Source organism: uncultured Rhodoblastus sp. (genome assembly GCF_903903185.1).
Taxonomy (GTDB): Bacteria; Pseudomonadota; Alphaproteobacteria; order Rhizobiales; family Beijerinckiaceae; genus Rhodoblastus.
On record NZ_CAIUXT010000036.1, the window covers coordinates 1 to 57671 of the forward strand.

45 protein-coding genes (1 of these 45 running past the window's edge) are annotated in these 57671 nt (G+C 63.6%); 28 read left to right on the forward strand and 17 right to left on the reverse strand.

All coding sequences use genetic code 11. The features are described 5' to 3' along the window. Positions 1 to 17804, reverse strand: a 17804-nt coding sequence (locus tag QZY01_RS02865; RefSeq protein WP_294533083.1) for a CARDB domain-containing protein, incomplete at its 3' end; no start/stop codon positions are given. 1131 nt (positions 17805 to 18935) lie between these two features. Between QZY01_RS02865 and QZY01_RS02870 the strand changes: the two genes are divergently transcribed. Next, entirely contained in the window at positions 18936 to 19211 is a 276-nt protein-coding gene (locus tag QZY01_RS02870; RefSeq protein ID WP_294533085.1) for a hypothetical protein, read from the forward strand. On the opposite strand, the gene QZY01_RS02875 is transcribed toward QZY01_RS02870, so the two are convergent. Next, the gene (locus tag QZY01_RS02875; protein WP_294533087.1) at positions 19169 to 20368 is read right to left on the reverse strand and encodes a hypothetical protein; all 1200 of its coding nucleotides are present in this window, start codon (positions 20366 to 20368) and stop codon (positions 19169 to 19171) included. The two genes, QZY01_RS02870 and QZY01_RS02875, sit on opposite strands and share 43 nt — an antisense overlap. A gap of 144 nt (positions 20369 to 20512) precedes the next feature. Between QZY01_RS02875 and arfB the strand changes: the two genes are divergently transcribed. From arfB to QZY01_RS02945, 14 genes are all read left to right on the forward strand, one after another. Further along, positions 20513 to 20935 carry an alternative ribosome rescue aminoacyl-tRNA hydrolase ArfB gene (gene arfB, locus QZY01_RS02880; protein ID WP_294533089.1) on the forward strand — a complete coding sequence of 141 codons (423 nt, stop codon included), beginning with the start codon at positions 20513 to 20515 and terminating at the stop codon, positions 20933 to 20935. Positions 20936 to 21162: 227 nt separating this feature from the next. Continuing rightward, complete coding sequence (locus QZY01_RS02885) at positions 21163 to 21777, forward strand: ribonuclease D (RefSeq protein WP_294533091.1); 615 nt, start codon at positions 21163 to 21165, stop codon at positions 21775 to 21777. A 190-nt stretch (positions 21778 to 21967) separates the two neighbouring features. After that, entirely contained in the window at positions 21968 to 22699 is a 732-nt protein-coding gene (gene lptC / locus QZY01_RS02890) for an LPS export ABC transporter periplasmic protein LptC (protein ID WP_294533206.1), read from the forward strand. Positions 22700 to 22712: 13 nt separating this feature from the next. After that, positions 22713 to 23396 carry an LptA/OstA family protein gene (locus tag QZY01_RS02895; RefSeq protein ID WP_294533093.1) on the forward strand — a complete coding sequence of 228 codons (684 nt, stop codon included), beginning with the start codon at positions 22713 to 22715 and terminating at the stop codon, positions 23394 to 23396. 17 nt (positions 23397 to 23413) lie between these two features. Beyond that, entirely contained in the window at positions 23414 to 24130 is a 717-nt protein-coding gene (lptB, locus tag QZY01_RS02900; protein WP_294533095.1) for an LPS export ABC transporter ATP-binding protein, read from the forward strand. Positions 24131 to 24303: 173 nt separating this feature from the next. Further along, positions 24304 to 25872 (forward strand): RNA polymerase factor sigma-54, encoded by a 1569-nt coding sequence (rpoN, locus tag QZY01_RS02905; RefSeq protein WP_294533097.1) that lies wholly within the window; start codon positions 24304 to 24306, stop codon positions 25870 to 25872. 515 nt (positions 25873 to 26387) lie between these two features. Continuing rightward, entirely contained in the window at positions 26388 to 26987 is a 600-nt protein-coding gene (gene raiA, locus QZY01_RS02910) for a ribosome-associated translation inhibitor RaiA (protein ID WP_294533099.1), read from the forward strand. A gap of 252 nt (positions 26988 to 27239) precedes the next feature. After that, entirely contained in the window at positions 27240 to 27707 is a 468-nt protein-coding gene (locus tag QZY01_RS02915) for a PTS sugar transporter subunit IIA (RefSeq protein ID WP_294533101.1), read from the forward strand. Positions 27708 to 27729: 22 nt separating this feature from the next. Next, positions 27730 to 28482, forward strand: coding sequence for a sulfate transporter family protein (locus tag QZY01_RS02920; protein ID WP_294533103.1), 753 nt, complete (start codon positions 27730 to 27732; stop codon positions 28480 to 28482). Continuing rightward, positions 28479 to 28724: an exodeoxyribonuclease VII small subunit gene (locus QZY01_RS02925; RefSeq protein ID WP_294533105.1), complete on the forward strand. Its 246-nt coding sequence runs from the start codon at positions 28479 to 28481 to the stop codon at positions 28722 to 28724. The genes QZY01_RS02920 and QZY01_RS02925 overlap by 4 nt, the downstream gene beginning before the upstream one ends. A 7-nt stretch (positions 28725 to 28731) precedes the next feature. Beyond that, the gene (locus QZY01_RS02930; protein WP_294533107.1) at positions 28732 to 29625 is read left to right on the forward strand and encodes a pirin family protein; all 894 of its coding nucleotides are present in this window, start codon (positions 28732 to 28734) and stop codon (positions 29623 to 29625) included. Continuing rightward, positions 29622 to 30503 (forward strand): 4-(cytidine 5'-diphospho)-2-C-methyl-D-erythritol kinase, encoded by an 882-nt coding sequence (locus tag QZY01_RS02935; protein ID WP_294533109.1) that lies wholly within the window; start codon positions 29622 to 29624, stop codon positions 30501 to 30503. Before QZY01_RS02930 ends, QZY01_RS02935 begins: the two co-directional genes overlap by 4 nt. An 81-nt stretch (positions 30504 to 30584) precedes the next feature. Further along, a complete protein-coding gene (locus tag QZY01_RS02940) occupies positions 30585 to 31025 on the forward strand; it encodes a VOC family protein (protein ID WP_294533111.1) in 441 nt (146 codons plus the stop codon). Continuing rightward, the gene (locus QZY01_RS02945) at positions 31025 to 31195 is read left to right on the forward strand and encodes a class II aldolase/adducin family protein (RefSeq protein ID WP_294533113.1); all 171 of its coding nucleotides are present in this window, start codon (positions 31025 to 31027) and stop codon (positions 31193 to 31195) included. Before QZY01_RS02940 ends, QZY01_RS02945 begins: the two co-directional genes overlap by 1 nt. Before the next feature lie 2 nt (positions 31196 to 31197). On the opposite strand, the gene QZY01_RS02950 is transcribed toward QZY01_RS02945, so the two are convergent. After that, the gene (locus tag QZY01_RS02950; RefSeq protein WP_294533115.1) at positions 31198 to 31356 is read right to left on the reverse strand and encodes a hypothetical protein; all 159 of its coding nucleotides are present in this window, start codon (positions 31354 to 31356) and stop codon (positions 31198 to 31200) included. On the opposite strand from QZY01_RS02950, the gene QZY01_RS02955 reads away from it, so the two are divergent. The 3 genes from QZY01_RS02955 (at position 31312) to QZY01_RS02965 (ending at position 33221) form a co-directional block, all read left to right on the forward strand. Then, entirely contained in the window at positions 31312 to 31722 is a 411-nt protein-coding gene (locus QZY01_RS02955) for a class II aldolase/adducin family protein (RefSeq protein WP_294533208.1), read from the forward strand. The genes QZY01_RS02950 and QZY01_RS02955 overlap by 45 nt on opposite strands. Before the next feature lie 264 nt (positions 31723 to 31986). Next, complete coding sequence (locus QZY01_RS02960; RefSeq protein ID WP_294533117.1) at positions 31987 to 32385, forward strand: hypothetical protein; 399 nt, start codon at positions 31987 to 31989, stop codon at positions 32383 to 32385. Between the two features lie 170 nt (positions 32386 to 32555). Then, positions 32556 to 33221: a DedA family protein gene (locus tag QZY01_RS02965; protein WP_294533119.1), complete on the forward strand. Its 666-nt coding sequence runs from the start codon at positions 32556 to 32558 to the stop codon at positions 33219 to 33221. Here the strand turns inward: QZY01_RS02965 and QZY01_RS02970 are convergent. The 5 genes from QZY01_RS02970 to QZY01_RS02990 all read right to left on the reverse strand — a co-directional run bounded on the left by QZY01_RS02970 (position 33205) and on the right by QZY01_RS02990 (position 37882). After that, positions 33205 to 34167 (reverse strand): branched-chain amino acid ABC transporter permease, encoded by a 963-nt coding sequence (locus QZY01_RS02970; RefSeq protein ID WP_294533121.1) that lies wholly within the window; start codon positions 34165 to 34167, stop codon positions 33205 to 33207. The genes QZY01_RS02965 and QZY01_RS02970 overlap by 17 nt on opposite strands. A gap of 1 nt (position 34168) precedes the next feature. Next, positions 34169 to 35056, reverse strand: a complete 888-nt coding sequence (locus QZY01_RS02975; RefSeq protein WP_294533123.1) for a branched-chain amino acid ABC transporter permease — start codon at positions 35054 to 35056, stop codon at positions 34169 to 34171. Positions 35057 to 35147: 91 nt separating this feature from the next. Next, a complete protein-coding gene (locus QZY01_RS02980; RefSeq protein WP_294533125.1) occupies positions 35148 to 36356 on the reverse strand; it encodes an ABC transporter substrate-binding protein in 1209 nt (402 codons plus the stop codon). 46 nt (positions 36357 to 36402) lie between these two features. Next, positions 36403 to 37122 carry an ABC transporter ATP-binding protein gene (locus QZY01_RS02985; protein ID WP_294533127.1) on the reverse strand — a complete coding sequence of 240 codons (720 nt, stop codon included), beginning with the start codon at positions 37120 to 37122 and terminating at the stop codon, positions 36403 to 36405. Then, positions 37115 to 37882: an ABC transporter ATP-binding protein gene (locus QZY01_RS02990; protein ID WP_294533129.1), complete on the reverse strand. Its 768-nt coding sequence runs from the start codon at positions 37880 to 37882 to the stop codon at positions 37115 to 37117. The genes QZY01_RS02985 and QZY01_RS02990 overlap by 8 nt, the downstream gene beginning before the upstream one ends. Before the next feature lie 471 nt (positions 37883 to 38353). Here QZY01_RS02990 and ccoN point away from each other — a divergent pair, with 471 nt between their 5' ends. From ccoN to QZY01_RS03035, 9 genes are all read left to right on the forward strand, one after another. Next, entirely contained in the window at positions 38354 to 40024 is a 1671-nt protein-coding gene (gene ccoN, locus QZY01_RS02995) for a cytochrome-c oxidase, cbb3-type subunit I (RefSeq protein WP_294533131.1), read from the forward strand. Positions 40025 to 40035: 11 nt separating this feature from the next. Then, entirely contained in the window at positions 40036 to 40770 is a 735-nt protein-coding gene (gene ccoO / locus QZY01_RS03000; RefSeq protein WP_294533134.1) for a cytochrome-c oxidase, cbb3-type subunit II, read from the forward strand. Positions 40771 to 40779: 9 nt separating this feature from the next. Continuing rightward, positions 40780 to 40929 carry a cbb3-type cytochrome c oxidase subunit 3 gene (locus QZY01_RS03005; protein ID WP_294533136.1) on the forward strand — a complete coding sequence of 50 codons (150 nt, stop codon included), beginning with the start codon at positions 40780 to 40782 and terminating at the stop codon, positions 40927 to 40929. Positions 40930 to 40932: 3 nt separating this feature from the next. Then, positions 40933 to 41802 (forward strand): cytochrome-c oxidase, cbb3-type subunit III, encoded by an 870-nt coding sequence (gene ccoP / locus QZY01_RS03010; RefSeq protein ID WP_294533139.1) that lies wholly within the window; start codon positions 40933 to 40935, stop codon positions 41800 to 41802. Between the two features lie 377 nt (positions 41803 to 42179). After that, positions 42180 to 43652 carry a cytochrome c oxidase accessory protein CcoG gene (gene ccoG / locus QZY01_RS03015; protein WP_294533140.1) on the forward strand — a complete coding sequence of 491 codons (1473 nt, stop codon included), beginning with the start codon at positions 42180 to 42182 and terminating at the stop codon, positions 43650 to 43652. 59 nt (positions 43653 to 43711) lie between these two features. Beyond that, positions 43712 to 44215 carry a FixH family protein gene (locus QZY01_RS03020; RefSeq protein ID WP_294533143.1) on the forward strand — a complete coding sequence of 168 codons (504 nt, stop codon included), beginning with the start codon at positions 43712 to 43714 and terminating at the stop codon, positions 44213 to 44215. Between the two features lie 4 nt (positions 44216 to 44219). After that, positions 44220 to 46469 carry a heavy metal translocating P-type ATPase gene (locus QZY01_RS03025; protein ID WP_294533146.1) on the forward strand — a complete coding sequence of 750 codons (2250 nt, stop codon included), beginning with the start codon at positions 44220 to 44222 and terminating at the stop codon, positions 46467 to 46469. Then, complete coding sequence (gene ccoS / locus QZY01_RS03030; protein WP_294533148.1) at positions 46466 to 46621, forward strand: cbb3-type cytochrome oxidase assembly protein CcoS; 156 nt, start codon at positions 46466 to 46468, stop codon at positions 46619 to 46621. The genes QZY01_RS03025 and ccoS overlap by 4 nt, the downstream gene beginning before the upstream one ends. Next, entirely contained in the window at positions 46618 to 47832 is a 1215-nt protein-coding gene (locus tag QZY01_RS03035) for a hypothetical protein (RefSeq protein WP_294533151.1), read from the forward strand. Before ccoS ends, QZY01_RS03035 begins: the two co-directional genes overlap by 4 nt. Before the next feature lie 3 nt (positions 47833 to 47835). Here QZY01_RS03035 and QZY01_RS03040 read toward each other — a convergent pair whose 3' ends face one another. From QZY01_RS03040 to QZY01_RS03080, 9 genes are all read right to left on the reverse strand, one after another. Continuing rightward, complete coding sequence (locus tag QZY01_RS03040; RefSeq protein ID WP_294533154.1) at positions 47836 to 48144, reverse strand: hypothetical protein; 309 nt, start codon at positions 48142 to 48144, stop codon at positions 47836 to 47838. Continuing rightward, on the reverse strand, positions 48141 to 48905 hold the full coding sequence (locus tag QZY01_RS03045) for a VOC family protein (RefSeq protein ID WP_294533157.1): 765 nt from the start codon (positions 48903 to 48905) through the stop codon (positions 48141 to 48143). The genes QZY01_RS03040 and QZY01_RS03045 overlap by 4 nt, the downstream gene beginning before the upstream one ends. Positions 48906 to 48926: 21 nt before the next feature. After that, positions 48927 to 51356, reverse strand: coding sequence for a phenylalanine--tRNA ligase subunit beta (gene pheT / locus QZY01_RS03050; RefSeq protein ID WP_294533160.1), 2430 nt, complete (start codon positions 51354 to 51356; stop codon positions 48927 to 48929). 129 nt (positions 51357 to 51485) lie between these two features. Beyond that, positions 51486 to 52568 carry a phenylalanine--tRNA ligase subunit alpha gene (pheS, locus tag QZY01_RS03055; protein ID WP_294533163.1) on the reverse strand — a complete coding sequence of 361 codons (1083 nt, stop codon included), beginning with the start codon at positions 52566 to 52568 and terminating at the stop codon, positions 51486 to 51488. Between the two features lie 219 nt (positions 52569 to 52787). Then, the gene (gene rplT / locus QZY01_RS03060; protein ID WP_294533166.1) at positions 52788 to 53171 is read right to left on the reverse strand and encodes a 50S ribosomal protein L20; all 384 of its coding nucleotides are present in this window, start codon (positions 53169 to 53171) and stop codon (positions 52788 to 52790) included. Positions 53172 to 53217: 46 nt separating this feature from the next. Beyond that, on the reverse strand, positions 53218 to 53418 hold the full coding sequence (gene rpmI, locus QZY01_RS03065) for a 50S ribosomal protein L35 (protein ID WP_294533168.1): 201 nt from the start codon (positions 53416 to 53418) through the stop codon (positions 53218 to 53220). Between the two features lie 156 nt (positions 53419 to 53574). After that, on the reverse strand, positions 53575 to 54897 hold the full coding sequence (locus QZY01_RS03070) for an MFS transporter (RefSeq protein ID WP_294533169.1): 1323 nt from the start codon (positions 54895 to 54897) through the stop codon (positions 53575 to 53577). A gap of 86 nt (positions 54898 to 54983) precedes the next feature. After that, on the reverse strand, positions 54984 to 55511 hold the full coding sequence (gene infC, locus QZY01_RS03075) for a translation initiation factor IF-3 (protein WP_294533172.1): 528 nt from the start codon (positions 55509 to 55511) through the stop codon (positions 54984 to 54986). A 197-nt stretch (positions 55512 to 55708) separates the two neighbouring features. Further along, positions 55709 to 56896: a glycosyltransferase gene (locus tag QZY01_RS03080; RefSeq protein WP_294533174.1), complete on the reverse strand. Its 1188-nt coding sequence runs from the start codon at positions 56894 to 56896 to the stop codon at positions 55709 to 55711. Positions 56897 to 57046: 150 nt separating this feature from the next. Between QZY01_RS03080 and QZY01_RS03085 the strand changes: the two genes are divergently transcribed. Beyond that, a protein-coding gene (locus tag QZY01_RS03085; RefSeq protein WP_294533177.1) for an alpha/beta hydrolase crosses the window boundary here: on the forward strand, positions 57047 to 57671 show its 5' portion. Its footprint extends 194 nt past the window's final position; only the first 625 of its 819 coding nucleotides appear in the window; the start codon lies at positions 57047 to 57049; its stop codon lies off the right edge, out of view.

Sequence of the window (57671 nt, forward strand, 5' to 3'; positions counted from 1 at the left end):
ACCGAAACCGCCAGCGGGTCGGACGGGTCGGTCAGGGTGATGGCCGTCACATGCGCGTTGGCCTGAAGCGCGTCGAGCGCTCCCGCAACCGCCGCCGCGCTGCCGGTCACCGCGAGGCTGTAGCCGTTGGTCAACTCGCCCAGCGCCCCGGCGTCGCTTGTCAGGTGCGCGAGCGAAACCGCCAGCGGGTCGGACGGGTCGGTCAGGGTGATCGCCGTCACGTGCGGGTTGGCCTGCAAGGCGTCGAGGTTGGCGGCGACGTGGGCCGCCGTGTCTTGAATCACAATCGCGTAGCTGGCGTTGGCGATCTTGCCGAGCGCCGTCGTATCGCCGAGCCCCTGCGCCGCGGTCAGCGTCAGCACGGGCGTTCCCGAGTCGGTCAGCGTGATCGCGTCAAGGTGCGAGTCGGCGTTGAGCGTATCGAAGATCGTCGAGACTTTGGCGGCCGAGTCCGTGATGTTGAACCCGGCCGGTGCGGCGTCAGCCGCCGAAGGATCGGCGACGTATTGCGCGACAGTCAGATCGTGAGAGGGCGAGACGACCGTTATCTGCAAGGGCGCGGAAGCGGGCGAGACGACGCCGGCGCCATTGACGGCTGTCGCCGTCAACGTCTGGAGGCCATAGGGCAGCGTCGTGGTGCTTATGCTCCAAAGGCCAGTGATCGCGTCGGCCACGGCGGTTCCAACGACATTCGCGCCATCGTAGAGGGTGACATTCGCGCCGGGATCGGCGGCGCCGGTTATGGTCGGCGTTATGTCGGCCGTAACATTGGTCGAAGATCCCTGCTGCGAGGACGGGGACAAGGCCAAGCCTGTCGGCGCCACCGTACCGACTTCGATTGTCGCGTCGGCGGTGTCGTGGGCGGCCTCCTGATTGCCGGCGTTATCGACCGCCTGCGAATAGAAGGCGTAAACGTGACCGAGATCGCCGTGGAACAGCGCATTGGCGCGGGTTGTGTCGTTGAGCCAGGCGGTTTGCGATCCGCCGTCCTCCGAGACGAAAATCGTGTAGGAGCCTATGCCGGAACCGGCCGCATCGTCCTGGCCGGACCAGGAAACTTCGAAGGTCGCCGTCGCCGATTGCGGCGGAAGGGCCTCGACGATGCTGGTCGGGGCGACCGAATCCACGGTGTCGGTGACGATCGGCGTGTCGATGGGACCATTGGTGTCGAATATGACCTGAGCCTGAGCCGAAATCGTGGTTCCGGTCGGATCGGAGGCCTTGGCCTTCACCGTATAGGAAACGAAGCCTTCGCCATCGCCATAGGAATTGTCGACGGGCAGCAGTCCAAGCTGCGGATCGGTCGGAGGGACGCCGGTCGCCGGATCGATGGTCTGGAAGGTCCAGGTCACGAGGCCGGTCTGGACATTGACGCCGGCCGTGACCTGGACGTCATAGCCCTTGGTCGCCGAATAATCGAGCAGGCCGCTATAGAACGGGCTCGCGCCGGGCAGGCTGGTGGTGAGATTGTCGAAACCAAAGCCGGTCAGGCGGAAGGTGCGCCAATCCAGACTTGAGTCGAGCTGCTGGGTGACGGTGACCGCCTGAGCGGGCGCGCTCGCCGTCTTCGAGTTTTCGAAATCGATCGTATAGGAGAGCGGAGCGCCGGCGGCGACGAAGTTTTGTGCGCCATAGGCGGTCGGGCCGATGATCTCGTTCGGATCGACGGACTGGACCGGGAGAATCGGCGTCACGCCAAACAGACTGCCAAGCCCGTTGATGATGGGGATGATAACATTTTCGCCCAAGGATAAGGTATAGGTGTAACTGGTGTTGACGTTGCCGCCGAGCCCCGGCGTCGAAATGCCGCCGGCGCCGCCGACAGGCTTGCCCGTCGCCGGGTTTATGATCAAGGTGCCGGCGCCGGCGAGGGCGGTCACTTCCGCATTATAGCTCTGGCCCTTGAAGCCGCTGTAGGGACGGCTGTCGTAGCCGCCTTGCAGGGTCGCGCCGGCCCCGTAGCCGGCGCCTGCCTGCGGCGCGACATAGGTGCCAATGTCCGGCAGGCCATATGCATTATTGTTCGTGATAACGACGCCGAAGCCCAAGCCGAATCCAACGCCCAAATAAACACCGCCGCCGCCCCCGACGAAAAGCTCGTCCTTCCCAAGGGGGTCGACGGCGTAGGTGACGTCGTTCGAGACATAGGAATAGGCATTGGCGCCTCCCGCCAATCCGGTCGGATCCGGCGAAGTGAAGCGCCCGGTCGCCGGATCGTAAACGCGCACGCCCAGGGCGACGAGCCCATCGCGGGTGGTCGCATCGCCGCTGAGACCGGCATATTGGAACGGATTGGCGACGCTGCCGGTCGAAGACAACAGCGTTCCAAATGGCGTGTAGGCATAGGTGTCGACCAGCGCGCCGCCGGCGCCGCTGAGGCTGGTGACATTCCCGAGGATGTCGCCGTTGTAGTAATAAGTGGCGCCGCCCGCGCTCAGGGCCGCAAGGCCATTGCCGTAATCATAGGTGGCGGTAACCTGGCCGGAAGAATTATATACCTGGGCGATCGAGGCCAGAGGCCCGGTCGCGGCGGAGTAGAGCGCCAGCGGATCGGTGACGTAGGTGCTGGTGACGCCATTGACGGTCTCCGACGCGCGATTGCCGAGCGCATCATAGCCATAGGTCGTGACCGTTCCATCCGGAGCGGCGACCGAAGTCAGCTTGTTCTGCGAATTATAGCCATAGCTGGTGATCTGGCCGCCGGCATTGCTCGAAACAAGATCGCCGTCGGCATTGTAGGAATAGATCGTCCCATTGGCCGAAGTATATTGGTTGAGGCCATTGGTTAAATAATTGGTCACCTCGCCATTGAAGATGGTTTGGGTGCGATTGCCCGCCGCGTCATATTTATAGGTCAGATCCTGATTGGCGATCGAGGCGGTGGTCGAGGCGAACACCGCATGGACCAGTTGCCCCGCGGAATCGTAGGAATAGGTCCAGGCGCCATCTTGCGACGCGACGCTGACCGGCTGGCCATCGGCATTATAGGTATAATTCAGCGAGCTGGTGACGGCATGGCTGGCGTCATAGGTCACGATGCTCGTGACATTGCCGTTGCTGTTGTAGCTATAGGCCGCGCTGGCCCCATTGCCTTCGGTTTCGCCGGTGAACCGGCCGGCGGAATCATAGCTGTAACTGGCGATGGAATGGCCGGAGCCGTCGGTCAGCGAGATCAGCTGGCCGGCGGAATTATAGGCGAAATTCTCGATCGAACCGTCCGGCTCGACGCGCTGGATCTCCTGCCCCGCCGCGTTATAGCCATAGGATTCGACCCGGCCTTGCGGATCGGTGATGCTGGCAAGCGCGCCGGCCGCATTATAGGTATAATGCGTGACGCCGCCGTCGGTCGCCGTCGAAGAGATCATCTCGCCGACAGCATTATAGGAATAGTGCTCAGACGTTCCGTCGCTGAAATTCTGCGAGGTCAGTTCGCCGGCCACATTATAGGCGTAGCTCGTGGTCTGACCTCTCGCATTGGTCGTCGATATCAGCAGGCCCGAGGCCGAATAGGCGGCGGAAGAGCCGCTGCCATCGTCATAGACGATCCCGATCAGGTCGCCGGCGGAATTATAGCTGTAATTCGTCGTATTGCCGTCCTGATCGGTGAAGCTCGCAATCTTGCTCGTCCCGCCGACATAAGTAACCTTGGCCGTTCCGCCATTGGGATCGGTGTAAGAGGTCAGATTACCGCGTGCGTCGTAACCAAATTTATATTTCTCGCCGTTCGGCGTGACGAACGAGGTAATGTCGCCGAGCGCGTCGTAGCTGAATTGCGTGACGCCGCCTTGCGCATTCTGGACTTCCGCAACCTGACCATTTGTTCCGTAAATCAGAGTGGCCGCGTCGCCGGAAGCATTCGCTTCGGTGACGACGCCGGTCGCCCCATAAGTGAAGGTGAGCGGATTTGAACCGTTTGCGCCGGATTCGCCGGACAGGTCGCCCAAGGCGTCATAGGTGAAGTTCTGTTGCGAGCCGTCGGAGCCGGCCACCTGCGTCAAGGCGTTGTGGCGGTAGGGATTGCTGCTGTTGTCGTAGGAATAGGTGGTCGTTCCCTCGGGGCCGCTGGCCGAAAGCAGCAGCGACCCGGTGGAATCGTAACTGTAGGTCGCGGTCTGGCCTTGCGAATCCGTGGCGCTGGTGATGCGGCCCGCGGCGTTTGTGGTAAAAGCCAGCGATTGGCCGATGGAATCCTGCACCCCGGCGATGACGCCGTTGGCGTCGTAAGTCACGGTAATCTTGTAGCCGCTGGAATTGCTTATGGTTCCGATCTGACCGTCGAGGCGGAAGGTTTCGACCGTTCCATTGGCTTTTGTCAGCACATATTGGCCGCTGACCTCAGTGAGGACGGAGGAATCGCCCGAAGCGGCGGTGAAGGAACCGGCGCCGGCGGCGGTGAAAAATTCGTCGCCCTGTGGCGAGACGATCGTGACGTCGCCCGACGCATCGGTCACCGCATCGACGCCATAGGTGAAGGACCAGCCGTCGCCGAAAGCGCCGGCGGCGTTGCGCGTGAGGAAATCCGACGAATAGCTGCGGCTCAGGGTCAGATCGAGCCTCTGGCCGGTCGTCGAAAGATCGGTCGCCCTGGAGAGCGTGACCTGGGTCAGCGTGCCTTCCGCGCGGTTCAGCTCATAGGCGAGAAGCGCGCCAAGATCGTCGGTGGTCTGGCCGATGGCGCTGAGCGTGGTGGCGTCCTGCGACAAAGCGTCGATCAGGCTTTGCGCGGTCGAACCGAGTTGCGCCTTGAAACGGCCCCGGATGAGGTTCCAATCGGCGGAATCCACGGCGGCGGGCTGCGACGAGGAGTCGAACGACGACCAGTCTATGGCGGCGCTGGAGCCTTGCAGCACGCCCAGGCTCAGATTCATGGTGATGAATTGGGCGTATTTGAAATAGCCGTGGAACGTATAGGAGACGGTTTCGGTCGCGCCGGGCTGGAGAATTCCGGCCGGGCCGCCGCTCTGGGTGATGCCGTCGATCGAGATTTCCGACGCGCCGATCAGGCCGACGGCGCCAGGAATGAAATTGGCGTTGGACGCCTTCAGATCGAGGATCGGCGCGGCGATGTCGGTTTGGCCGACATTGGAGTAGGAGATCGTGACGACGCCGTTCTGCGTGCCGGGCAGTCCGTCCGGCGAATCATGGGTGTGCAATTGCGCCGGCGCGACGAGGCTGACGGCGAGTTTGCCCGCCGGCCCGCCGGTGACCGTAAAGGCGTTTTTCAGCGTCGCGCTGTTGGCGGCGTCCTCTGTTTCGACATTATAGGCGCCGGTCGCGACGCCGTGCAGGTCGAATGTCGCCCAAAGTTCGCCGCTGTTGACCCATTGAACATGGGTCGCAGTGGCGACGACATCGCCCTTGGAATCCGTCAGCTCCACTTTTTCGTTGGCGTTGAAGTGCGCGCCGTCGACGGTGATCGTGACGTCGCCGACGTTGCTGCCCACGTTGGGCGACACCGATGTGATGGAATAGGGAACCGTATTGGCGGTGATACTGTAGTTCTCGCTGCCGCCTGCGCTTTCGCGCAGCATCACGTAATAGGTACCCGCCTGGGTTTCCCGCAGAACGGCGGTCGGATCTTGCGATAGCGGAATTTTCGACGTGGCGTCGAACTGGCCGATGGTCGGCGTCTGGCCGTAGGACACGTAAATGTCGTTGGCCGCGTTCGAGGCCGAGCCGGTCATGGACAGATCGACCACCTGGCCGGCGCCGACGGTGAACTGGTAATAGACCGCTCCACCCGCCGACAGGCTGCCGGTCGCCGGCGTTCCCAGCGTGAGTGTCGGCACGCCGACCGCAATTTCGTCCGAGGATGCGCGCGTCTTGTTGGACTGGTCGGTTTCCGGCTGGGCGTTGTATACGTCGCTGCGGACGATGACGTAATAATTGCCGGCTGCAACGCCCGGCAGCGTCGTGGCGAGCGTGGCGGTGTAGGAGCTGTTGCCGGCTATGCCGCCGCTATGGTTCACCGTGCCGAGCAGAGGGGCGCTGACGTTCCAGACGCCGGTGGTCGACAGATAGAGGCGATCCACCCAGCTTTCGCCGGAGGCGCCCGATCCCAGATTATTGACCGTATAGGAGACCGAAACCGGCTGTCCGGTGGACGCCGTCTGCGGAACGCTGATAGCGCCGACGCTGAGCAAGGTCGAATTGGGGCTGTCGCCTGCCGGCGGCAGCGAAATCTGGATCGGCGAAGCCGAGTCGGCGATATTGCCGGAACGGCTCGGTTCGTTGAGCGCATCGCCATTATCGGCGGAGACAATGACGTAGTAGGAACCGCTGATTCCGCTTGGCAAGGTGAAATTCTGGGTATAGGTCGCGGTCCCGCCGCTCGCCAGCACCGCGCCGTGATCGAGATAGCCAAGCGCGATGGTCGTCCCGCCGCCCAGCGTCGGGCTGGTCGAAAGATAGACCTCGTCGTACCAGTGAACCAGGGTTGGTGTCGGATCGCCCGAATTGGTCAGTGTCCAGGACACGGCGACGGATTGGCCGCTCACGCCCGCGGTCGGCGCCGTGACGCCGGACGTCGTCAGTTCGGGATGATTGCTCGCGCCGCTCGTTCCCTGTGACGACTGGGCGGTGATTTGCGTCGTCGCGGAGGCTGAATCGTCGTTGGGATTGCTTTCCGCGACCGAGCTGTTGCGATTGGTGGTCACCACATAGCTATAGGTTCCGGTCGGCAGTCCCGCCGGCAGCGTGAATGTCCCCTGCGTGCTGTAGGAGGCGCCGGAGGCCAGAACGCCGCTATGGGCGACAGAGCCGAGGTAATTATAGGTCGGCCCGGTCAAATAGACCGAATCCGTCCAGGCGCCGCTGTCGGTGGCGCCGGCGCCGGTATTGGACACCGTCCAGTTGAGCGTGACCTGGTCGCCGGCCGTGTCGCTGGTCGGAGCGGTCAGGCTCGTGACCCGCAGATTGGGCAGAGGCGCAATAACGATGCTCTGGCCCGCCGAGGCGGAATCGGCATAGCTCGACTGCGGAACCGTATGGCCGGAATCGGCGACGACGAACAATGTATAGGCGCCGCCAAGTGTATTCGGCAGGTTGACCGCCACGTTCCGGATGTAATCCTGACCGCCGAAAAGCGCCTTGGAATTATAGTTGCTTCCAACGACGATATTATCGGAAGCGCCGAGCACGCCACTCGCCGACAACACGATGCTGTCGACCCACGAAGTGACGCCCGTATCGCCGCCGCCTTGATTCTGGATTTCATAGGAGACCAGAATCTGATGGCCGGCCTCGGCGGTCGCCGGCGCCGAGACATTCCCGGCGACGAGATCGACGGCGTTGAAGTTGACGTTGATGGGCCCGCCGACGACCGTGCTGTCATTGTGCGTCAGTTCGAACACCTGATTGTAGGAATCCGTCTTGACGATGACGTAATAGCCGCCGAACAGGCTGTTGGACAACGTGTAGTTTTGCGCGACGGTATAGGATTGTCCGGCCGCCAGAACGCCGTAATGTACGTTGGTCGCCAATAATTGCGACGTGGTATTGAGGGTCGGCTGGGCAGACAGATAGACGGAATCGTACCAGTAGCTGTTGGGCGTCGCGGTCGCGCCGTCGTTGGTCACCGTATAGGACAGGGCCAGCTGATGGCCGGTGACGGCGCCTTTCGGCAAAGCGCCGAGGGTCGGCACAAGATCCGGCGGCGGAGTCAGATTGACCTGAACCGTGGCCGAACCGGCGTAGGATTGGGGATTGCCGACTTCATAGACCTGCTGGTTGGCGTTGGCGACGACAAAGAACGTCTCCGTGCCGCTGACGCCGATCGGCAGGTTGAAAGTCGCGGATTCCTTGTAGCTGCCGCCCGCCGGCACAACGGCGCTGGAATTGGTGACGGTCGCCACCACCTTGGCGGTGGAATCGAGCAGTCCGTCCGTGGACAGAAGAACCTGATCGGTCCATGTCGCCACGCCGGTCGAAGCCGAGCCGGCGTTGGTTACCGTCCAGCTCAAAGTCAGCGGCTGGCCCGAGAAGGCCTGGGCCGGGGCGATGACATTCTCGACCTCGAGAAGCGGCGTCGGCGATGCATTGACCTGGAAGGAGGAGGAGGCGAGAGCATTATTGCCGCTGGCGCCAGGACCTTCCTTCTGCTGGCCGCCGCCATCCGCCGCGACGATGATGTAATAGGGCCCGGACAGGCCCTGGGGCAGCGTGACGGCGACGCTGTTTCCATAGCTCCCGCCCCGAGCGAGATAGGAGGGATTCGCCACGCTCGCCAGCAGAATGGCGCTGGTGTCGAGGGTGCGATTCAGCGACAGATAGACTTTGTCGGTCCAGTAGGGCGTCGTGGTCGCGCTCGCGCCGATATTGGAGACCACCCAGGAAACCTGGGTCTGCTGGCCGGAGAAGGCCGTGGTCGGCGGCGTGACCGAGGTGACGACAAGATCGGGGTAGAGCACGGGAGCGATAATGGTCGGCGTGGCGGCGAAACCGTCCTTGCTGCTCGAACCGGGATTTTCCTTGACCTGATTATAATTGTCGGCGTCGACGACGAACCAGCCGGCGCCACTGTAACTGCTCGGGAGCGTGACAATTTCCGTCCGGGTTTCGGAAGCGCCGGCGGCCAGAGAGCCATTGAAGGCGAAGGAGCCGACCAGGACTTGATTGTCGCCCTGGGCGTCGGAGGCGAGATAGACCGAATCGGTCCAGGGCCCGATGGCGGCGGCGTCGCCCTGGTTGGTGACCGTCCAGCTCACCACCGCCTGCTGGCCGGCGGAGGCTGTCGCCGGCGCGCCGATGCTGCTGACCACCAGTTCAGGCGCGAGGGGATAGGATATGGCTGTCGGCGTCGGCGACACGCTCTGCTTGCTCGGCGCGGCCGAACTCTCGGTATTGTTGACATCGGCCCTGACGACGAAATATTCGGCGCCCGTTATCGTCCAGGGCAAAGTGAACGTCGCGGATTCCGCCTGCGAACCGCCGGCGGCCAAATTGCCGGCGACCGAGACCGCGCCGAGATAGACGAGATTGTCGCCTTGCGCGTCCGAGGCGAGATAGACGGCATCCGTCCAGGAGCCGGCGGCGGTGGTGTCGCCGCTGTTGGAATCGATCCAGCTCAAAGTGACGGCATTGCCGGCGAGGGCCTTGGACGGCGCGGAAATGGCGCTGACGGTGAGAATGGGCGGCGCGATGACATTGGCTGTGATGGTCAGGGTTTGCGCCGTCAGCGCCGCCGAATAGCCGCTCGGATTTGAACCGGTGGAAGTGAGCGTGATGGTTTCGCTGAACGAGCCGATCTGCGATGTCGAAAGCGTGACGTAACCATAGCCATAACCGTAGCCGCTCGATTGCTGCGCCCCGATGCCGCTGAAGCCGCCAAAGTAAGAATTGTTGAAGGCGCTGCTGGCGTTGCCGATGGAATATTGACCGGACAGGAAGTCGGCCGGGCCGCTGGCGGCGTTGAACGCTCCGACATAGAAGCTCGGCGCATTCGTGCCCTGGGCCAAATTGCCGAGATTGATCGTCCAATTGGCGCCGTTTTGCGCCAAGGCGGCCGCGCCAAAGGTGGTTCCAAAGGTGGTGAAGGCCGGCGCGGCGTAATTGTCCACCACGACGTTGACCGGAACGCTCGTCTGGCCCAGCGGAGTCTGGCCGAGCGTATCGATTCCGGTTCCGTCGCTGGTCAGCGCGAACAGGGCCGAACCGCTCTCGTAACCCACCGCCGCGGTGGAGAAATTCACGATCAGCTTCGAGGAATCGGCGGCGCCGGGGGCGAGCGCCACGGCGCCGGAATCCGAGATCAGGGCGCCGGTCACTCCGACCGCCGTGGCGATCAGATTTTCCGAATAGCCATCCGCCGGATCGGCGTTGCTTATCGTCAGCGCCTCCGAGCCGGGATCGCCGACATGGACATAAGCGGTGGCTGGCGTGGAAATTTGCGGTTTGGCGAGGCGATAGACATTGCCGGAAAGGGCGAGTTCCTGGGAAGGCAGCGGTGTCTTGGCGCCGGAAACCGTTCCGTCGGAAGTGAACTGGATTTGAACCGTTCCGCTCTTGGCGCCGGCGCTGGTGTCGTCCACGCCGACGGCAATGGCGCTGGAACTGGACTGGCCAGGCGCCAGCGAGACGATCGAACCGGCGCCATAGGCCGCGCCCGTGCTCGCCCCGATGCCGACATTGAGCCCGTCGATGGGATTGCCTGTCGGATTATTGGCGATGGCGAGCGTGATCTTGTCGGTCTGGACTGTCGTGACGTGAGCGTCGGCGAGGACCAGGCTATTACCCGTTCCGACGGGAGTTAAGATCGCGGGGTGGGCGAGGTTGGTCGTGTTCAGCGCCAGGAACAGGTCGCTGCCATGGGCGCCGTCGCCCTGGATGTTGACGACGACGCCGCTCAGCAGCGCGCCGCCGGGGCCGGTGACATTGGCGAAGTCGATGCTGCCGCCGCCGGCGAGATTGACGGTCAAGTCGGTCCCGACCAGCGAATAGCCGGTAACGCTTGCATCGGCGAGATCGATCGTGTCGCCGATCTGCAGGCCGGTAATGGCGGCGCCGGCGGCGGCGAAAGCGGCCGAGTTGTCGAGTTTCAGCACGCCCTGGGCGCCGGCGAAGGCCACTTGCGCCGTATCGCCGGCGCCAAGCTCCAGCGTCGCGCCATTGTCGATCAGCAATATGCCGGAACCGCTGACCGCGCCGGCAAGATTGACCTTCCCGCCCGCCACTTCGAGTACGCCGGAATCGTTCACCGCGCCGGCGAAGGTCATGGCCGCGCCGCCGCCAAGGCCCAGCTGAAGCTTCGCGCCGCTGTCGATCACCAGGTTGCCGGAGCCTGAAACCACGCCCGATATGGCGAGCGTTCCGCCCGCCGCTTCGATCCGACCGAGATCGTTGACCGCGCCCGCGATGGAGCCGGCGCCCGTAATGTTCGCGCCGTTTTCGACCGTGATCAGGGCGTCGGACAGACTTCCCCCGGCAAGGACGATGGCGCCGAAATCGTCGAGATTATTCAAAGCGGCGAAAGTGGCGCCGGAATCGAGTTCGAGCCGCCCGCCGGCGGCGATGGCGTTCAGGGTCTGGTTCAGGTTGGCGACATTGGCGCCGGCGCCGCCGAGCACGACATTGGCGGCGAGAGTCGTAATCGTCGGATAGCCGGCAATCACGACACTCGAATTGGCCAGGGCTTCATATGCGCCGCCGATCAATGCGCCGGAAACGAGATTGGCGAAATTCGGCGCCCCGATATAGGCGACGCCGCCATTGCTGGCTTCGACCACGCCCTTGTTCAAGAATCCGGTCGGCTCGACGTAGAGCCAGCCGCCACTGGCGTCGATCAGACCGCGATTGATGATGAGTTGCTGGCCCTGGCCGTTCCAGTTGTCGGCAATGACGCCATTGCCCTGAACCGTAACGCCGGCGTCGATCGTATAGGCCTGCAGCATCTGGACGCGCACGCCATCGTAATATTGATCCGCCCCCGAAACCGTCACGCTGAGCGTATTGGCGCCGTTGACCAGGCCATTCTGCTGGTCGAGCAGAAACAAGGAGCCGCTGCTGTAATTGCCGCCGCTGGCGACCTGCTTGCCGTTGAGCGAGACATAGCCAGATTCGTCGATATAGAACAGGCCGGCCAGAATTTCGTCCGTCGCATTGGCGACGTTGAAGCTCGTGGTGAACGTGTAGGGCGCCGCAGGCTGATAGACGCCGTCGTTGACGCCGATCCAGCCGGACGTGGCATTATCTGCGGCCCAGTAATAATAGAGATTGGTCGACTCGGAGCCGTTGATCGCGCCGTCGCTGAGGACCGCGGCCGGCGCGCCATTGACCGTCCAGTTCGGATCGCCTGAGCCGCCGGGCAGATTGCCGTTATCGGTATTGAGCGGCGAGGCGACCCGGACTCCCCCCGCGAGGTACAAGTTCGAATTGGTCAGCGTCACATTATTGACGAGATCGCTATAGCCATCGAGCGTCACCTGGGCATTGACAACCTTGATCTCGCCGGGATTGACCCCTGCGGCGTCCGTGACCGTCGCGCCATTGGCGAGGCGGATGAAGCCATTGCTGACCGTCAGGCCGCCCTTGATTTCAACGTTGGAGTACAGATTGGCGCTGTTCCAGGGCAGGGAGACTCCGCCGCCGACAAGGGTTCCATTCTCGATCGCGCCGCCATTCAAGTAGAGACCCTGGAACGCGCCCTGGGACGTATCCAGCGTCTCGCCCGCGAGATCGAGCGTTCCGGTCAGCTGGAGGGATCCGCCCGTGCGCTGGATCGTCCCCAGTTCCGGCAAGGTGACGGTCCCGGTGAGGTTGACCGCGCTGTTTGTCGCGACGATCGTTCCGAGATTGGTGAAGGGGCCAGCGAGCGTCAGCGTCGAATTGATCACCGTGATCGCGCCATCGGCCTCGTTGGTCCAGCTGCCGCCATTGCCGCCGATTTGCAGCGTAGCGCCGTTGGTCGCCTCGACGGTTCCGTCATTGTCGAGCAGGCCGTAGGGCGCGAGGCGGAGCGTTGCGCCATTCACATTCGCGTCGATGACGCCGCCGTGGTCGTTGTGAACGGTCAAACCGTAATCGCCGATCAGGCCGTCGCCCTGGATCAGATTGTCGACGTTCTCGAGCGTCAAGCCCTGATAACCATTGCCGACGATCTGCGCCGTGTTGTAAATATAATAATAATATTGGTAATTATTGAGGGTGATGGTTCCTCCGCCCTGGATTTTCAGACCGTCGTTGCCGACGCGAATGGCGTCGTAAGCATAAGTATTTCCCGATCCAAGCTGTATGACCCCTTTATTGTCGAGGATCCCGTCGATGGACAGCGTATGACTGTCGGAATTGCCGGCGCCGCCAATCGTCAGCGTCCCGGCGTTCTCCACCAAGGCGTCGTGGATCGTGAGCGTCCCGTTTGCCGGCAGGTTTATCGCGCCGGTCGGACCACCGGCGGCGGCGCTGGCGATCACCGTGCCGCCGGCGATCGTCATATTATTGGCCAGAGCAACATTCTGGAAAAAGCCCTGGGTGAAATCGAGCGTGTCGCCAACGCCGACCGAAGCCAGCGTAATGGTTGGATCGACGGTGTCGAGCGTCACGGCTCCATTGAGAACGAGCGATATTTTTCCGCTCAGGTTGGCAAAAAACTGGGTGTACCGGTCTCCGGTCGAGGGCGCGTAGCTGAAGCTGCCGAGGTCTTCCAGCGTGAAGGCGCCGCCGAGATTGATCGTCGAATTGGCGACGTCGAATGTTCCCGCGCCGCCGATCGGCGCGGAAGCGAAAACCACGGCAAGCGTCGAACCGGTGACGTCGATGGTCCCGTCATTGACGAACGGACCGGCGAGGACCAGCGTGGAATTGGTGGCGGAAATCACGCCGTCGGCCTGATTGGTCCAGGCCGTCCCACTGCCGCCGATCGCCAGAATGCCGCCATTGGTGGCTTCGGCGACGCCGTCATTGCTGAACAATCCGTCGGTGGCCACCTGCAGAACTTGACCGCTGACATTCGCGTTGATCGTTCCGCCGGTATCGTTCTGGACGCTCAGACTATATTCGCCGACGACGCCGACGCCGGAAATGGTATTGTCGACGTTTTCCAGAGTTGCGGGACTATAGGCGCCGATCGCGGCATAATAGGTGTAGAAATAGGTGTAGCCGTAATAATTATAGGACCCGCCAGCCAGCGTCACCGCGCCGCCGCCTTTCAGCGTCAAGCCGTCCGAGCCGACGAACAGGTAGCCGGCGCCATTGGAGTGACCGTAATCGCCGATCTGGACCGCGCCGGAATTGTCCAGGACGCCGTCGGCAAAAAGGGTCTGAGATCCATAATAAGCGCTGCCGGCGCCGATCTTCCAGTCGCCGGCGTTTTCGATCAGCGCATCGTGGATCGTCGCCAGACTATTTTGAGCAATGCCGAGGAAGCCAGCAGGACCGCCGGCCGCGGCGCTGACGATCACCGTGCCGCCGTAGATGGCGCCGCCGTTCACGACGAGATTCTGGAAAAGGCCCTGGGTGGCGTCGAGCGTGTCGCCGACGCCGACCGAAGCCGGCCCGATGGTCGGATCGACGGTGTCGAGAGTCAAGGTTCCGGTGAGTTCGAGCGTATTCGATCCGTTGAGCGTCGCGAAAAACGGCGCGTAAACGTCGCCGGTCGAAGGCGCGTAGTAGCTAAAGCCGCCAAGGTCTTCCAGCGTGAAATAGCCGGCGAGTTCGATGGTGGAGTCGGTAACGATGAAGTTGCCGGAGTTGTCGATCGGAGCGGAGTTGAAATTCACCGAGACCGTTGAATCGGTGACGTCGATGACGCCGTAATTAGAGAAGTAACCATTGAGCGTCAAAGTGGAGTTGTTGGCGACAATCGTCCCGTCCAACCCATTGGTCCAATAGTTCCACCAGGAGCCGATCACCAGATTGCCGCCATTGCTGGCCTCGGCCCGGCCGTAATTGCCGAAACTACCATTGAGCGCCACCGTGGAGGCGTTGGCGACAATCCTCCCGTCCCACTCATTGGTCCAATAACCGCCCCAGTCGCCGATCGACAGATTGCCGCCATTGGTGGCTTGGGCGAGGCCGTCATTGCTGAACCCGCCGCCGGGAGCAAGTTGCAGAATCTGGCCGCCGACGTTGGCGTCGATGACGCCTTGCGCGCCGTTCTGAACATAGAGCGACCAATCGCCGACCTGGCCATAGCCCTGGATCGTGTTGTCGACATTGGCGAGAGTCGCCGAGGCGCCGTTGCCGCCAATCGGCGGCAAAGCGCCGAACTGAGATGAAGACTGAACGCCGTACGGATTATTTCCCGGCGAAACCGAGATCGTTCCCCCACCCTTCAGTGTCAGCCCATCGGCTCCCACCTGGAGAGCGATCGAACCATTGCTCAAGCTTCCAAGATTGATGACGCCGCTATTGTCCAGTGTCCCGTCAAAAGTCAGCGTCTGGTCCTGATAATTCACGCTGTCGAAATTCTGCGTCGCGCTGTTGACCACATATACGTCATGCAGGGTTCCGAGCCCGCTCCACCCGAGGGTGAGGCCGCCGCTGATATCGAGCGTTCCGCCGTCGATCTCGCCATTGTCGAGCACAATCGGCCCCGGAACGCTTCCGCTCCAGTCGAGAATCTGGGTGTTATTGTCGAGTGCGACGACGCCGCCATTTTCGACCGTCAGGCCGCCATAGATGATATCGTTGGAAAGAGTGACAAAGCCGCCGTTGACGATCAGGCCGTCATAGAAGATGTCGTTGGCGAGCGTGTTCTGGGTGTTGCCGGAAAAATTCAGCGCGCCGCCAAAGTCGAAGATCGCTCCATCCTGGAGCGTGCCGCCGTCGAGGGTGAATTGATAGAACAGGCCCGGCGTCGTATCGAGCGTATTGCCATCGAGCTCCAGCGTGCCGTTGATCGCGAGCCGATTGCCGTAGCCGCCAACCGTCCACAATTGCGCATTGTTGTAATCGACATAGCCTTGCAGATCGATCTGGCTGTTGTTCGCGGAAATGGTCCCGTAATTGTAGAAGGGGCCGACGAGTTCAAGCGTCGCGTCGGTGGCTTCGATCGTCCCGTCCCACCAGTTGGTCCAGGTTCCGCCATTGCCGCCGATTTGCAGGATGCCGCCATTGGTGGCTTCGAGCAGGCCGTCGTTGTTGAGCAGTCCGTAAGGGGCGACGGCGAGGGTCTGCCCGGAAACATTGGCGTCGATGGTTCCCGGCGCGAGTTCGCCGTTCTGCCAGACTCCGTCGTTCTGGATATACAGATACGCGTCGCCGATGACGCCCGCGCCTGCAATCGTATTGTCGAAATTCTCGATCGTCGCCGAGTCACTGCCGTCGCTGACAATCGACGACGTAAAGCCATTGGGGGACGGGAGATTGATTTCGCCGCCGCCATTGACCAACACGCCGCCAATGACGACTAGATTTGCCGCGCCGTTGGAATCGCCAAGCGACAGGGTCCCGGAATTGTCGAGGGTTCCCCCCACGAGATTCAGCGTGACGGTGTCGGGAATGATCCAATCGCCGGCATTGTCCAGGGTGACATTATAAAAATACGGAATGCCGTTCTGGTTGAAAGTCAGGGCGCCCGTCCCGGCGGCCGACGAACTGGCAACCACTGTTCCGCCTTGGATGGAGGCGTAATTGAACATTCGGAGACTGTCGAAGAAGCCCTGGGTGGCGTCGAGCACATCGCTGGAATTGAGGCCGATGGCGCCGGTAAGCCCCAGAAACGAGTTCGTGAGCGTCACGTTGGCATAGCTGTTGCCGGAGCTCGCGCTGTAGCTCTCATTGCCGAGACCTGCCAAAGTGTCATAGCCGTTCAGAAGGACGACGGAATTCGACGCCGAAATGGTCCCGAGATTGGTGAGTCTTCCGTCGAGGAAAAGCGTCGAGCTATCGGCGGTGACGGTTCCATCGGCGGCATTGGTCCAGTTGTTGTTGCCGACATAAAGCAGGCCGCCATTGGTCGCCTCGATCGTCCCTTCATTGAAGAAACCGGTCGGCGCGATGGTCAGTGCGCCACCGGGAACATTGGCGTCGATCGTTCCGCGGTTGACGACGATCGCCGGACCGCTCACGCTGCTGTAATTATCGCTGATATAACCGGCGCCTTGAATCGTCACCCCGGAATCGATCACGACCGGCTGGGCGATCTGGAGGCGAACGCCATCGTCGTAACCATCGGTATAGGCAGCCTCGATTGTAAGCGTATTGGTTCCCGAAACCAGGCCATCGGCGGCGTCGAGCACGAAGGGAACCCAACCCTGCCACGAGTTCTCGGTCAGCAGCGGGGCGCCTCCATTCAGGATGAGTTCGCCATAGTCGTCGATCTGCACAAAGCCGGCGATGGTCGTATTCGCCGCGTCGGCAACGTTGAAGGTTGTGGTGTAGAAGTAGGGATTTGACGCTGAGGCGATAGGCTGATCGACCGCGTTTTCGTTCGAACCCGCGCCGCTGACGGTCCAGCCGGGAACGGCGATCCAGCCCGACAGCGCATTGTCCGGCGTCCACGACTGATTGTTGACGATCGCCTGATCGACCGCCGCGGCCGGAACGCCCTGCTGCGCCGGCGGCAGCGCCGGACCGCTCACGGTCCAGTTCGGATCGGCCGACCCGTCGGCATTGCCGGTCCCGCCATTATCGGTGTTCAGATTGGACGAGAGCGGCGGCTCGCCGAAAAATAGATTGCCGTAATCGAGCGTCACATCATTGGCAAAATCGGTCGCGCCGTCGAATTCGATAGCGCCGCCATTGGCGACGGTGATCGCGCCGGGGTTGACGCCCGTGGAATCGGTGACCGTCGCGCCATTGGTGAACTGGGCGTAGCCGCCAGACAGCGTCAGCCCGCCCTGAACGCTTCCGCCCGAAACTTCGAGCTTCCCGCCGCCGTTCAGCGTCACACCGGAGGAATCCGCCAGCGTCCCGGCTTTGAGGTCGATCAGGCCCTGATGGCTCAAAGGCGAGGACAGATTGACCGTCGCGGTCGGCGCATCGATGACAACGTGGTCGCCGGCGCCCGGAACGGCGTTGAAATTCCAGTTGCCGGCGTCGCTCCAGTCGCCGCCCGCGCTGTTGGTCCACTCGAAGGGGGCGACGGCGGCTGTCGCGGCGCTGGTGGCCGAGACGACGGCCAGGGTGTCCGAATCCGTCGCGGTGACAACGACGCGGATCGCCGACCCTATATCGCCGTCGGCGGGCTGATACGTCGGACTATCGCTCCCGATACTCACAGCATCGTTAAATGTGCCGTCCGCGGAGGATTGCCATTGATAGGAATAGACGTCGTTGGCGTCACTATCGACGATTGCCGCTGTGAGTGTTTCGCCGGGCGTTGCAAGGCCGCCGATGGAGGCCGAAAGGGATGAAATCGAAACCGGCATGGCGATCCCTCAATCAATTCGTTGTTTAAACCGAGATTGTTCACTAATGCGCCGACAACAAAACCCTTTGCCTGATCAATGATGTATCTGGCACAAGGACTTAAAATCCTGTTTACCATAAGTTATCGAGCGCCGCAACCATGTCGATAACGTATATGCGCCTCGAACATTATTTCTAACGTACTGTTTTAAAACATATAATCTCGTTGAAGCCGTCGACGGGCCTGATCTAGGCAGAATTGCGAAGCAACAGTTTGACGCGCAAGACGGCGACGCTTTTGCTTGCAAGAATGTCGCCATCGGGAGCCGCCTGCAAAGGCCGCGCGTAGGTTTGAAATTTTTTTGTTTATTAACATATACTTAAACACGCCCCGCGGCGCCGGCGCCCCAATTCGTGGATCGACGCCACTTGCGTCCGGAAAACCGGATGGCGCACAGGAAGAAGCATGACAATCCAACGCAAAGCGACGGTTGATTTTTGAAGCCGCGGCCAATGCAAGCAGTAATGTCGCGGGTCCAGGCGTGGAACATGACGTCGCCCGACATCTAATACCATCGGGCTACGGCTTACGACTCGTCGTAAGCCATAGCCCGTCCGCAAGGACGGGCGCCCATCGACGCCCTGCAAACGCCCGCCGGCGTCAGCCGGCGGGCGCCTTTGCTTCCGACGAGTCCGAAGCAAAGGCCTATGGTATGATCCGTTCGATCGGCGCGACGCCGAGGAGCGGGGGCGAGAACAACGTCAGAGCGCCTTTGCCATCCATTGCGGCGCCGTCTCTTCGGTCCTGGCCGGGGGAAGGCTTGCAACGGCGTCAGGGCAGACCTCCCCGATCCGCTGCGCCAGACGCGCGCTTGCGCCGTCCAGGGCGCGACCGTCCGGTTGAGACGCACAAGATTTCGCCTTGGGCCGCCCCGCCATTTTGCACGCTCGCCCTTGCAAGCGACTTGATGAAACGATCATCTTCGCCGCGGCTCGATGCGCCCCGGTCCCCATTATCCACCGGGATTCGATCGGATGCCTTCGCCTTGGCGGAGCGGCGAGCCCGGCGAAAACCAACATTCTGCAAGACTTGGGAATCCTGCGGCAGGGCTGAAAGTTGTCCGCCTGCCGCTTACGGCGCGATCCTGCCCATGCCGGCGATGCTCGCCGCCTTCCGCAATCCGCCGAAAAACGACGTCACCGCGGGCGCTCGAAGCATTGGCCTGGAGCAATGTGCGAAAAAGTGGGCGCCGGTTTTTCGCAAAAAAATTGCGACAACAAAGGAATCCAGAGGCGATTGCGATTCAACCGAATCGCAATCGCCACGAGAGCAGGCGTTCGATCCCTCAACAAACGACGTCGCAGCCCAATCAATCGCCCAAACTCACGCCGCCTGTTTCGGCGCGGTCGGGCGGTCGGTCTTGTAGTCGCCGCGCCTGGCGACGATGAAGGCGCCGAGGCCCAGCGCCAGCGCCGTGATCCACCAAAGCTGCAAGGTGGCGGCGCCGAAAACGCCCATCGCGGTCACATAGGTCAGGCCGCCGAGCCAATAAGGCGACAGCCGCGGCGATTCCGCCGCCGCCGTCTTGAAGCAAAGATAAATCAGCGCGCCGCCGCCGAGCGCGCCGACCATGCCAAGATCGGTCCAGGCTTCGAACAGCATCGAATGCGGGGCGTGAACCGGCAGATAGCCGCGCATGAACCCCGAGCCGACAAAATTGAAGCCGTGACCGGCGAGCAGGCGAAAGCCGTCGTTGACGATCATGCCGTGCCAGAGTTTCAGGCTTTGCAGCGGACCGGTCGCGTCAGATCCGAGGAACGGACCGAACAGCAGCGGCAAGGCGGGAGCGAAAACGAAACATCCGGCGAACAGGGCGCCAATCCAGCGTCCCACCCGGCGCGGGTCGCTCCGCGCGGCGGCGAAAGCCAGCGTCCCCAACGCCGTCGCCGCGAGAGCCGACGGAATATGGACCGAGATCGCCGCCGTCAGCGCGACGATGGCGAGGCTGCCCGAAAGCGTGAGGCGGTCGCGCAAGGCGGTCGCGGCCAGCGCCGGCCAAAGCAAAATAAGCATGGCTTGCGCCGCCCGGCGCAAGATCTCGTTGTTTTCGGCGTCGTCGGGGTCGCTGAAGAAGGGCGCGCCAAGCACGAGGGCGCCGACGGCGGCCAGGGCCACGCCAAGCGGCAGAAGATAGAGATAGGCGGCTTTGCTGCGCGCCGGCAGCGCGGCGGCGACCGGCAGGATGGCCAGGAAAGTCGAGAAAATTTTCAACAGGCGCGGCGCGGCTTCCGCCGGAAAGGGCGTCCACAGCAGCGAGGCCAGCGCCCAAAAACTCAGAAACAGCGCGGCGAGGCCGATGGGCGAGGCGACAAAGCCGAACAGGTCGCGCATCCGCATCCGCGGCGCCAGAACCATCCCGCCGGCGAGGATCAGCGCGCCGGCGATCGGCGTCAGGATGAAAATCGAGCGTTGCGACAGCAGCAGCGCCGCCGGCGCGACGACGAACGCCACGACCTGGCCAAGCCGCAGCAGGAGATTGGCGGCGTCGGCGGCGGTCTGGTCGGCGGCGTTTTTTGGGGTCATGGACTTGAAATTTGGAGAATGAAAAGACTCAGCATCCCGGCCAGTTCATCTTAGACAAAGCCGGGTTGCGCGACTGTGCGCAATCGGCAACAGTCGCGGCCAAACTTTTTCGGAAATGGTTCTGGCGCGGGAGGATCGGGTTCGATGATTCAGGTCACGCGGACCATCGCGCTCGACGAAGGCGAATTGCGCGAGGAATTCATCCGCGCCTCCGGTCCCGGCGGCCAGAACGTCAACAAGGTCGAAACGGCGGTGCAATTGCGCTTCAACGTGCTCGAATCGCCGAGCCTGCCGGAGCCGGTGCGCCAAAGGCTGATCGCGCTCGCCGGCAAGCGCCTCGCCGGAAGCGGCGACCTGATCGTGGTGGCGCGGCGGTTTCGCACCCAGGAGCGCAATCGCGCCGACGCGCTGGAAAAGCTGATCGAACTGATCCGCGAGGCCGCCCGCCCGCCGCAGCCGCCCCGCCGCGCCACCCGCCCGACCTACGCCTCGAAATTGCGCCGGCTCGACGGCAAGAAGCAACGCGGCTCGGTCAAGTCGATGCGCGGCAAGCCGGGGGAAGATTGAACGCCGCCTTGCCGCCGCGCCGCGCCGATGCTAAGCAGGCTGTCGTTGGCGCGCCAACGACAGCCTGCTTAGCGTCTTGTTGTTTTAGCAGGATTTTTGTCCGAAAACCGGCAGCCACTTTTCGGAAATCCTGCTTGGGCCTGCGGCGCAAGTGCCGGAAACCGAAAAGATTCAGCGCCTCGCGCGATCGTCTCGATTGTGCGGAAGAGCGCCCGACGGGATCGACGATGACCAATTATTTGCACAGCGGCGACCTGCCCGACGATTTTCGGGCCGGCGGCAGCGTCGCCATTGACACCGAGACGCTCGGCCTGCATCCGCATCGCGACCGGCTTTGCCTCGTCCAGCTTTCGGTCGGCGACGGCTCGGCGCATCTGGTGCAGATCGCCAGGGGCCAGACCGAGGCGCCCAACCTGACCCGGCTGCTCGCCGATCCGGAATTGACAAAAATCTTCCATTTCGCGCGTTTCGACCTTGCCATCCTGCAAAAGACCTTCGGCTTGCGCGCCAGCCCGGTCTATTGCACCAAGATCGCCTCGAAACTGACCCGCACCTATACCGACCGCCATGGTCTCAAAGACCTTTTGCGCGAATTGCTCGGCGTCGACATTTCCAAGCAACAGCAATCTTCCGACTGGGGCGCAGGGAGCCTGAGCGAGGCGCAACTCGCCTATGCGGCCTCCGACGTGCTCTATTTGCACGCCTTGCGTGAAAAACTCGATATCATGCTGGCCCGCGAAGGCCGCGACGCCATCGCGCAGGAATGTTTCGACTTCCTGCCGGCGCGCGCCGAACTGGATTTGCTGGGCTGGCCGGAAACCGATATTTTCGCCCATATGTGACTTCATAGGTGATTGGATATGCGATCCGGGCAAATCGCGCGGCGGGCCATTTTCGCGAAAAGCCTCGCGGACAAACATAGTGAAACGCGGCCATTGGCTGTCTGAAGTCCATTCAACCGGCGTTCATTCTCGGCTTCTATAGGGGAAAGGCCGCAAATGCGGCAAAAAGGTTGGGTAAAAAGACGTGTCGATGAATTTGGAGGGCGCGCGGGCGCGCGGCGAACTCATGCAGGCTGATGGGCCGGGCCCTTCCGACCAGGCCGGTTCGCGCGCCGTTGCCGGACGCAACCGCGCCTTCAGGTCCGCCGCGCGGCACAGCGCGCGGGTCAGATGGCTGCGCCGGCTGGTCGTGGCCGGCGCGGTCGCGACCAGCGTCGGAGTGGTCTGGTATTCCTGGTTTCGCACGCATGACGCCGGCGACGCCCATTTATCGCTCGACAGCATCGGGATCAGCGGCGACAAGGTGACGATGGAGCGCCCGCGCCTGACCGGCGTGCGCCGCGACGGGCGGCCTTATGAAGTCACGGCGGATTCCGGCGTGCAGAGCCCGCGCGATCCCAACCGCACCGACCTCACCCATCTCGACGCCCGGCTGCGCCTGTCCGACGAAGGCGAGACGCGGGTGCTCGGCGACCACGGCCTTTATGATTCCGCCGCCCAGACCCTGGACCTTTCGGGCCATGTCCACGTCAAGGGCGCAACCTATGACCTCGCCATGAAAAGCGCGGCGATGAATTTCAAGACCAACGCGCTCAGCTCGGTCGATCCGGTGCGTCTGGATTTCAATGGCGGCTGGGTAAGCTCCGACAAGATGGCCATGACCGAAAACGGCGAGCAGATCATCTTTATCGGCAATGTCCAGTCGCAGTTCGAGTCGGCGCCGGACGATGGCGCGGCGCCGTCGGGCCCGGGCAAAAATTGAATTGGAGCGCGCCTTGTCCCGGTTGACGAAATGGGCGCCTGTGGGCGCGACCCTGGCCCTTATGGCCGCGATCTCCGGCGCGGCGCTGGCCCAATCTCCGGCCAAGGCGCCAGCGAGCAAGGGCGCGCCGAAAGCCGCCGCCGCTTCCCCGGCCAGCGCCGCCGCCGGACCGTCGCTGCTGCCGGGCGCCTCCAACCACGAGCCGATCAACATCGCCGCCGACAAGCTCGATTATTTCGACAAGGAGCAGAAGCTCATCTATACCGGCAATGTCGTGGCGGTGCAGGGCGACTCCCGGCTCAACGCCTCGGTGCTGACGATCTATCTCGACAAGAAGCCGACCGGCGCCGCCCCCGCGCCGGCCCCGGGGACAGGCCCGGCGGGCGGCTCGCAGGTCCGGCGCATGGAAGGCAAGGGGCCGATCGCCATCACCAGCAAGGACCAGGTCGGAACCGGCGACGCCCTGGTCTATGACAAGCCCGAGAACAAATTCTATCTCAATGGCCATGTCGCCCTGTCGCAGGGCGAGAACGTGACGCGCGGCGACAAGCTGGTCTATGACCTGACCACCGGCCAGGCCGTGGTCTCCTCGACCGGGCGGGTGCGCAGCCTGATCGTTCCCGGCGACCAGAACGCCAGGCCCGCGCCCGGCGCTTCGCCGCCGCCGGCGGCGACGCCGAACAAAAGCGGCCGTTGAGGAGATCGGGCGAACACATGCTCAACGTCCACCATCTGGGAAAATCCTACAAGGCCCGCCGGGTGGTGGAGGATGTCAGCCTCAATGTGCGGCGCGGCGAGGCGGTCGGCCTGCTCGGCCCCAATGGCGCGGGCAAGACCACGGTGTTCTACATGATCACCGGACTGGTCAAACCCGACAAGGGCATGATCGAACTCGACGGCCATGACGTGACCGGCTTGCCGATGTACCGCCGCGCGCGGCTCGGCATAGGCTATCTGCCGCAGGAGGCCTCGATCTTTCGCGGCCTCAGCGTCGAGGACAATATTCGCGCCGTGCTCGAAATCGCCGAACCCGACCGCGACCGCCGCAACCAGCATCTCGAATCCCTGCTGGAGGAATTCGACATCAAGCGCCTGCGCAAGGCGCCCTCCATCGCCTTGTCGGGCGGCGAGCGGCGGCGCTGCGAAATCGCCCGCTCGCTGGCCAGCAATCCCTCTTTCATGCTGCTCGACGAGCCTTTCGCCGGCATCGACCCGATCGCCGTCGGCGACATCCAGAATCTGGTGCAGCATCTCAAAAGCCGGGGCATCGGCGTGCTGATCACCGACCATAATGTCCGCGAAACGCTCGGGCTGATCGACCGCGCCTATATCATCCATTCCGGCCATGTGCTGACCGAGGGCGACCCGGAGGCCATCGTCGCCAACGCCGAGGTTCGCCGCTTTTATCTCGGCGAAGATTTCCGCATGTGAACCCGGGAGGGGCGAAAAAATCCTTCCAAACAATCCGTTGCAGGAAGTTGACCTTTGCGTTTTTGAAAGCGGGCGGGGCAAAAATTTTCTTGGCCGCGACGGCAAAAAGGGTGTATGCAAGAAATAAGCCGATTTTGATCGGTCGTCGATCTGCAGCGTAAAGCGAGTTCTCGATGGCCTTGTCCGCAAAAATGCTGCTTCGACAGGGACAGTCGCTGGTGATGACGCCGCAACTTTTGCAGGCGATCAAGCTGCTGCAATATTCGAGCATCGAACTCGCGGCCTTCGTCGAGGAGGAACTGGAGCGCAATCCGCTGCTGGAGCGCGTCGAGGACGGGCCGGACCCCAAGGCGACCGGCATTGACGCGCTGAGCGAGGCGACCAACGCCGAAAATGCGCCCTTGTCCTCCGGCGATCCGGCGGAGGGCGACTGGAGCGAGCCGCAACTGGCGGTCTCGACCGAAGCCCTTGCCGAAAGTCTCGGCACGGAAGTGGAAAACGCCTTCGATGGCGAGCCCGACCTCAACCCCGCCGCCGAACAGAACAAGCTGGAGGCGCTCGGCCTGTCCGACACCGCCTGGTCGGGATCGGGCGGGGCCGAATCCTCCGGCGAAGCGGCCAATATCGAAGCCTATATCGCCGAGCAGACGACGCTGTCCGATCATCTCGGCGCGCAGTTGGCGGTGGCGACCAGGGACCCGGTCGAACGCATGATCGGCCTTGCCATCATCGATTCCATCGACGAGGCCGGCTATCTGCGCGAAAGCGCGGAAAACCTTGCCGAAAGGCTCGGCGCGGCGCCTTCGCGGGTCGAACAGGTCATCGCGCTGGTGCAGACTTTCGAGCCGACCGGGATTGGCGCGCGCGATCTGGCCGAGTGCCTGGCGCTGCAATTGCGCGAGCTGGACCGCTACGATCCGGCGATGCAGGCGATGGTCGCCCACCTGCCGCTGGTCGCCCGGCGCGACTTCGCCGCCTTGCGCAAGATCTGCGGCGTCGACGACGAGGACCTGTCCGACATGCTCGCCGAAATCCGCCGGCTCGATCCCAAGCCCGGCCGAGCTTTCGGCGGCTCCATCGTGCAGCCGGTCGCGCCCGACGTGATCGTCCGCGCGGCGCGCGACGGCTCCTGGCTGATCGAACTCAATTCCGAGGCCCTGCCGCGCGTGCTGGTCAACCAGACCTATGCGGCGACGGTGTCGCGCAAGGGCGTCGCCGACGAAGACAAGACCTTCATGTCGCAATGCCTGCAAACCGCCAACTGGCTGACCAAGAGCCTCGAACAGCGCGCCCGCACCATTTTGAAGGTTTCAACCGAAATCGTGCGGCGGCAGGACGCCTTTCTTGCGCTCGGCGTCGAACATCTGCGCCCGCTCAACCTGAAAAACATCGCCGACGCCGTCGGATTGCATGAATCGACGGTTTCGCGCGTGACCTCGAACAAATACATGTCGACGCCGCGCGGCCTGTTCGAGCTCAAATATTTTTTCACCGCCTCGATCGCCGCCCATGGCGGCGGCGACGCCCACTCCGCCGAGGCGGTGCGCTTCAAGATCAAGCAGATGATCGACGCCGAAGCGCCCGAGGCCATTCTCTCGGACGACGCCATTGTCGAGAGATTGAAGGAGCAGGACATCGACATTGCGCGCAGGACCGTGGCGAAATACCGCGAAAGTCTGAAAATTCCCTCGTCCGTGGAACGGCGGCGCGAAAAACAGGCGCTTTCCGCCCGGTCCGCGTGAGGCGCGCGGCGTTTCAAAGCGCCGCCGGGCCGGTCTTGCGCGCGCCGGTCGGCGCGGGCGTCTCAAGGTCTCCGAATCCCGGTTGATTTCTGAAATCAGGGGCCGTCATGGCCGTGCCTGTCACGGCCATCCACGCCAAGGCGCCGCGCGAAAGCTGCCGAAAGAAATAGGTATTCGCGCAATTTCGTTGCCGATGACGCTATGGCCCGACGTGGAAAGACCGGGACAAGCCCGGTCATGGCGGCGTTGTTAACCCGAGTTCGGAGCCCTGCGGGCATCGCCGACGCCATTGACTTCAAACGCGGAGGCTTCTAACCCTTGACATGGCCAGAAGGAGCGACGCTCGGTTTCGAGCCGGGTTGCTCGCCTTGCAGGCCCGCCCGCGCGGCGGATGTGGCATCGGAGAAAATACCCCCGTCGGCGGCTGAGGCGAAAACCCGCGCCCGCGAAATTTTGCAGAGTTGCGGGAGCTTCGGCAAAGCGGGAAGAATTTTCACAACCCCTGGAACAACAAAATGGCTTTGCGTATCTCAGGCAAGAACATCAATATCGGCGAAGCTTTACGCACCCATGTTTCCGACAGACTGAACGCCGCGACCGGCAAATATTTTGACGGCTCGGTGGCCGGCCATGTGACGATCGAGCCGGAAGGCTCAGGCTATCGCACCGATTGCACCTTGCATCTCGCCTCCGGCGTCACCTTGCAGGCGGAAGGCCGCGCGCAAGAAGTCTACGCCAGTTTCGACCAGACGGCGGCGCGCATCGAGAGCCGCCTGCGCCGCTACAAGCGCAAGCTCAAGGATCGCAACGCCGCGCCTCGCGACAATGGCGCGGCGGTTGGCGGCGAGCCGATCCATTATACCGTGATCGGAGCGCTCGACGAGGTCGAAGACGCCCCCTCGGAACATGATTTCAAGCCGGCGGTGATCGCCGAATCCGACAAGTTTCTGCAGAAATTGTCGGTGTCGGCGGCGGTTCTGGAGCTCGATCTGACCGGCGCGCCGGTGCTCGCCTTTCGTCACGCCTCGTCCGGCCGGGTCAATGTGATTTATCGCCGGCTCGACGGCAATATCGGCTGGATCGATCCGACCGGCGGCGAAAAAGGATCCGCGTGAGCGCGGTTCGGTTGGCGCCAAGGCGTTTTCACGCGAACCGGACTCCGGTCGGCCTGGAAATGCGCGCAAAAGGCGATCGATATGCAGACGATGTTTCCACGAATCGTGAAAATGCTTTAGATATCGACTTGGCGCGCGGGCCCCTCGGGGACAAGCGCGCCGGGATCGATGGGTTTTCGGGCGCCGGCTCCGCCGGCGCGCGATCTGGAGTTTCGGGCGCCGCAAGTCGCGTCTTGACGGAAATCGGTGTTCATGCCGCTTGAAAATCTTCTCGTCCCCGAGGCCGTTTTGCCCTGCCTGAGGGTGAACGGCAAAAAACAGGCGCTTCAGGAATTGAGCGAAAAGGCCGCCGAGGTCTCCGGGCTTCCCGCACGCGAGATTTTCGACGCCTGGATGCAGCGCGAAAAGCTCAACTCGACCGGGCTTGGCGAGGGAATCGCCATTCCCCATGGCAAATTGCTCCATGCGCCGCGCATTTTCGGCGTTTTCGCGCGCCTTGAGCGCGGAATCGACTTCGAGGCCCTCGACGGCCAGCCGGTCGATCTGCTGTTCGCCCTGATCGCGCCGGAATCGGCGGGCGCCGATCACCTGAAGGCGCTCTCGATCATCGCCCGGCTGTTGCGCAATCCGGCCACCGTGACGAAAATTCGCTCGACGCGCGACGCCCCGGCGCTCTATGCCTTGCTGACACAGACCTCGCCGAGTTTCGACGCGGCGTGAGGCTTTTTTTCACGGGAGCGCCATGTTCGACGACGCGCTGGCGAGTTTTCGCGAAATTTTCTCAAAACCGTTCCGCGCGGTGCTGTTCAAGTCGCTGGCGCTGACGCTGGCGCTGCTGGCGGCGCTCGGACTGGCGCTGGAGCGCGTCGCGATCCTGGTCTCGGCGGGCGGCCCGGCCTGGCTTCAGACGCTGATCGGGGTCGCCGCCGCGCTCGGCCTGTTCGTCGGCCTGATCTTTCTCATCCCCGCCGTGTCCATTCTGGTCGCCGGCTTTTTCCTCGACGAACTGGCCGATCATGTCGAAGCCGACATATATCCGCCGGGTTTGCGCGGGCGGCCCGCGCCCGTCATGACCTCGCTCGGGCTGGCGGCCAAATTCGCCGCGGTGGCGCTGGCGGTGAATTTTGTCGCCTTTTGCGTGTGGCTGTTGCCGGGGGTCAACGCGCTGGCCTTCGTCGTCGCCAACGCCTATCTGTTCGGCCGTGAATATTTCCAGCTGGCGGCGCTGCGCTTCCGGCCGCTTGACGAGGTGCAGGCCCTGCGCTCCCGTCATGGGCTGACGCTGTTCGCCGCCGGCCTGATCATCGCCTTGTTCGTCGCGACGCCGGTCTTGAACCTGCTGACGCCCCTGTTCGGCATCGCCTTGATGGCGCGCCTGCACAAAAGACTGGCGCCGCCGCTTGTTCGGCAGGCTGACGCTTTTCCCCCTCCCTCCCCGACCCTCTCGCCGCAACCGGCGGGAGGGAGTCTTGACCACAACAGGAATTTTCCGTGAGCGCAGCCGAAAAAGCCCCTGAACCGAGTTTCGAGACCGCCATGCGCGAACTGGAGGAGATCGTCTCCGCGCTCGAAAAGGGCAATGTCGATCTCGATAAATCCATCGCACTCTACGAGCGCGGCGAGATCTTGAAGAAACATTGCGACGGTCTCCTGAAAAGCGCCGAGGCGCGGATCGAGAAGATCGTTCAGGGCGCCGACGGCGCGGCGAAAGGCGTCGCGCCGCTCGACGTCGAATGAGGCCGTCATGACCCTTTTGACTCCTCCCGTCGTCGATCTCGTCATCGTGCCGCCGGCGCGCGACCTTGGCGGCTTCGGCGTGCGCCGCGCCCTGCCCGCGGCGCAAAAGCGCATGGTCGGGCCGTTCGTTTTCCTCGACCAGATGGGCCCCGCCGATTTTCCCGCCGGCGCCGGGATCGACGTGCGGCCGCATCCCCATATCGGCCTCGCCACCCTCACCTATCTGTTCGACGGCGAAATCCTGCATCGCGATTCGCTTGGCAGCCAGCAGAATATCGCGGCCGGCGCCGTCAATCTGATGGTCGCGGGTCGCGGCATCGTCCATTCCGAACGCTCGCCGCTCGGCTTTCGCGCTTCCGGCGGGCGCATGTCGGGCCTGCAATGCTGGCTAGCGCTGCCGCTTCACGCCGAGGAGACCGAGCCGACCTTCGAGCATGCCGGGCGCGAGGCCCTGCCCCGCCTGGAGGGCGACGGCTTTTCGCTGCGTCTGGCCATTGGCGCGCTGCACGGGTTGCGCGCGCCGGTGAAAAGCTTTTCGCCCTGTTTTTTCGCCGATGTCGATGTGTCGCCGGGCGGGACTTATGTTCTGGCGCCCGAACATGAGGACCGCGCCTTTTATCTGGTTTCCGGCGAAGTCGAAATCGACGGCGCAACCTTCGAGCCGGGCCGGCTGATCGTGCTGCGACCCGGCGCCGAAGTCGCGGCGCGCGCAAAGCAAGCGGCGCGGCTGGTCGCGCTTGGCGGCGACATTCTGGAGGGGCCGCGCTTCCTGTGGTGGAATTTCGTGTCGTCGAGCCGCGAACGCATCGTCGCCGCCCGCGCCGACTGGGTCGCCGGCAAATTCGCCGGCGTCGAGGGCGATCCTGAATTCATCCCGGCGCCGGACCTGACGGCTATATGAGTTCAGTCAAAATTCTGGCGACCCGGGCTCCGGCCAAGATCAACCTGACCCTGCATATCGAGGGCCGGCGCGACGACGGCTATCATGAATTGCAAAGCCTCGTCGCCTTCGCCGGCGCCGCCGATCTTCTGACGCTGGCGCCGGGTGATCATTTTTCGCTTGTCGTGGACGGTCCGACCGCGCAGGCCGCAGGCGAGGCCGGCGACAATCTGGTCGCGCGGGCCGAACGCGCGCTGTTCGAGGAAAAGCCGGGCCTGCGCTCGGGCGCCTTTCATCTGGCCAAGCGCCTGCCGGTGGCGGCGGGCGTGGGCGGCGGCTCGTCCGACGCCGCGGCGGCCTTGCGGCTGCTGGCCGAGGCCGGCGGCCTGGCGCCGGACGATCCGGCGCTTTACGCAGCGGCGCGGAAAACCGGCGCCGATGTGCCGGTCTGCCTCGCGCCGCAAGCGAAAATGATGAGCGGAATCGGCGAGCGGCTGGGGCCGCCGCTCAAACTGCCGCCTTTGTTCGCGGTTCTGGTCAATCCGCGCCAGCCGGTGGAGACGCGGGCGGTGTTCGCAAAACTCGGCCTCAAGCCGGGCGAGACAACGTCCTATGGGCCGCATCCGCTCATTGCGGACGGCATGGATTTCGAAAGTTTCTTGCGCGCGCTCAACAAGGGCCGCAACGACATGGAGGATGCGGCCAGCGTGCTGGCGCCGGTGATCGGCCATGTGCTGGCGGTGCTTTCGGGCGCGCGCGGCTGCCGGCTGGCGCGCATGTCGGGTTCGGGCGCCACCTGTTTCGCCCTGTTCGAGACCTGCCGGCAGGCGGGCGCGGCGGCGCGCGCGATCGCACGCGGCCATCCCGAATGGTGGGTCAAGGCGACGGTCTTGCGGTGAGCCATTCCGTTCGCCCGCTTTCCGCTCGAAAAACGCCCAAACAATGCTAAAACACCGGGAAATCGAACCAGGAGCCCGAACATGCGTTACCTGCATACGATGATCCGCATCGCCGATCTCGACGCCGCGCTCGACTTCTTCATCCGGAAAATGGGCCTCGTCGAAATTCGCCGGATGGAAAGCGAGCAAGGCCGCTTCACCCTGATCTTTCTTGCCGCCCCGGGCGATGCGATCCGTTCCGCCGAGACGTTTTCGCCGCTCTTGGAGCTGACTTATAACTGGGACCGCGAAGATTATACCGGCGGCCGCAATTTCGGCCATCTGGCTTATGAGGTCGATGACATCTACGCTTATTGCGACCGGCTCGCCGAGGCCGGGGTGGTCGTCAATCGCCCGCCGCGCGACGGCCGCATGGCCTTCATCCGCTCGCCCGACGGAATTTCGGTCGAATTGCTGCAAAAGGGCGCCGCCCTGCCGGCGCGGGAGCCCTGGGCCAGCGCGGCCAATATCGGAAGCTGGTGATGGCGCGCCCCATAAAAAAGCAGGCGCCGGGGCGGAAAAAACAGGCGCAGGCGCGAAAAAATCTGGTCGAGGCGGCCCGAGCGATGAATGCGCTGGGGATCAACCAGGGCGCGGCGGGCAATATTTCGCTGCGCATCGACAACGCCATGCTGATCACGCCGAGCGGCTGAGATTACAGCGCTATCACGCCGGAAATGATCGTCGCGATGGATTTTGCCGCCAAGAGGCGGCGCGGGACGAGGCGACCGGCCTGCGCGCCTCCAGCGAATGGCGGTTTCACCGCGACATTTTTGCCGCCCGGCCGGATGTAGGGGCCATCGTCCATACCCACGCGCCCTACGCCACCGTGCTGTCAATGCTGCGCCGTCCGATTCCGGCCAGCCATTACATGCTCGGGGCTTTCGGCGTCGCGCGCATCGAATGCGCCGATTACGCGCCTTTCGGCACGCAGGAACTGGCCGACCTCGCCGTGCGGGCGCTGGGGCCGCGCCAGGGCGTGCTGCTCGGCAGCCATGGCATGATCGCGGTCGGCCCCGACCTGACCCGCGCGCTGTGGCTGGCGGGCGAACTCGAAACGCTCGCGAAGCTGCATTATCTCGCCTCGCTCGCCGGCGCGCCGGTCATCCTGCCCGAGGCCGAGACCCTGGCGCTGTGCGAGCGATTCGCCTCTTACGGGCCGGGCCCCGCCAAGCCTTGATTAACGGGCCCCGCCAAGCCTTGATCAACGGGCGCCGCCAAGCCCTAATTAACGAGCGCCGCCAAGCCTTAACAAATGGTTTACGAGCGCGGGCCATTGACCGCTTCGGGGACCGGATCACGGGAAATTGATTCGGGCGAGGGGCGGCGCCGCTGCTAGGGTTCTATCGCGTTCTGAGTGTCCGTGCGTGCTTTTTCACCGCGTCATCGTGGCCAGACGGTTTTGCCGGCATGTCCGGACAAGATCGTGAATCCGGAGAAATTCATGCGAACGACTGAATTATTCCGCTCTTGCGCCAATGAACATGTCGCCGCCGCGGCGCTGGCCTGCATCGGCGGAACCTTGCAAAGACGCGTCATCGCCGCGGCCCGGCGCGCCGGTCTGTCGAGAGGCGCCCTGGTCGCGCGGCTGGTCGCCGACTACGATCGCATGGCCGGCCCGAAACGTCGCCAAAGTCTCGAACAGGGCATGGTTCGCCACCCCATGCCCATCCTCGCCGGTTTGCGGCATGTGGTGCATGTGGCGCTCGAAGGCGAGTGGGAAATTCAGCCGTCGCGGTCCCGCGTCGCCGGCAAAACCTTGGACCATGATCGGATCCGCTGGCCGCAGGATTGCTCGGCGCCGGAGCGAAACGCAGAGCATCTGAAGTCCCTTTGCGTCTGAACCTCGGCCCCCAAGGCAAAAACATCATCGGGCCGACCCGATTCGCGAGCCGGCCATTGTTTTTCCGCCAAAGGGAGAACAACTTTTTTCCGCTATCTTTTTTGACCGTCGCGTCCTATCCGGTGGACAGTTCGCCGCCGTTGCGCGAAGCCACGCCACCGGGACGCTAAATGTTCATCGACGTGATACAGCCCCTGATCGTCCAGCATGGTTATCTGGCGGTTTTCTGCATTGTCGCGCTGGAGAGTTCCGGCATTCCGCTGCCGGGCGAGACCGCCCTGGTGCTCGCCGCCCTGTTCGCCGGCGCGACGGGCCTGCTCGACATTCGCCTGATCATTGCGCTGGCGGCCGCGGCCGCCATTCTCGGCGACAATGTCGGCTTCTGGGCTGGACGGCGTTTTGGCCTGCCGCTGCTGCTGCGTCATGGCGCGAGGGTCGGCCTTAGCGACGAGCGGATCAAGCTCGGCCAGTATCTATTCGACAACCATGGCGCGAAAATCGTGTTTTACGGGCGTTTCATCGCGGTCTTGCGGATTTTCGCCGCCTTCCTCGCCGGGGTGAACCGCTATGGCTGGGGCAAGTTCCTGTTCTACAACGCCACCGGCGGCATCCTCTGGGCGCTTGTTTTCGGCATTGGCGGCTACGCCTTCGGCGACGCTTTCGAAAATGTCGCCGGCCCGTTGGGCAGGGTCGCGCTGGCTTTCGCGCTGATGGGAATCATCCTCGGCTGGTGGGTCATCCGCACCCAGGAAAAAAAGCTGGTCGCGCGTGCGGTCGCCGCCTATCCGGGCCCGCTGCCCGGGCGCGAAGACGAGAGATTCAGAGCGAAATTTTGAACCGCGCGGCGATTTCGCCGACCACGCCGCGCCGGAAAGCCAGCACGCAGAGCACGAAAATGGCGCCCTGAATCACCGTCACCCATTGTCCCATCGCCGAGAAATACGTCTGCATGGCGACGATGACGAAGGCCCCCAGCACCGGCCCTGTAATCGTGCCCATGCCGCCGACCAGGGTCATCAGGATCACTTCGCCCGACATGGTCCAGTGCGCGTCGGTCAAAGTGGCGCTTTGCGCGACGATCGCCTTGGTGGCGCCGGCCAGTCCCGCCAGCGTGGCGGAAAGCACGAAAGCGGCGAGCTTGTAGCGCTCGGTCCGATAGCCGAGCGAAATGGCGCGCGGCTCGTTTTCGCGAATCGCCTTGAGCACGGCGCCGAAGGGCGAATGGACGATGCGATAGACCCCGAACAGGCCGAACAGGAAAATCGCCAGCACGACATAATAAAGCGTGAAATCGTCGCCGAGATTGATCAGCCCGAACAGTTTTCCGCGCGGAACCCCCTGGATGCCGTCTTCGCCATGGGTGAAGGGAACCTGCAAGGCGACGAAATAGCCGAGCTGCGCCAGCGCCAGCGTGATCATCGAGAAATAAATGCCCTGGCGGCGGATCGACAGCGCGCCGGCGACGAGGCCGAGCGCGCCGGCGCAAAGCGTCGCGGCGGCGATCGCCAGTTCCGGGGGCCAGCCAAAACCCTTCGCCATATGGGCGGCGAAATAGCTCGCCCAGCCGAAGAACAGCGCGTGGCCGAAGGAAAGCAGCCCGCCATAGCCGACCAGCAGGTTGAAGGCGCAGGCGAACAGCGCCATGCACAGGGCCTGGGCGAGAAGAAAGGGATAGATGGCCAGCGGCGCGGCGACGAGCAGCGCCGCCAGCGCCGCGATGGCGAGGATTTCGTCGGGCGGGCGTTTGGTCCGAAGAATTGCGGGAGCGGCGGCGTCTCTCATCTCAGGCCTGCTTTCCGAACAGGCCCGCCGGCTTGACCAGCAGGACCAGAACCATGATGACGAAGACCACGACATTGGCCGCCTGCGGATAGAAAACCTTGGTCAGGCCCTCGACCAGGCCGAGCAGGAAGCCGGTCAGAATCGAGCCCATGATCGAGCCCATGCCGCCGATCACCACCACGGCGAAAACGACGATGATGAAATCGGCGCCCATCAGCGGGCGCACCTGATAGATCGGCGCCGCCAGCACGCCGGCGAGCGCCGCCAGCGCCACCCCGAAACCATAGGTGAGGGTGATCAGGCGCGGCACATTGACGCCGAAGGCGCGGGTCAGTTCGGGATTTTCCGTCGCCGCGCGCAGCGTCGCGCCGAGCCGGGTCTTTTCGATGGCGAACCAGGTCGCGAGGCAGACGGCGATGGAAAACACGACCACCCAGGCGCGGTAATTGGGCAGATACATGAAACCGAGATTTTGTCCGCCCTTGAGCAGGTCGGGCATGGGGTAAGGCATGCCGGAGGCGCCATAGGCGTTCTGGAACAGGCCCTGCACGATCAGGGCGATCCCGAAGGTCAGGAGCAGTCCGTAGATCGGATCGAGGCCGGCGAGGCGGTGCAGCATGGTCCGCTCGATGACCATCCCCAGCAGGCCGACGCCGAGCGGCGCCAGGACCAGCGCCGGCCAATAGCCGATCTCGAAATAATGGAGCAGGAACCAGGCGAAGAACGCGCCCATCATGTAGAGCGCGCCATGGGCGAAATTGACGATGTTCAACATGCCGAAGATCACGGCGAGGCCGAGGCTCAGCAGGGCATAGAAGGCCCCGTTGATGAGGCCGAGCAGCAATTGCGCGAACAGGGCCTGGGTGGTGATGCCAAGCAGGGGGATCATGCAGCGCTTCCCCGCTCCTCGGGCGTCGGCGCCCCCTCTCCGCGTTTTGCGGGAAAGGGGGCGCCCCTTGCCGGGCCAAAAGAAAATCCGCTCACTTCTTCACCAGCGGACACTCGCTCTGCGACAGCGGCCGGAAGGCCTCTTCGGCGGGGATGGTGGCGACAATGCGCGCATAATCCCAGGGATATTTCGATTCCTCGGGCTTTTTCACCTGCAGCAGATAGGCTGGATGAATCTTGCGTCCGTCCTCGCGGATCGAGCCTTTGCCGAAGGCCTGGTCGTCGGTCGGCAGCGACTTCATCCTGGCGACGACGCCCGCGCCATCGGCCACGGGCGCGCCCGCCTCGACCGCCTTCAGATAATGCCGGAGCGAGGAATAGACGCCCGCCTGAACCATGGTCGGCTTGGCGGCGTTTTTCGAGCGCTTGGAGAACCGGTCGGCGAAAGCGCGGGTCTGGTCGTTGACGTCCCAATAATAGGTCTCGGTGAACTCAAGCCCCTGCGCCGCCTTGAGGCCGAGCGCATGGACGTCCGAAATGAAGATCAGCAGCGCGGCGAGTTTCTGGCCGCTCTGGGTGATGCCGAATTCGGCCGCCTGCTTGATGGAATTGACGGAATCCGCGCCGGCGTTGGCGAGTCCGATCACCTTGGCCTTGGAAGCCTGCGCCTGAAGCAGTTGCGACGAGAAATCGGCGTTGTTGAGCGGCGCCATCGTATCGCCGAGCACCTTGCCGCCATTGGCTGTCACCACCGCCGTGGTGTCGCGCTCCAGCGCCTTGCCGAAAGCATAGTCGGCGGTGATGAAGTACCAGCTGTCGCCGCCCGCCTTGGTCAACGCCCGGCCGGTGCCGTTGGCCTGCGAAAAAGTGTCGTAGGTCCAGGCGATGGTGTTGGGCGAACAGGACTTGCCGGTCAGATCGGAACTCGCCGCGCCGGAATTGAGCAGCACCTTGTTCTTTTCCTTGACGATCTGGCTGACCGCCAGCGCCACGCCGGAATTGAGCGTGTCGACGATCACGTCGGCCTTGCCCTGGTCGAACCATTCGCGGGTGACATTGCTGGCGACATCGACCTTGTTCTGATGGTCGGCGGAGACCACCGAGACGGTCCAGCCCCTGGCCTTGATCCCGGAGTCCTCGACCGCCAGTTCGGCGGCCAGCGTCGAGCCGGCGCCGCCGACATCGGCATAGGGGCCGGACATATCGGTCAGGACGCCGATTCTTATGGTTTTTTCCTGCGCCAGAGCCGGAACGGCGAGAATCAGGGCCAACGCGGCGCCCGCCTGCAAGATATGTTTCATGCTTCCCTCCTGTTGCGACGACGCTCTTTTCCGGCGCCGCCTCGCTTCACACGCCAAGACACGCGTGCAATTTATCCATATTGGCCGCCAGTTCGGCGCTGGCGAAGGATTCGACGATCTCGCCATGCTCCATGACATAAAAGCGGTCGGCGAGCGCCGAGGCCCAGCGAAAATTCTGCTCGACCAGCAAAATCGTGAAACCCAGCGCTTTCAGCTTGCCGATGGCGACGCCAATCTGGCGGATGATGATCGGGGCGAGCCCTTCGGTCGGCTCGTCGAGCAGCAGCAGCCGCGCCCCGGTGCGCAGGATGCGGCCGATCGCCAGCATCTGCTGCTCGCCGCCGGAAAGCTTGCCGCCCTGGCTCGACAAACGCTCTTTCAGATTCGGGAAAAGCGTGAAAATCTCGTCGAGCGGCAGCCCGCCCGGAGCGATTTTTGGCGGCAGCAGCAGATTTTCCTCGACGCTCAGGCTGGCGAATATGCCGCGCTCCTCGGGACACAGCGCGACGCCAAGCCGCGCGATGCGGTCGGAAGTCAGGGCGATGGTCTCGTTTTCCGCGAAACAAATCGAGCCCGAGCGCTTGCCGACCATGCCCATGATGCACTTGAGAGTCGTGGTCTTGCCCGCGCCGTTGCGGCCGAGCAAGGTGACGACCTCGCCGGGGAAAATCCGCAGATTGACGCCGTGCAGCACATGCGATTCGCCATAAAAGGCCTGCAAGCCGGCGACGCTGAGCAACGGCGCGGTCAAGTCCGCCTCAGCCATGCCCGTCTCCCGCGATTTGCGCGCCCAGATAGGCTTCCTGCACGGCCGGATTGGAGGATACGGCGGCGTAGTCGCCTTCGGCCAGAATCCGGCCGCGGGTCAGAACCGTGATGACGTCGCACAGGCTGGCCACGACATTGAGATTATGCTCGACCATCAGCACGGTGCGTCCCGCCGCCACGCGCTTGATGAGGGCCGCGATCCGGTCGATGTCCTCGTGGCCCATGCCGGCCATGGGTTCGTCGAGCAGCAGCATCTGCGGATCGAGCGCCAGCGTGGTGGCGATTTCCAGCGCGCGCTTGCGCCCATAGGGCATTTCGCCGGCGCTGCGCTCGGCCCAGCCGTCGAGACCGACATCGTCGAGCAGCGCCCGCGCCCTCTCGTCATAGTGTCGCAACAGCCGGTCGGAGCGCCAGAAATCGAACGAGGCGCCGCGACCGCGCTGCAGGGCGACGCGCACGTTCTCCAGCGCGGTGAATTTGGGAAAAACCGCCGAAATCTGAAACGAGCGGACGAGGCCAAGCCGGGCGATGTCGGCGGCGCGCGCGCCGGTTATGTCATGGCCCTCGTAGCGGATCGTTCCGCGCGTCGGCTCCAGGAATTTCGTCAACAGGTTGAAGCAGGTGGTCTTGCCGGCGCCATTGGGGCCGATCAAGGCATGGATCGTGTGACGTTTAACGCGCAAGGCGACGTCGCTGACGGCGCTGAAGCCGGCGAACTCCTTGGTCAGCCCTTCGGTTTCAAGGGCGTAAACGGTCAAAACGCGGCCCTCCCCAGAGCAGCTTGATTATGTGGCGGTTTGATTGCTTGGCGGCATGATAATGTCGAAGCCTGGATCCTATTGTCGCCTCCTCTTCGCCGAGGCGATCTCTTGCGTTTTTCCTCCGGCGCGGCTTCTCCGAAAATCCCCGGTAACTTAAGCCGCGTCGGCCCTGCAAATCAAGGGAAAGAAGCGCAAGCCCGCCCACCGCGCTCCTGGAGTCCCCTGTTGCGGCGCGCCGGAGACGAAAATTCGACGAAAGGACCCCAACGGGTCGCGTGACCGCTGGCCGCAGCCAATACTTTAGAAGGAGATTGCGCTATCGCATAAAATCGATTTTCGCGCTAATCATGCCGGGGGCGCTTCAATTGACCTGTGTCAATGTAAGCGCAGAAGGGTGCGGGCATTGGTCCGCCCAACGGTCGGTCGGCGCTTGCATTGGCGCGGACACGCGTTCATTGGGGCGAAAACATGGCGCAAGCAAATACAGTCACGGCGCCGCCGCAAGGCGGCAAATCATTGGCCATTGGAGAAATTCTGGGGATCGTGCTGTCGATCCTTGGCGGGCTTCTGGCCCTGTTCATCGCCTCGAAGGCCTATACGGGTCCCTATGCGTTTCATATGATCGTGTTCGCGCTTGCCGGTTTCGGCTCGGCCTTGTTCATCTTCAGGCGCTTCACGATTCGCCCGGCGGTCATCCCGCAGGAAATCAACGGCAGGCCCAATTATAATTACGGTGCGATCAAGTTCGCCAGCCTCGCCTCCGTGTTCTGGGGCATCGCCGGATTCCTGGTCGGCCTGATCATCGCGCTGGAACTGGCCTACCCCGACCTGTCGATGGGACTGCCCTGGATCAATTTCGGCCGCCTGCGGCCTCTGCACACTTCAGCGGTGATCTTCGCCTTCGGCGGCAACGTGCTGCTCGCGACCTCGCTTTATGTCGTGCAACGCACCTGCCGCGCACGTCTGGCCGGCGATCTCTCGCCCTGGTTCGTGGTGCTTGGTTTCAACCTGTTCATCGTCATCGCCGGCACGGGCTATCTGCTCGGCATCACCCAGGGCAAGGAATACGCCGAGCCGGAATGGTATTCCGACCTCTGGCTGACCCTCGTCTGGGTGACCTATCTGCTGGTGTTCCTGGCGACCCTGTGGAAGCGCAAGGAGCCCCATATCTACGTCGCCAACTGGTTCACCCTGGCGATGATCATCACCATCGCCATGCTGCACCTCGGCAACAACGCCTCGGTTCCGATCTCCATCTTCTCGCCCAAGTCCTATATCGTCTGGTCGGGCGTGCAGGACGCGATGTTCCAGTGGTGGTACGGCCATAATGCGGTGGGCTTCTTCCTGACCGCCGGATTTCTGGCGATCATGTATTATTTCGTGCCCAAGCGCGCGGAACGTCCGGTCTATTCCTACCGTCTGTCGATCATCCACTTCTGGGCTCTGGTCTTCATGTACATCTGGGCCGGCCCGCACCATCTGCATTACACGGCCCTGCCGGACTGGGCGCAGACGCTTGGCATGACCTTCTCGATCATGCTGTGGATGCCTTCCTGGGGCGGCATGATCAACGGCCTGCTGACGCTCGCCGGCGCCTGGGACAAGCTGCGCACCGATCCCGTGCTGCGGATGCTGGTCGTCTCGATCGCCTTCTACGGCATGTCGACTTTCGAAGGTCCGCTGATGTCGATCAAGGTGGTCAATTCGCTGTCGCACTACACCGACTGGACCATCGGCCACGTTCATTCGGGCGCGCTCGGCTGGGTGGGCTTCGTCTCCTTCGGCGCGCTCTACTGCCTGATCCCCTGGGTGTTCAACCGGAAGCTCTATTCGCTGAAACTGGTGAACTGGCACTTCTGGATCGCGACCATCGGCATCGTGCTCTACATCACCGCGATGTGGGTCTCGGGCATCCTGCAGGGTCTGATGTGGCGCGCCTATACGTCGAACGGATTTCTCGAATATTCCTTCATCGAAACCGTCGAGGCCATGCATCCCTTCTATGTGATCCGCGCCATCGGCGGCGGCCTGTTCCTCGTCGGCTCGCTGATCATGGCCTTCAACTTTTACAAGACCCTCGCTTCGCCTGAAGAGGTCGGAGCCCCCGAAATCAATCCTGCGCTCGCGCCGGCCGAGTGAGGAGTTCGAAAATGTCACTTTGGAACAAACACGCGATCTTCGAAAAGAACTCGATCGTCCTGACCGTCGGCATCCTGGTGGTCGTCGCCATCGGCGGCCTCGTGGAAATCCTGCCTCTGTTCTATCTCAAGAGCACGATCGAAACCGTCGAGGGCGTGCGGCCCTATACGCCGCTCGAACTGGCGGGGCGCGACATCTACGTCCGCGAGGGCTGCTATCTCTGCCATTCGCAGATGATTCGCTCGCTGCGCGACGAAGTGGAGCGCTACGGCCATTACTCGCTGGCGGCGGAGTCGAAATACGACCATCCGTTCCAGTGGGGCTCCAAGCGCACCGGCCCGGATCTCGCCCGCGTCGGCGGCAAATATTCCGACGACTGGCAGCGCGGCCATCTGAGCAACCCGCGTTCGGTCGTGCCGGGTTCGATCATGCCGCGCTATGCCTTCCTCGCCGAGTCGGCCCTCGATTACCGGCATATCCGCGACAGCATGTCCGTGCTGGCGCTTGAAGGCGTGCCCTACACGCCCGAAATGATCGCCAAGGCCGACGTCGACATCAAGGCCCAGCTCAGCCCCGACGATCCGTCCGTGACCGATCTCGTCAAGCGCTATCCCAAAGCGGTTGCGCACGCGAGCCTCGGCGGCGACATCGCCGTGACCGAACAGGACGCGCTGGTCGCCTATCTCCAGATGCTCGGCGCCACGGTCGATTTCAAACTCTACGACAACAAAGCCAATCTGCGCTGAGGGGGAGAAATGGACTTCGAAGCCATTCTGGGACCGCTCAAGCTCGTGAGCCTGTTCTCGGTCATCGTCGCGTTCGCGGGGGTTGTCGCCTTTGCGCTGTGGCCGTCCAAGAAAAAGAGCTTCGACGAGGCCGCCCGCCTGCCGCTGAACGAGGATTGAGAGATGGTTGACAATACACATCAGGACATTGACGCGGCCACGGGCACGGCGACCACGGGCCACGAATGGGACGGCATCAAGGAATTGAACACGCCGCTTCCCAAATGGTGGCTCTATATTCTCTACGCCACCATTATCTGGGCCTTCGGCTACTGGATTCTCTATCCGGCCATCCCGCTTCCCGGCGGTCACACCTCCGGCGTCCTGGGCTGGACGTCGCGCGGCGCGGTGCAGGCCGATCTCGCCGATCTGCGCATTCAGCGCGGGGCCATGGTGGATCAATTGTCGCGCTCGACCCTGCAGCAGATCAGCGCCGATCCCAAACTGGCGGAATTCGCCCGCGCCTACGGACGGTCGGCTTTCGGCAATAATTGCGCGCCCTGCCACGGCTCGGGCGGCCAGGGATCGAAAGGCTATCCCAACCTCAACGCCGACCGCTGGCTGTGGGGCGGCACCCTCGACCAGATCCACACCACCCTGGTTCATGGCGCGCGTTCGGGCGATCCCGACGGCCATGAAGGCAATATGCCGGCCTTCGGCAAGGATGGGCTGCTGACCAAGGAACAGATCGACGCCGTCGCCAATTATGTCGTCTCGCTGTCGAATCCGACCACCGCCGACGTCTCCGCCGGCAAGCTGGTGTTCGGAGAAAACTGCGCCCCCTGCCATGGCGAAAACGCCAAGGGCAATGTGGACGTGGGCGCCCCCAACCTGACCACCAAGATCTGGCTTTACGGCGGGGACAAGGCGTCGATCGTCGAGACCCTTGTCAATGGCCGCGGCGGTCACATGCCGGCCTGGAAAGGCAGGCTCGATCCGGAAACCATCAAGGCGCTGACCGTCTACGTCCATTCGCTGGGCGGCGGGCAATAAAACATCGAAACGGCGTCGGACGGCTGGAATTTTCAGCCCTCCGGCGCCATTTTCATTGGATCAGGTCGCCGGGAAGCCGGCGTTTTTGGGATTTAAACGCCTGTAGAACAATAGCTTGGGTCCTGCTCGACGAATGAAGAGGGGTGGCTCGGAGTATGACGGGCGGGAGCGGCCGTGATACCGCCAGAAATTCCGGCGAACCGCCGGCCTGTTCGCCCCGCGACAAATTCGCGGGAAAAAAGATCGACCCGAACTGACCGCTTCGGCTTATAAGAAGCGTAAACAGCGTTGCGGAGCGGCGCGCGAGCCGCTTGTCCCGAGGCCGACCGAACCGGTCGCGGCCAGGGCAATCGCCGAAAGCAATTCGAGATGACGAAATGAGCGCAATTCCCGGACTGGCGGCGAGGCCGAAAACCAGCGGCGAAGCTGCGGAAAGCGACGCGCTTTACGAATCGCGCCAGCAGATCTATCCGCAAAGCGTCTCGGGCCCTTTCCGCAACATCAAATGGGCTTTGCTGATCGTCGGCATGCTCATCTATTATTTCCTGCCCTTCGTGCGCTGGGATCGCGGACCGGAACAGCCGACACAGGCGGTGCTGGTCGATCTCGCGCACCAGCGCTTCTTCTTTTTCGGCATCACCATCTGGCCGCAGGAAGTCTATTACATCACCGGCCTGCTGATCCTCGCGTCTTTCACCCTGTTTTTGATGAACGCCGTCGCCGGGCGCATCTGGTGCGGCTATCTCTGCCCGCAGACGGTTTGGACCGATCTGTTCCTGCTGATCGAGCGCTGGACGCAGGGCGACCGCCGCGACCGCATGAAGAAAGCCAAACAGCCGTGGAATCTGGAGACGGTCGTCGAGGCGATGCTCAAACATTCGCTCTGGCTGATGATCGCCTGGTGGACGGGCGGCGCCTGGGTGCTCTACTTCTCCGACGCGCCGACCATGGTCAAGCAACTGGCGACTTTCCAGGCGCCGGCGCAGGCCTATATCTGGATCCTGATCCTGACCGGCTCGACCTATCTTCTCGCCGGATTCGCCCGCGAACAGGTCTGCGTCTATATGTGTCCCTGGCCGCGCATCCAGGCGGCGCTGACCGACGAATGGGCGCTCAACGTCACCTACCGCGTCGATCGCGGCGAACCGCGCGGATCGGCCAAGAAGAACAAGGCGCTGCGCGCGGCGGGCGAACCGGCGGGCGATTGCGTCGATTGCGGCATGTGCGTCGCCGTCTGTCCGACCGGCGTCGATATTCGCGGCGGCCTCAATATGGGCTGCATCCAATGCGGCCTGTGCATCGACGCCTGCGACAATGTGATGGCCAAAATCGGTCGGCCGACGCGGCTGATCGCCTATGACACCGACGAAAACATCCGCCGCCGCAGCATCGGCCTGCCCGCGCTGGCGCCGAAAATATTCCGCGCCCGCACCATTCTCTACATGGCGCTGATCGTCGGCGTCGCCGGCTTGATGGCCTTCACGCTGGCGACCCGGCGCAGCCTCGGCGTCGACGTGATGCATGACCGCAATCCGATTTACGTCGCGCTGTCGGACGGATCGCTGCGCAACGCCTATACGGTGCGCATCCTGAACCAGAAGGGCGCCACCCGCGATTTCAAACTGTCGCTGGCCGGCCTGCCGGGGGCGAGGCTCGAAGTCCAGGGCAGCGGAAATACCGCCGACGGCGTTCCGATCACCGTCGCCGCCGATCAGACGCTGGAACTGCGCGTTCTCGTCACCAGCCCGAATGGCGCAAAATTGCCGCAAAGCACGCCGATTCAGATCGTCCTGACCGACGTCGCCACCGGCGAGGTCGCGAAAAAGGCCGATTTCTTCATGAGCCCATAGAGCATGCGGCTTTCGGCGGCTGGTTCGAGCAGTTTGGGGATGCGAAAAAGGGTCGAGCGATGAATGAGGAAAGCGATTATCGGCCCGGCGGGCCGCCTCTGACCGGTCGCAAGGTGCTGGCGCTGCTCGCGGGTTTTTTCTCCGTGATGCTTTTGGCCAATTTCATCATGGCGCGCGCGGCGGTCAAGACCTTCAGCGGGCTCGACAAGAACAACCCCTACGATTCCGGCCTCGCCTATAACCGGGATATTGCCGCGGCAAAGGCGCAACTGGCGCTCGGCTGGAGCGTCGAACTGACGCGCACGCCCGACGGACAGGCGACGCAACTGACCGCATCGGTCAAGGACAAGGCCGGGCAGCCGGTGACCGGCCTCGACGTTTCGATGCATTTTCTCCATCCGGCGACGAGCAAACTCGACCGCGACATCGCCGCGGGCGCCATCGCCGACGGCGTCTATGCCGCCGCCGCCGAGCTCGCGCCCGGACGCTGGGAGGTGGAGATCGACTTCAATCGAAATGGCGAGCGGAAATTTCGCTCGCGCAATCAATTGACCGTCGAGTGAGGCCATGGGCGCCGCGCCGGATTATTCGCATTTCGTCAAGACCGACCAGGAGGGCCGCTCGAGACTCGATCTGGCGATAGACGGCATCACCTGCGCCGCCTGTCTCGACGATATCGAGACGGCGATGAAGCGCCTCCCCGGGGTGATTCTGGCGCGGCTCAACCTCACCAGCCACCGTCTCGCGGTGACTTTCGATTCAGGCCGCATCGACAGCGGCGCGCTCGCCGGCGCGCTGGAGGCGATCGGCTATCGCGCCTATCCCTACGAACAGCGCAAGGTCGAGGCCGACGAAGCGGCCCGCTTCACCTTGCTGCTCAAATGTCTCGGCGTCGCGGTTTTCGCGGCGATGAACATCATGCTGCTGTCGGTTTCGGTCTGGTCGGGGGAAGCCTCGACCATAGCGCCGGAAACCCGCGATTTCTTCCATTTCCTTTCGGCCCTGATCGCCCTGCCGGCGGCGGTCTACGCCGGCCAGCCCTTTTATACGAGCGCCTGGACGTCGCTCAGGCAGCGCCGGCTCAACATGGACGTGCCGATCACCATCGGCGTATTCCTCGCCCTGACTTTGTCGGTTTACGAAACCTGGCATCATGCCCCTCACGCCTATTTCGACTCGGCGATCATGCTGCTGGCCTTCCTGCTCGCCGGACGCGTCATGGATCAGGCGATGCGGCGCAGGACCCGCGCGGCGGCCGGCAATCTGGCGGCGCTCAAAGGCGAGAACGCGTTGCGGTTCGAGCCCGGCGCCGGGCCGGAAAAACTGGAGCTGGTGCCGGTCGCGGCGCTGGCGGCGGGCGACCGGGTGCTGGTTCGCGCCGGCGAGCGCATCCCCGCCGACGGAGAAATCGAACAAGGGTCTTCGGCGCTCGACGAGAGCGCGATCACCGGCGAGACCGCCGGCAAGCCGGTCGGCGCCGGCGACATGGCCTATGCGGGCTCGGTCAATGGCGAAGGCGCGCTGACCCTGCGCGTGACGGCGGCCGGCCACGCCGCCCTGATCGACGAGGCGGCGCGGCTGATCGAGGCGGCGAGCGCCGCGCGCTCGCGCTACATGCGGCTTTCCGACCGGGTGTCGCGGCTTTACGCGCCCGCCGTCCACCTGACGGCGCTGGCGACCGGCCTCGTCTGGCTCGCCTTGGGGGCCAGCGCCCATGACGCGCTGGTCATCGCCATTTCGGTGCTGATCATCACCTGTCCCTGCGCTTTGGCGCTTGCCGTGCCGACCGTCCAGGCCATGGCCTCGGGCGCCTTTTTCCGCGCCGGCCTGTTCCTCAACGACGCCACCGGCCTCGAAAAGCTCGGCGAAATCGACACGGTCGTGTTCGACAAGACGGGCACCTTGACCCTGCCGGAGCCGCGCGTCGTCAACGCCCACGAGATCGCGCCGGACCTGCTCGCGCTCGCCGCGCGGCTGGCGCGTTCGAGCCGCCATCCGCTGGCGCTCGCGCTCGCCCGTTCGGCGCCGTCAAACGCGCCGCTGCCCGACGCCCGCGAAACGCCGGGCCAGGGCGTCGCCGCGCCCTATGAGGGCGGCGAGGCGCGGCTCGGCTCCGCCAGCTTCTGCGGCGTCGAAACGGGCGCCAGCGCCGACGAGGCCAGCGCCATTTTCATCCGCCACGGCGAAAGCTGGGCGAAATTGGCGATCCGGCAGACCCTGCGTCCCGACGCGGCGCAAGTCGTCGCCGCCCTGCGCAACAAGAAATTCAGGATTTACATTCTCTCCGGCGACCGCCCGCAGGCGGTGGCGCCGATCGCCGAATTTCTGGGCGTCGAGGATTGGCGCGGCGGCCAGAAGCCGGCTGACAAGATCGCCTTCATCGAGGAACTAAAAGAACGCGGCGCCCATGTCCTGATGGTCGGCGACGGGCTCAACGATGCGCCGGCGCTCGCCGCCGCCTATGCCTCGCTGTCGCCCATCGACGCCGTGCATCTGACCCAGACCCAGGCCGATGCGGTGTTTCTCGGCGAGAGACTGGCGCCGGTGGCCTCGGCGCTGGCGATCGCGCGGAAGGCGCGGGCTCTGATGCGGCAGAACCTGACCTTCGCCATCGGCTATAATGTCGTCGCCGTGCCGGTGGCCATGGCGGGCCATGCTTCGCCGCTGTTCGCGGCTCTGGCCATGTCGGGATCGTCGATTCTGGTGACGCTCAACGCCCTGCGCTTGCGCGGACCGGGCAAAAGCGTCACTCTCGCGCCGAGACAGGCAAGCGGCGAGGCCGATAGCGCGCCACGATTTAGCAGGCTGGCGTCATGAATGTTCTGGTTTTCCTCATCCCCGCCGCGCTGGCGCTCGGCCTGCTCGCGCTCTACGGCCTGTTCTGGTCGCTCAAGCGCAACCAGTACGAGGATCTCGAAGGCGCCGCCTATCGCGTCCTGCAGGACGACGACATCGAACAAAAGAAATGACGGTTCTGGACCCTCGCGTCTCCCGGTCCCTGGCGAAGGCGCCCGCCGAAGCCGACGCCGGTTTGGCGCGCGCCGGGCGGCTGGCCTGCTTCTGCCCGCCCGGCGCGCCAACCAGTGGCGCGCCCTACCCGAGTGAGGCGATCGAAGGCGAGCGCTGGAGCCCCGGCGTGGCGACGCTCGCCGCCGGTTTCGCGCTATCGGTGCTGTCGCAAAGCCTCGCGCTTGGCGTCTTGCCGCTTGCGGGCCGCCTGCTCGCGCCCGACCCGCACTGGATGGCGGCGCCCTATGTCGCCATGTTGCTCGGCGCGGCGGCGGCGACCTTTCCCGCTTCCTTCCTGCTCGACGCCTTTGGCCGCCGCGCGGCGCTGGCGCTTGGCGCGAGCCTCGGCGTCGCCGGCGGCCTGATCATGGCCTGGGCCCTGACGGTCAATCTGTTCGCGCCCTTCTGCCTCGGCGCCTTCTGGCTCGGCGTGGCGCAGGGCTTTTCGCTGTTTTATCGCCATGAGGCGGCGCTCGGCTCGACCGCGACCAGCCGCGCCCGCTCCGCCCTGATCGTATTCGGTTCGGGCGCGCTGGCGGGTCTCGCCGGCCCGGCTTTGGCCTGGCAAGTGGCGCGGACCGCGCCCGCCTCGCTGTTCGCCGCCACGGCGCTGGCCGCCGCACTGACCCAGGTGCTGGTGCTGGCGTTGGCAATATTCGCCACCGCGCGGGCGCCGGTGCTGCCGCATGGTTTCACCGGAGCGGGACCGCGCCCGGACTGGGGCGCCTTCATCGCCCCGAGCGGGATCGCGGCGCTGGCCTGGTTCGGCATGACGGCGGCGATGGTCGCGGCGCCCGGCGCCATGGCCGGTTGCGGCATTGGAGCGCCTCTGGTGTTCAGCGCCATTTCCTGGCACGTCGTCGCCATGTATGCGCCGGCCTTTTTCACCGGATTTTTCGCCCGCCGGCTCGGCGCGCTGACCACTGCGGCGCTTGGGCTAACGCTGATAGCGCTCGCCTGGGCCATCGAGAGCGCGGCCAACGATTACTGGCGCTTCGCCTCGGCCCTGATCGTCGTCGCCATCGGCTGGTGCCTCGCCACCGCCGGGGCCTCGCTGCGGCTTTACGCGCGCGCCAGCCCGTCGCGCGGCATGCTGGCGGCGCATGACGCCGTGCTGTTTCTCTCGGCGATAGCGGGCGCGATGGCTGCAGCCTGGTGGCTGCCGGTATGAAACTCAGCGTCCGGAGGGAACGAGAATCTCCATCCTCACGCGGCCATTGGCCTTGCGCGTGATCTGCGGCCCGTGATTGGGCGGCGCCGTCGTCCTCGCCTCCGGTTTTGCGCCTTTACGCCGGGGCCGCAAAACATCCGCGCGGTCAGGCGCCCGAATGGTCGGATGCGCGCCTGCCGCCGGGCCATAGGAGGCGAGGCAGGCATTATAGGCGTCGGCGTCCTTGATCTTCTCACAGGAATCGACGCCCGCCAGCGCTGGCGATGAAGCGACAATCGTCCCCAATAGCGCCAGCGCGAGTCGAAGCTTCACCTTTTCGCGGAAACCAGCGAGAATAAAGCGCCCTGCGGATCCAAAGCCTGCACGATCCAGGAGCCGCCGGGAACTTGATTCGGCCCGTTCAATATCCTGCCGCCGCTTTCTCCAATGCGTTCGATGGCCGCGTCGAGCGACGGCACGGTGAAATAAACATTCCAGAATGGACGCGGCACGGCGTCTGGCCGGCGCATCATGCCGCCGACCGCCTCGCCGCCAGTGGCGAAAAGCTGATAGATTCCCATCGGACCCATATCCAGCGCATCCCCCTTGGTCCAGCCGAATTGTTCGGCATAAAAGCCAAAGGCCTTCTCGCTATCGTCGGCATAAAGCTCATACCAGCCGACCCGGCCGGGCGACATGGGCGAAAATTCGGGATGGCTTTGCCCGCTCAAATCCTTCCACAGGGCAAAAGGCGCGCCTTGCGGATCGGCGACCACGGTGAAGCGCCCGACGCCCGGCAAAGTCTCCGCCGGACGTAAAACCCGGCCGCCGGAGGCCAGAATTTTTTCGGCGCCGGCATCGACGTCTTCCGCCGCAATATAACTCAACCAGTGCGGAGGCGCGCCATGCGCCTTGGCCTGTTCCGGCAGAAGCAGCAGCCCGGCGGCGCCGTGACCGTCTTGCGAAAAGACCCGGTAATCCCGGTCCGCCAGACCCGATTTGTCGCCAGTCCAGCCGATCACATGACTATAAAAGGCTTGCGCCGCATCGACATCGCTCGTCAGCAGCTCAACCCAGCAAAATTTGCCACCCATGTGTAATTCCCCCTCAAAAAATCAGGAGCGCAGCAGCGCGCCGGTCTTCTTGCTCGCCTCGGCGACGATTTTGGCCGCCACCGCGTCGATTTCGATATCGGTCAAGGTTTTTTCACGCGGCTGCAATGTCACGTTGAGGGCGACGGATTTCTTGCCCTCCGGCACGCCCGGCCCCGCATAGAGATCGAACACGCCAACATTGACAATCAGATGTCGATCCGCCCCTTGCGCCGCCTTGATCAGATCGGCGGCGCGCACGGATTGATCGACGATGAAGGCGAAATCGCGCTCGACCGGCTGAAAGTCGGAAAGCTCCAGCTTCGGCTTCGCCTTGGTCGGCCGCGCCTTGGGCGCCGGCAGGGCGTCGAGGATGATTTCGAACGCGACCAGCGGCCCGGTCGCGTCAAACGCCTCCAGCACCAGCGGATGCAGTTCGCCGAACCAGCCGACGATGTTTTTCGGGCCAAACTGCAAGGTCGCCGAGCGGCCGGGATGGAGGAAATCCGGGCCGCCGGGGACGATCTGGATCGCGCCGGCGGCGATCCCGAGCGAGGCCAGCAGGCCGAGGCTATCGGCCTTGACGTCGAAAACGTCGACGGGCGCCGCCTGGTCGGACCAGTGACGGCCGGCGCCGGCCGGCTTCGCGGTTCCCCGCCTCAGACCGGCGGCGGCGACGAATTGGCCATCCTCCGCGTCGGATTTAAAGATCTGGCCGACCTCGAACAAGGCGACATCGCCGAAACCGCGCGCAAAATTGGCGCGGGTGGCGGCAATCAGGCCCGGCAGCAGGCTCGGGCGCATGTCCGACAGGTCCGAGGCAATGGGGTTGGCCAGCGCCAGTTCCGCCGCGCCGCCGCCGAAAATCTCGGCCTGCGCCTTGGCGACGAAGGACCAGGTGACCGCCTCGACCATGCCGCGCGACGCCAGAGCCCGCCGCGCGCCGCGCACGCGTTTCTGCAACAGGGTCAGGACCGGGCCGGAAACCGCCGTTTCGCGCTCCAGCGGAACCGCTGCGATGCGGTCGAGCCCGACAAGGCGGATGATTTCCTCGACCAGATCGGCCTTGCCCTCGATATCGGGCCGCCAGCTCGGCGCGCGCACCTCGACGCGCGCGGCGTTGCTGGCCTGCCCCGCAACGGCGAAGCCGAGTTTTTCGAGCGCACGGGCCATCTCGGCGACTTCCAGTTTCAGACCGGTCAGCCTTTCGACTTCGCTGAAGTCGAAATCCAGGGTCTTGCGCTCGTCAGGAACGTGGCCGGCGACGAAAAGTCCGGATGGCGCGCCGCCGCACAGGTCGAGCACCATGCGCGTCGCCAGTTCGGCGCCGGGAAGCGCGAAAGCCGGATCGACGCCGCGCTCGAACCGATAGCGCGCATCGGTCACGATTCCAAGTTTGCGGCCGGTCCGGGCGATGTTGGCGGGGTCCCACAGGGCGGATTCAATCAGCACGTCGGTGGTGTTGTCGTCGCAGCCGGAAGCCTCGCCGCCCATCACCCCGGCCAGCGATTCGACGCCGGAATCGTCGGCGATGACCACCACGTTCCCGTCGAGCGCATAGGTCTTGCCGTCGAGCGCCAGCAGGCTTTCCCCGGCGCGCGCGCGGCGCACGACGAGCTGTCCCGCGACCTTGCCGGCGTCGAACACATGCAAGGGCCGGCCACGGTCGAAGGTCAGGAAATTGGTGATGTCCACCAGCGCGTTGATCGGGCGCAGGCCGATGCTTTTCAGCCTGTTGCGCAGCCATTCGGGGCTTGGGCCATTCTTGACGCCGCGCACGAGGCGCAAGGCGAACAGCGGCGCGAGAAAAGCGTCGTCCGGCGCGAAATCGAGCTTCGCCTCGACAGGGCAAGGAAACTCGCCGGCGACCGGCGGGATCGGCGTCTCGACCAGACGTCCCAGTCCCGCCGCCGCGAGATCGCGGGCGATGCCGTAAACGCTCGCGGCGTCGGCGCGATTTGGGGTCAGGTTGATCTCGATGACCGGATCGTCGAGACCGGCCCACAGCGCAAAAGGTCGCCCGACCGGCGCGTCGGGGGCGAGTTCGAAAATGCCCGATGAGTCGCCCTCAAGGCCGAGTTCCTCGGGCGAACACATCATGCCGGCGGATTCGACGCCGCGAATCACGCCCTTGGCGATGGTGAAATTTTTCGCCGGGATATAAGCGCCCGGCGCGGCGAACACCGTCTTGAGGCCTGCCCGCGCATTTTCCGCGCCGCAGACCACCTGGACTGGCGCCGCCTCGCCGATATTGACCTTGCAAACCCGAAGGCGGTCGGCGTTGGGATGCGGCGCGGCTTCGAGAATTTCGGCGATGACGAAAGGCGCGAGCTTTTCCGCCGGATTATCGACATGCTCGACCTCAAGTCCGATCCGCGTCAGCGTCTCGACGATCGCGTCGAGCGGCGCCTCGGTTTCGAGATGGGTTTTGAGCCAGGAGAGGGTGAATTTCATGATCTCGTCTCAAATCCGCTTGTTATACCGCCGTCATTGCGAGGAGCGGAGCGACGCGGCAATTCAGTCGCCTCGTCTTCCATCCGCTGGATTGCTTCGCTCCGCTCGCAAGTACCTGCCCAAGAGCCTTCAGCTCGACAACCCGCCCGCCAGCGACGGCAGATCGAGCGGCCGGAAACCATAGTGCGACAGCCAGCGCACATCGGCCTCGAAGAAGGGACGAAGGTCCGGCATGCCATATTTGAGCATGGCGATGCGGTCTATGCCCATTCCCCAGGCGAAACCCTGGAATTCGTCCGGATCGAGGCCGCAATTGCGCAAGACGTTCGGATGGACCATGCCGCAGCCCAGAATTTCGAGCCAGTCGTCGCCCTCGCCGAAACGGATTTCGCCGCCCTTGCGCGAACATTGAATATCCACTTCCGCCGACGGTTCGGTGAACGGGAAAAAGCTCGGGCGGAAGCGCATTTTCACATTGGGCACTTCAAAGAAGGTCTTGCAGAAGGTTTCGAGAATCCATTTCAGATGGCCCATATGCGCCTTGCGGTCGATCACCAGACCCTCGACCTGATGAAACATCGGCGTATGGGTCTGATCGGAATCGCAGCGATAGGTGCGGCCAGGGCAGATCACCCGGATCGGCGGCGGATTTTTCAGCATCGTGCGCACCTGCACCGGCGAGGTATGGGTGCGCAACAGCTTGCGCGTTCCGTCTTCCTTGCGGTTGAAGAAAAACGTGTCGTGCATTTCGCGCGCCGGATGGCCGGGCGGGAAATTAAGCTTGGTGAAATTATAATCGTCGCTCTCGACGTCGGGCCCTTCGGCGATGGAAAAGCCCATGTCGGCGAAAATCGCGGTCAACTCATCCATCACCTGGCTGATCGGATGGATGCGGCCGGTCTCCAGCGCCGTCGCGCGGACCGGCAGGGTGACGTCGAGCGTCTCGCTGGCCAGACGCGCTGCAAGCGCCTCGCCTTTCAGCAGATTTCGGCGCAGGCTGAGCGCCTCGCTGACGCGGTCCTTGAGCGCATTGATTTTCGCGCCTTCGTTTCTGCGCTCGTCGGGCGACATCTTGCCGAGCGTCGCCAGCAGCGCCGAGATCGAGCCCTTTTTACCCAGCGCATTGACACGCACAAATTCGAGCGCCGCTTCGTCCTGCGCCGCGTCGATGGCGGCCAAGGTTCGGGTTTCGAGCTGGGTGAGATCGTTCATCGCGGGGATTCCGGGGAAATCGGTAAAGCCCGCGCGTCATGACATGCGCGGGCGCGGCTGAAAAGCAAAAAAGCCCGCCAATCCGGCGGGCTTCTTCGGATCGGGAGGCGCTAGAATCGATGGCGATTCGGTTGAATCGCCATCGACTCTAGATTCCTTTGTTTTCGCAATGCTTTTGCGAAAAACCAGCGTCCACTTTTTCGCACATTGCTCTAAGCCTCAAGCGGCGACGGCGGCCTCTTGTTTCGTGGGCAGAGCGGCCTTGGCCTTTTCGACGATCGCCTTGAACGCCGCCGGCTCGGAAATCGCCAGTTCCGACAGGACCTTGCGGTCCACTTCGATGCCCGACCGGGCGAGACCGTCGATGAAGCGGCTGTAGGTCAGGCCGAATTCGCGCACGGCGGCGTTGATGCGCTGGATCCACAACGAGCGGATGGTGCGCTTCTTTACGCGACGGTCGCGCGTGGCGTATTGCATCGACTTGTCGACCGCCGCCTTGGCGGCGCGGATGGTGTTCTTGCGGCGGCCATAGAAGCCCTTGGCGGCCTTGAAAACTTTCTTGTGCTTGGCGTGCGAAGTAACGCCGCGTTTGACGCGAGCCATGGATGATCTCCAAAAACGTTGGAATAAGACAGATATGAAGCTGAAATCAGCCGTTGGGGAGGAAGAACTTCTTGACGTTGTCGCCGTCGGTCTTGAACATGACGGCGGTGCCGCGAAGGTTCCGGATCTGCTTGTTCGTGCGTTTGATCATGCCGTGGCGCTTGCCGCGCTGGGCGTAAACCACCTTGCCTGTGCCGGTGATCTTGAAGCGCTTCTTGGCGCCCGATTTGGTCTTCAACTTGGGCATTTTGCTCTCTCATTTTCGTTGCGCGACAGGCGCGCGTGAAGCCTTGCGGCCTCTTCGTCTCATAACGAGCGAAGGATCCGCCACGGCAGCCCTTTACTGGCCGGGCGGATCGAAGCGGCGCTTATAAGGGATATGCCTGAGAAAAAGCAAGAGGCGTCAGGACGAAACCACCAAGTCCCGGTCGATTTGCGAGGTTTTTCGGGTGTCGGGCATCAGGAAATAAACCAGCAGCGAGCAGAAGATCACCGCCGAGGCGTAATAATAGAAGCCGCTCTCATTGCCCTGCCCCTTGAACCACAGGGCGATATATTCCGCCGTGCCGCCGAACATCGAAACCGCCAGCGCATAGGGCAGACCCACCCCGGTGGCGCGCACGGCGGCGGGGAAAAGCTCGGCCTTCACCACGGCGTTGATCGAGGTATAGGCGGAGAGGATGCACCAGCCAACCGCGATCAGCCCGAACGCCTCCCACGGCCCGCGCGCGTGCTGAATCGCCGTCAACAACGGAACCGTCCCCAGCGTCCCGAGGACGCCGAAGGTCAGCAGCAAGGGCCGCCGGCCGATGACATCCGACAGCGCGCCATAGATCGGTTGCAGAGCCATGGCGAAGACCAGCGAGCCGGCGCTGACCCAGGTGGTCTGCACGTCCGAGAGCCCCACCGACAATTTCAGGAATTTCTGCATGTAGATGGTGTAGACATAGAAGGCCAGCGTGCCGCCCATGGTCAGGCCGATGACGGTCAGAACTTCGCGCGGAAATTTTTTGATCACCTGCAATCCCCCGCCATGCTTGTTCTTCGCGTGGGCCGCCTCGAAGGCCTCGGTCTCCTGAAGATCGCGCCGCATGACCAGGGCGAACAGCGCCAGTCCCGCGCCGATGAAGAAGGGGATTCGCCAGCCCCAGGCGCGAAGCTGCTCCGGGGTCAGGAAGATGTTTTGCAGCACCAGCAGCACCGCCAGCGCCGTCAATTGCCCGCCGATCAGCGTGACATAGAGAAAGCTGGAGTAAAATCCGCGCCGCCCCGACGTCGCCATTTCCGAAAGATAGGTCGCCGAGGAGCCATATTCGCCGCCAAGGCTCAGGCCCTGCACGAGGCGCGCGACCAGCAGCAGGATCGGCGCGCCGACTCCGATGGTCTGGTAGGTCGGCGCGCAGGCGATGGTCAGCGAGCCGAAACACATCAACAGCACCGACAGCATCAGCGCCTTGCGGCGCCCGTAGGTGTCGCCGATCTTGCCGAACAGCCAGCCGCCGACCGGACGCATGAAAAAGCCGAGCGCGAAAATCCCCGCCGACGACAGCATCTGCGCGACGGGATCGCTTCCGGGAAAGAATAATTGCGCGAAATAGAGCGAAAAGGCCGCATAGACGTAGAAGTCGTAATATTCGACCAGATTGCCCAGCGAGCCGACGACAATGGCCTTGAGCCGCGCCGGATCGATTTTTTCTTTTCCGTCCCGCGCCAGCCCAGCCGTCATCGCTCTCTCCCCTGCCCGGCGAAATTTTTCGTCCGGGCAAGGAGAATGGAAAAATGCGCGGCGGAAAGCAAATCCCGCGGGAAAAATTATTTCGGCGCGAGAACCATGATCATCTGGCGGCCTTCCATCGACGGCTCCAGCTCGATCTTGGCGGTGGTCGCGGTCTCCAGCTTGACGCGCTCCAGCACCCGGAAGCCGAGTTCCTGATGGGCCATTTCGCGGCCACGGAAACGCAGGACGAACTTGACCTTGTCGCCTTCCTCGAAGAAGCGGCGCACGGCCTTCATTTTCGTCTCGTAATCGTGATCGTCAATGCCGGGACGCAGCTTGATTTCCTTGATCTCGACGATCTTCTGCTTCTTGCGCGCCTCGGCGGCCTTTTTCTGCTCGTTGAAGCGGAACTTGCCGTAATCGAGGATTTTGCAAACCGGCGGATTGGCGTTGGGGACGATCTCGACCAGATCCAGCCCGCCTTCCTCGGCGAGGCCCAAAGCCTCGGTAATTTCGACGACGCCGCGATTCTGGCCTTCGGCGTCGATCAACTGAACCTCGCGAACGCGAATTTCCCGGTTGGTGCGGGGTCCCTCCTTTTGCGGAACCGGGGGGGCTTTCATGGGACGACGAATGGCGTGTTCTCCTTTGACAAAACGCGAATGGCGCCGGGGACGATAGCGGCCACGACATTCGCAAAAAAATCTACGGCAAAAGGCCCCGCGACCGAAACCACGAGGACTGACCCCGCGCATAGAATGTGACAATGCCCGGCAAAGTCAACGGCGCATTTGACGAAAGCTGGCCAATTCAACCGGAATCATCGGCCCGCGCCGGAAAAATGGCGGGCGTAAACCGACAGGGTCAGGCCGCACATGCGTTCCGCCGAAAACTGTCGGGCGTGGGCGCGCGCCCTCTGGGAGAAACGATCGCGCGCCGTCGCCCCCAGTCGCGTCGCCTCTTCCGCCGCCCGCGCCAAAGCCTGCGGCTGACCCGAGGGGATCAGCCATCCGGTGCGCAAAAAGGCCTCGACCTGCGGCGGCGCGGCGATTTCCTCGGGCGCGAAGCCCGCCGCCGCGCCTTCCGGCGCCAACAGCGCGACCGGCGCGCCCATGGCCTGGGCCTCTATGCACAGGGCGGCGTCGCCGGCGCCGACGACCACCAGCGCCGCGCCGAGACAGGCGGCGGCGCGCTCCTGAATCCCGCCTTGCGCCACCGCGTCGCCGAGGCCGAGTTTTTCCACTTCGGCGTCGAACGCCGCCCGCGCGGAATCCTTTTCATCCCGCCACAGCCAAACGAAACGCGCCTGCTGCGCGTCATTGGCGAAAAAGCCCTTGGCCTTGAGCTGCGCCGCCGCCGCCAGAAAGATCTTTTGCCGCGCCGGCGGCAGGCCGATGGCGACGATCAGTCTTTCATGCGCCTTGACCCCGATCGTTTGGCGCCATCGGCCCACCCGGCTCGAATCGACGGCGTCCGGCAGGAACCGCCGCAGATCGACGCCGCGCGGGCCGAGAAACAGCCGCGACGCCGCCTCGGGGCGCGCGTTTGCCGCCTCATCGAAAGCGGCGCGGGAAAAGGTCAGGATCGAATCGGCGTCGAGCGCGAGCGTCCGGTTGTCGCCGTCAAATTCCGCGACCACCGGAATGCGCAGGCGCCGGGCGACGAAAAACGCCGCCGGCAGCGCCGCCGCGCCCCGGACATGGATCAGTTCGACGCCCTCGCGCACCGCCAGGCGCTCCAGCCTGCGGCGATTGAGCAGGGCCTTCCAGGGATTGCGCGTCGGCGCCGCGAAGGGCAGAAAAACCCCGCCGCGCGCCTGCAATTCGCTGACCAGGGGGCCGGGCGCGCCCGCGACCAGCGCTCTCGCCCCGGCCTCGGCGAGGCTGGCGGCGACCTCGACACAGGCGAAAGCGGCGGCGCTGGCGTCGAGCGCCGCCGCGACTTGCAAGATTGTCCGGCCAAACAAAGCCTGGCTGTCCAATTCCTCTTCCGCGCCCCATGGCGTCATGCCGGCTCCACCGTCAGGGCATATTCTTCGAAAAGCGCCGCCTTTTCGGAAGGGAACATGCGTTAAAACAAAGACCTAGAGCATTTTCATGTTTCCAAGAAGCATGGAAATGCACTAGAACAAGACGACTCAACCCGGGGCAGCTTACCCATGAGCGTGATCGAAAGCCAAACCCTGCCGCCAGCCGCCTTTTTCCAGCCCGCGCCCGACCAGCCGCGCCTCGCCACGCTTGTGCGCCCCGCGCGGGAAGGAAACACATTGCCAGGTCTGGTCTGGCTGAACGGCTTTCGCTCCGACATGCGCGGCGTCAAGGCGAGTTTCGTCGACGCGCTCGCCGGCGCGCAGGGCCGCTCCTTGCTGCGCTTCGACTATTCGAGCCACGGCGAATCGGACGGCGATTTCGCCCACGGCTCGATCGGCCATTGGGCGTCGGAAGCGCTCGCGTTGTTTCGCACCCTGACGCGAGGGCCGCAAGTCGTCGTCGGCTCCTCGATGGGCGGATGGATCGCTCTTCTGCTCGCCCGCGATCTCGCCCGGCTTTACGAAAGCGACCGCCTCGCCGGCCTGGTGCTGATCGCCCCGGCGGTCGATTTCACCCAGGAATTGATGTGGCCCAAATTGCCGCTTGCCGTGCGCGAGGAAATCGAACTCCACGGCTCCTGGCATACCTTGGCCCCGGAATTTGGCGAGTCCTATCCGCTGACCCGAAGGCTGTTCGACGACGGGCGCGCCAATGCGCTGTTTGGCGGCGAAATCCGCACCCATTGCCCGGTGG

What these genes read in the sequence shown, in the direction of transcription:
- QZY01_RS02870 (WP_294533085.1), top strand. Translation starts at nt 18,936, where the DNA reads ATGCCGGCGATGCTCGCCGCCTTCCGCAATCCGCCGAAAAACGACGTC.
- QZY01_RS02875 (WP_294533087.1), bottom strand. Translation starts at nt 20,368, where the DNA reads ATGACCCCAAAAAACGCCGCCGACCAGACCGCCGCCGACGCCGCCAAT.
- arfB (WP_294533089.1), top strand. Translation starts at nt 20,513, where the DNA reads ATGATTCAGGTCACGCGGACCATCGCGCTCGACGAAGGCGAATTGCGC.
- QZY01_RS02885 (WP_294533091.1), top strand. Translation starts at nt 21,163, where the DNA reads ATGACCAATTATTTGCACAGCGGCGACCTGCCCGACGATTTTCGGGCC.
- lptC (WP_294533206.1), top strand. Translation starts at nt 21,968, where the DNA reads ATGAATTTGGAGGGCGCGCGGGCGCGCGGCGAACTCATGCAGGCTGAT.
- lptB (WP_294533095.1), top strand. Translation starts at nt 23,414, where the DNA reads ATGCTCAACGTCCACCATCTGGGAAAATCCTACAAGGCCCGCCGGGTG.
- rpoN (WP_294533097.1), top strand. Translation starts at nt 24,304, where the DNA reads ATGGCCTTGTCCGCAAAAATGCTGCTTCGACAGGGACAGTCGCTGGTG.
- raiA (WP_294533099.1), top strand. Translation starts at nt 26,388, where the DNA reads ATGGCTTTGCGTATCTCAGGCAAGAACATCAATATCGGCGAAGCTTTA.
- QZY01_RS02915 (WP_294533101.1), top strand. Translation starts at nt 27,240, where the DNA reads ATGCCGCTTGAAAATCTTCTCGTCCCCGAGGCCGTTTTGCCCTGCCTG.
- QZY01_RS02920 (WP_294533103.1), top strand. Translation starts at nt 27,730, where the DNA reads ATGTTCGACGACGCGCTGGCGAGTTTTCGCGAAATTTTCTCAAAACCG.
- QZY01_RS02930 (WP_294533107.1), top strand. Translation starts at nt 28,732, where the DNA reads ATGACCCTTTTGACTCCTCCCGTCGTCGATCTCGTCATCGTGCCGCCG.
- QZY01_RS02935 (WP_294533109.1), top strand. Translation starts at nt 29,622, where the DNA reads ATGAGTTCAGTCAAAATTCTGGCGACCCGGGCTCCGGCCAAGATCAAC.
- QZY01_RS02940 (WP_294533111.1), top strand. Translation starts at nt 30,585, where the DNA reads ATGCGTTACCTGCATACGATGATCCGCATCGCCGATCTCGACGCCGCG.
- QZY01_RS02945 (WP_294533113.1), top strand. Translation starts at nt 31,025, where the DNA reads ATGGCGCGCCCCATAAAAAAGCAGGCGCCGGGGCGGAAAAAACAGGCG.
- QZY01_RS02960 (WP_294533117.1), top strand. Translation starts at nt 31,987, where the DNA reads ATGCGAACGACTGAATTATTCCGCTCTTGCGCCAATGAACATGTCGCC.
- QZY01_RS02965 (WP_294533119.1), top strand. Translation starts at nt 32,556, where the DNA reads ATGTTCATCGACGTGATACAGCCCCTGATCGTCCAGCATGGTTATCTG.
- QZY01_RS02970 (WP_294533121.1), bottom strand. Translation starts at nt 34,167, where the DNA reads ATGAGAGACGCCGCCGCTCCCGCAATTCTTCGGACCAAACGCCCGCCC.
- QZY01_RS02975 (WP_294533123.1), bottom strand. Translation starts at nt 35,056, where the DNA reads ATGATCCCCCTGCTTGGCATCACCACCCAGGCCCTGTTCGCGCAATTG.
- QZY01_RS02980 (WP_294533125.1), bottom strand. Translation starts at nt 36,356, where the DNA reads ATGAAACATATCTTGCAGGCGGGCGCCGCGTTGGCCCTGATTCTCGCC.
- QZY01_RS02985 (WP_294533127.1), bottom strand. Translation starts at nt 37,122, where the DNA reads ATGGCTGAGGCGGACTTGACCGCGCCGTTGCTCAGCGTCGCCGGCTTG.
- ccoN (WP_294533131.1), top strand. Translation starts at nt 38,354, where the DNA reads ATGGCGCAAGCAAATACAGTCACGGCGCCGCCGCAAGGCGGCAAATCA.
- ccoO (WP_294533134.1), top strand. Translation starts at nt 40,036, where the DNA reads ATGTCACTTTGGAACAAACACGCGATCTTCGAAAAGAACTCGATCGTC.
- QZY01_RS03005 (WP_294533136.1), top strand. Translation starts at nt 40,780, where the DNA reads ATGGACTTCGAAGCCATTCTGGGACCGCTCAAGCTCGTGAGCCTGTTC.
- ccoP (WP_294533139.1), top strand. Translation starts at nt 40,933, where the DNA reads ATGGTTGACAATACACATCAGGACATTGACGCGGCCACGGGCACGGCG.
- ccoG (WP_294533140.1), top strand. Translation starts at nt 42,180, where the DNA reads ATGAGCGCAATTCCCGGACTGGCGGCGAGGCCGAAAACCAGCGGCGAA.
- QZY01_RS03020 (WP_294533143.1), top strand. Translation starts at nt 43,712, where the DNA reads ATGAATGAGGAAAGCGATTATCGGCCCGGCGGGCCGCCTCTGACCGGT.
- QZY01_RS03025 (WP_294533146.1), top strand. Translation starts at nt 44,220, where the DNA reads ATGGGCGCCGCGCCGGATTATTCGCATTTCGTCAAGACCGACCAGGAG.
- ccoS (WP_294533148.1), top strand. Translation starts at nt 46,466, where the DNA reads ATGAATGTTCTGGTTTTCCTCATCCCCGCCGCGCTGGCGCTCGGCCTG.
- QZY01_RS03035 (WP_294533151.1), top strand. Translation starts at nt 46,618, where the DNA reads ATGACGGTTCTGGACCCTCGCGTCTCCCGGTCCCTGGCGAAGGCGCCC.
- QZY01_RS03045 (WP_294533157.1), bottom strand. Translation starts at nt 48,905, where the DNA reads ATGGGTGGCAAATTTTGCTGGGTTGAGCTGCTGACGAGCGATGTCGAT.
- pheT (WP_294533160.1), bottom strand. Translation starts at nt 51,356, where the DNA reads ATGAAATTCACCCTCTCCTGGCTCAAAACCCATCTCGAAACCGAGGCG.
- pheS (WP_294533163.1), bottom strand. Translation starts at nt 52,568, where the DNA reads ATGAACGATCTCACCCAGCTCGAAACCCGAACCTTGGCCGCCATCGAC.
- rplT (WP_294533166.1), bottom strand. Translation starts at nt 53,171, where the DNA reads ATGGCTCGCGTCAAACGCGGCGTTACTTCGCACGCCAAGCACAAGAAA.
- rpmI (WP_294533168.1), bottom strand. Translation starts at nt 53,418, where the DNA reads ATGCCCAAGTTGAAGACCAAATCGGGCGCCAAGAAGCGCTTCAAGATC.
- QZY01_RS03070 (WP_294533169.1), bottom strand. Translation starts at nt 54,897, where the DNA reads ATGACGGCTGGGCTGGCGCGGGACGGAAAAGAAAAAATCGATCCGGCG.
- infC (WP_294533172.1), bottom strand. Translation starts at nt 55,511, where the DNA reads ATGAAAGCCCCCCCGGTTCCGCAAAAGGAGGGACCCCGCACCAACCGG.
- QZY01_RS03080 (WP_294533174.1), bottom strand. Translation starts at nt 56,896, where the DNA reads ATGACGCCATGGGGCGCGGAAGAGGAATTGGACAGCCAGGCTTTGTTT.